The organism is Catenovulum adriaticum (assembly GCF_026725475.1).
Classification (GTDB): Bacteria; Pseudomonadota; Gammaproteobacteria; order Enterobacterales; family Alteromonadaceae; genus Catenovulum; species Catenovulum adriaticum.
On the sequence record NZ_CP109966.1, the window covers coordinates 1 to 57,671 of the forward strand.

35 protein-coding genes and 2 pseudogenes (1 of these 37 running past the window's edge) are annotated in these 57,671 nt (G+C 37.9%); 24 read left to right on the plus strand and 13 right to left on the minus strand.

Annotated elements, in window-relative coordinates:
* Entirely contained in the window at nucleotides 1-1,467 is a 1,467-nt protein-coding gene (locus OLW01_RS14025) for a replication initiation protein (RefSeq protein ID WP_268076566.1), read from the plus strand.
* A 267-nt stretch (nucleotides 1,468-1,734) separates the two neighbouring features.
* Here OLW01_RS14025 and tnpC read toward each other — a convergent pair.
* From tnpC to tnpA, 3 genes and pseudogenes are all read right to left on the minus strand, one after another.
* Nucleotides 1,735-2,806, minus strand: a pseudogene (tnpC, locus tag OLW01_RS14030) (IS66 family transposase); the annotation flags it as partial.
* Nucleotides 2,807-2,833: 27 nt separating this feature from the next.
* A pseudogene (gene tnpB, locus OLW01_RS14035) lies at nucleotides 2,834-3,184 on the minus strand (IS66 family insertion sequence element accessory protein TnpB).
* The gene (gene tnpA, locus OLW01_RS14040) at nucleotides 3,181-3,483 is read right to left on the minus strand and encodes an IS66 family insertion sequence element accessory protein TnpA (protein ID WP_268076567.1); all 303 of its coding nucleotides are present in this window, start codon (nucleotides 3,481-3,483) and stop codon (nucleotides 3,181-3,183) included. Before tnpA ends, tnpB begins: the two are co-directional and overlap by 4 nt.
* Before the next feature lie 620 nt (nucleotides 3,484-4,103).
* Here tnpA and OLW01_RS14045 point away from each other — a divergent pair.
* Nucleotides 4,104-4,823, plus strand: a complete 720-nt coding sequence (locus OLW01_RS14045) for a helix-turn-helix transcriptional regulator (protein WP_268076568.1) — start codon at nucleotides 4,104-4,106, stop codon at nucleotides 4,821-4,823.
* Between the two features lie 80 nt (nucleotides 4,824-4,903).
* Nucleotides 4,904-5,944 carry a hypothetical protein gene (locus tag OLW01_RS14050; protein ID WP_268076569.1) on the plus strand — a complete coding sequence of 347 codons (1,041 nt, stop codon included), beginning with the start codon at nucleotides 4,904-4,906 and terminating at the stop codon, nucleotides 5,942-5,944.
* Between the two features lie 108 nt (nucleotides 5,945-6,052).
* Here the strand turns inward: OLW01_RS14050 and OLW01_RS14055 are convergent, their stop codons facing one another.
* Nucleotides 6,053-7,066 carry a helix-turn-helix domain-containing protein gene (locus tag OLW01_RS14055; protein ID WP_268076570.1) on the minus strand — a complete coding sequence of 338 codons (1,014 nt, stop codon included), beginning with the start codon at nucleotides 7,064-7,066 and terminating at the stop codon, nucleotides 6,053-6,055.
* Complete coding sequence (locus OLW01_RS14060) at nucleotides 7,060-7,953, minus strand: GGDEF domain-containing protein (RefSeq protein WP_268076571.1); 894 nt, start codon at nucleotides 7,951-7,953, stop codon at nucleotides 7,060-7,062. Before OLW01_RS14060 ends, OLW01_RS14055 begins: the two co-directional genes overlap by 7 nt.
* Before the next feature lie 316 nt (nucleotides 7,954-8,269).
* Between OLW01_RS14060 and OLW01_RS14065 the strand changes: the two genes are divergently transcribed.
* From OLW01_RS14065 to OLW01_RS14075, 3 genes are read left to right on the plus strand one after another with little or no spacing between them, the layout of a single operon-like run.
* The gene (locus OLW01_RS14065) at nucleotides 8,270-11,002 is read left to right on the plus strand and encodes a TonB-dependent receptor (protein WP_268076572.1); all 2,733 of its coding nucleotides are present in this window, start codon (nucleotides 8,270-8,272) and stop codon (nucleotides 11,000-11,002) included.
* Complete coding sequence (locus OLW01_RS14070; protein WP_268076573.1) at nucleotides 11,002-11,985, plus strand: purple acid phosphatase family protein; 984 nt, start codon at nucleotides 11,002-11,004, stop codon at nucleotides 11,983-11,985. The genes OLW01_RS14065 and OLW01_RS14070 overlap by 1 nt, the downstream gene beginning before the upstream one ends.
* Nucleotides 11,986-11,990: 5 nt before the next feature.
* Nucleotides 11,991-13,916 (plus strand): phytase, encoded by a 1,926-nt coding sequence (locus OLW01_RS14075; RefSeq protein WP_268076574.1) that lies wholly within the window; start codon nucleotides 11,991-11,993, stop codon nucleotides 13,914-13,916.
* A gap of 184 nt (nucleotides 13,917-14,100) precedes the next feature.
* On the opposite strand, the gene OLW01_RS14080 is transcribed toward OLW01_RS14075, so the two are convergent.
* The 3 genes from OLW01_RS14080 to OLW01_RS14090 all read right to left on the minus strand — a co-directional run bounded on the left by OLW01_RS14080 (nucleotide 14,101) and on the right by OLW01_RS14090 (nucleotide 16,803).
* Nucleotides 14,101-15,030, minus strand: a complete 930-nt coding sequence (locus OLW01_RS14080; RefSeq protein ID WP_268076575.1) for a hypothetical protein — start codon at nucleotides 15,028-15,030, stop codon at nucleotides 14,101-14,103.
* A gap of 661 nt (nucleotides 15,031-15,691) precedes the next feature.
* Entirely contained in the window at nucleotides 15,692-16,243 is a 552-nt protein-coding gene (locus OLW01_RS14085; RefSeq protein WP_268076576.1) for a hypothetical protein, read from the minus strand.
* A gap of 14 nt (nucleotides 16,244-16,257) precedes the next feature.
* Nucleotides 16,258-16,803, minus strand: coding sequence for a hypothetical protein (locus OLW01_RS14090; RefSeq protein ID WP_268076577.1), 546 nt, complete (start codon nucleotides 16,801-16,803; stop codon nucleotides 16,258-16,260).
* A 527-nt stretch (nucleotides 16,804-17,330) separates the two neighbouring features.
* Between OLW01_RS14090 and OLW01_RS14095 the strand changes: the two genes are divergently transcribed.
* From OLW01_RS14095 to OLW01_RS14120, 6 genes are all read left to right on the plus strand, one after another.
* Nucleotides 17,331-18,797 (plus strand): Ca2+-dependent phosphoinositide-specific phospholipase C, encoded by a 1,467-nt coding sequence (locus tag OLW01_RS14095; RefSeq protein ID WP_268076578.1) that lies wholly within the window; start codon nucleotides 17,331-17,333, stop codon nucleotides 18,795-18,797.
* A 196-nt stretch (nucleotides 18,798-18,993) separates the two neighbouring features.
* Entirely contained in the window at nucleotides 18,994-20,355 is a 1,362-nt protein-coding gene (locus OLW01_RS14100; protein ID WP_268076579.1) for an alkaline phosphatase PhoX, read from the plus strand.
* Between the two features lie 480 nt (nucleotides 20,356-20,835).
* Nucleotides 20,836-21,360, plus strand: a complete 525-nt coding sequence (locus OLW01_RS14105) for an RNA polymerase sigma factor (RefSeq protein ID WP_268076580.1) — start codon at nucleotides 20,836-20,838, stop codon at nucleotides 21,358-21,360.
* Nucleotides 21,361-21,405: 45 nt separating this feature from the next.
* Entirely contained in the window at nucleotides 21,406-22,335 is a 930-nt protein-coding gene (locus OLW01_RS14110) for a FecR family protein (protein ID WP_268076581.1), read from the plus strand.
* Nucleotides 22,336-22,487: 152 nt separating this feature from the next.
* The gene (locus OLW01_RS14115) at nucleotides 22,488-25,310 is read left to right on the plus strand and encodes a TonB-dependent receptor (RefSeq protein WP_268076582.1); all 2,823 of its coding nucleotides are present in this window, start codon (nucleotides 22,488-22,490) and stop codon (nucleotides 25,308-25,310) included.
* Between the two features lie 180 nt (nucleotides 25,311-25,490).
* On the plus strand, nucleotides 25,491-28,109 hold the full coding sequence (locus OLW01_RS14120) for a TonB-dependent receptor (RefSeq protein WP_268076583.1): 2,619 nt from the start codon (nucleotides 25,491-25,493) through the stop codon (nucleotides 28,107-28,109).
* 319 nt (nucleotides 28,110-28,428) lie between these two features.
* On the opposite strand, the gene OLW01_RS14125 is transcribed toward OLW01_RS14120, so the two are convergent.
* Both OLW01_RS14125 and OLW01_RS14130 read right to left on the minus strand, forming a co-directional pair.
* Nucleotides 28,429-30,342, minus strand: coding sequence for a sulfatase family protein (locus OLW01_RS14125; RefSeq protein ID WP_268076584.1), 1,914 nt, complete (start codon nucleotides 30,340-30,342; stop codon nucleotides 28,429-28,431).
* 257 nt (nucleotides 30,343-30,599) lie between these two features.
* The gene (locus OLW01_RS14130; RefSeq protein WP_268076585.1) at nucleotides 30,600-32,504 is read right to left on the minus strand and encodes a sulfatase family protein; all 1,905 of its coding nucleotides are present in this window, start codon (nucleotides 32,502-32,504) and stop codon (nucleotides 30,600-30,602) included.
* Nucleotides 32,505-32,961: 457 nt separating this feature from the next.
* Between OLW01_RS14130 and OLW01_RS14135 the strand changes: the two genes are divergently transcribed.
* Together OLW01_RS14135 and rhaM are read left to right on the plus strand one after the other, a co-directional pair.
* A complete protein-coding gene (locus tag OLW01_RS14135) occupies nucleotides 32,962-36,021 on the plus strand; it encodes a TonB-dependent receptor (RefSeq protein ID WP_268076586.1) in 3,060 nt (1,019 codons plus the stop codon).
* Between the two features lie 552 nt (nucleotides 36,022-36,573).
* Nucleotides 36,574-36,888, plus strand: coding sequence for an L-rhamnose mutarotase (rhaM, locus tag OLW01_RS14140; protein WP_268076587.1), 315 nt, complete (start codon nucleotides 36,574-36,576; stop codon nucleotides 36,886-36,888).
* Between the two features lie 105 nt (nucleotides 36,889-36,993).
* Here the strand turns inward: rhaM and OLW01_RS14145 are convergent, their stop codons facing one another.
* Nucleotides 36,994-37,791 (minus strand): DeoR/GlpR family DNA-binding transcription regulator, encoded by a 798-nt coding sequence (locus tag OLW01_RS14145; RefSeq protein WP_268076588.1) that lies wholly within the window; start codon nucleotides 37,789-37,791, stop codon nucleotides 36,994-36,996.
* A gap of 343 nt (nucleotides 37,792-38,134) precedes the next feature.
* Here OLW01_RS14145 and OLW01_RS14150 point away from each other — a divergent pair, with 343 nt between their 5' ends.
* The 3 genes from OLW01_RS14150 to OLW01_RS14160 all read left to right on the plus strand — a co-directional run bounded on the left by OLW01_RS14150 (nucleotide 38,135) and on the right by OLW01_RS14160 (nucleotide 43,569).
* Complete coding sequence (locus tag OLW01_RS14150) at nucleotides 38,135-40,327, plus strand: bifunctional rhamnulose-1-phosphate aldolase/short-chain dehydrogenase (RefSeq protein WP_268076589.1); 2,193 nt, start codon at nucleotides 38,135-38,137, stop codon at nucleotides 40,325-40,327.
* A gap of 58 nt (nucleotides 40,328-40,385) precedes the next feature.
* Entirely contained in the window at nucleotides 40,386-41,678 is a 1,293-nt protein-coding gene (gene rhaI, locus OLW01_RS14155; protein WP_268076590.1) for an L-rhamnose catabolism isomerase, read from the plus strand.
* 178 nt (nucleotides 41,679-41,856) lie between these two features.
* A complete protein-coding gene (locus OLW01_RS14160; protein ID WP_268076591.1) occupies nucleotides 41,857-43,569 on the plus strand; it encodes a purine-cytosine permease family protein in 1,713 nt (570 codons plus the stop codon).
* 82 nt (nucleotides 43,570-43,651) lie between these two features.
* Here the strand turns inward: OLW01_RS14160 and OLW01_RS18490 are convergent, their stop codons facing one another.
* Complete coding sequence (locus tag OLW01_RS18490) at nucleotides 43,652-43,810, minus strand: phage integrase N-terminal SAM-like domain-containing protein (RefSeq protein ID WP_428980201.1); 159 nt, start codon at nucleotides 43,808-43,810, stop codon at nucleotides 43,652-43,654.
* Between the two features lie 376 nt (nucleotides 43,811-44,186).
* Here OLW01_RS18490 and OLW01_RS14165 point away from each other — a divergent pair, with 376 nt between their 5' ends.
* The 3 genes from OLW01_RS14165 to OLW01_RS14175 all read left to right on the plus strand — a co-directional run bounded on the left by OLW01_RS14165 (nucleotide 44,187) and on the right by OLW01_RS14175 (nucleotide 48,017).
* Nucleotides 44,187-44,555, plus strand: coding sequence for a hypothetical protein (locus OLW01_RS14165; protein ID WP_268076592.1), 369 nt, complete (start codon nucleotides 44,187-44,189; stop codon nucleotides 44,553-44,555).
* A 102-nt stretch (nucleotides 44,556-44,657) separates the two neighbouring features.
* On the plus strand, nucleotides 44,658-45,728 hold the full coding sequence (locus OLW01_RS14170) for a hypothetical protein (RefSeq protein ID WP_268076593.1): 1,071 nt from the start codon (nucleotides 44,658-44,660) through the stop codon (nucleotides 45,726-45,728).
* A gap of 819 nt (nucleotides 45,729-46,547) precedes the next feature.
* Nucleotides 46,548-48,017, plus strand: a complete 1,470-nt coding sequence (locus OLW01_RS14175) for a sulfatase-like hydrolase/transferase (RefSeq protein ID WP_268076594.1) — start codon at nucleotides 46,548-46,550, stop codon at nucleotides 48,015-48,017.
* Nucleotides 48,018-48,190: 173 nt separating this feature from the next.
* Here OLW01_RS14175 and OLW01_RS14180 read toward each other — a convergent pair whose 3' ends face one another.
* Nucleotides 48,191-50,740: a glycoside hydrolase family 2 TIM barrel-domain containing protein gene (locus OLW01_RS14180; protein ID WP_268076595.1), complete on the minus strand. Its 2,550-nt coding sequence runs from the start codon at nucleotides 50,738-50,740 to the stop codon at nucleotides 48,191-48,193.
* Nucleotides 50,741-51,326: 586 nt separating this feature from the next.
* On the opposite strand from OLW01_RS14180, the gene OLW01_RS14185 reads away from it, so the two are divergent.
* The 4 genes from OLW01_RS14185 to OLW01_RS14200 all read left to right on the plus strand — a co-directional run.
* Nucleotides 51,327-52,841 carry a sulfatase family protein gene (locus tag OLW01_RS14185; protein ID WP_428980202.1) on the plus strand — a complete coding sequence of 505 codons (1,515 nt, stop codon included), beginning with the start codon at nucleotides 51,327-51,329 and terminating at the stop codon, nucleotides 52,839-52,841.
* 388 nt (nucleotides 52,842-53,229) lie between these two features.
* The gene (locus OLW01_RS14190) at nucleotides 53,230-54,759 is read left to right on the plus strand and encodes a sulfatase family protein (RefSeq protein ID WP_268076597.1); all 1,530 of its coding nucleotides are present in this window, start codon (nucleotides 53,230-53,232) and stop codon (nucleotides 54,757-54,759) included.
* A 270-nt stretch (nucleotides 54,760-55,029) separates the two neighbouring features.
* Nucleotides 55,030-56,673 (plus strand): IS1634 family transposase, encoded by a 1,644-nt coding sequence (locus tag OLW01_RS14195; protein ID WP_268073610.1) that lies wholly within the window; start codon nucleotides 55,030-55,032, stop codon nucleotides 56,671-56,673.
* 31 nt (nucleotides 56,674-56,704) lie between these two features.
* Nucleotides 56,705-57,671, plus strand: the 5' portion of a protein-coding gene (locus OLW01_RS14200; protein WP_268076598.1) for a sulfatase-like hydrolase/transferase. The gene runs 662 nt beyond the window's last position; the window shows 967 of its 1,629 coding nt (coding positions 1-967); its start codon is at nucleotides 56,705-56,707; the stop codon falls past the right edge of the window.

Sequence of the window (57,671 nt, forward strand, 5' to 3'; positions counted from 1 at the left end):
ATGTCCACCAACGAACAGTATCAAAACCAAGAAACGCCTGAAAACATTGTATTAAAAAGTGATCGTGTTGTTTCATTTGCAACGCCAGGTGGCAGTATTACATCATCTTTATATAAATGCATGAATGCAGTTATTCTCGCGTTACAAAATGATGTTAGGCAAAGGTTTGATAGTTTTGATGAGGTGGATGTCGTTTATAACGACCGGGTATACGATATTCAATTGCCAGTGGCCAAATTTATTGAGTATATGGAATGGAAATCTAATAATCATAATGGTGCCAAGAGAGCAATTAATTTACTGAAAGATTTAAGAATTGAATGGGATGTTTTAGAAACACAAGATGGAAATGGTAATAAAATATCAGGCCCTAGCCTAGGTTTTCAAAATTACGTATCTCGTGCTGAAGTTAATGACGGTATATTATCTATTCGATTAGATCCAGATATCCGCCGTACACTATTAAATACCTCGGAAACAACATCACTAGGCGTAGATTTGCGCATAGCTAATGGCGCTTGGTCGGATAAATATACGCCTATTCTATATGAACATTGCTTGTTATTTTTACGAGATGGAAAACGCCAGTTTGAGCTAACTGTACCAATGTTTAGAGAAATCATGAATGTGCCTTATGTTATGGAAGGCGGTGAAAAGGTATGGTCATATCCAGATTTTAAAGATCTAAGAAAATACGTCATTAAAAAAGCGGTCGATAATATTAATAGTTTAGAGTTTTTAGACTTTAAAGTAGAAACGGCGTTTGTTGGTAAACCTGTACGAATGATCGTATTTTTTATTCGGAACAAAATTCCATCTTATGCTGAAACGGCGGAATACAAAGCACTAAAACATGAAACTCTAGTCATGCTTGATGAAAGATGTTTAGAGCAAACAACTCGAGCCTTTTTTAATGGCCTAGAAAAATCAGATCTTTATTTTGATGAAGAAATTACGGTTAAAAATCTTCATTATATCCAATTTAATATCGAACTGTATGATAAATACGCGACGTCAAAGCAAAAACCATTAGATTATTTTAAAACCTGTTTAAAAAATAATTTTGAAGCGTTTGAAAATCATTGGATAAAAATTCAAAATGAAATGAAACAAGTTCAGGCAAAAGAAAGTCAACGCAAGCGTGTGCTGGCAGCCCGACAACGGGAACAATTGGAAAAAGTTGAAGCTGATGCTATTCGCCAGTATAAAAAGGTAGTAGCGGCTCGTTTTCTTGATAGCTTGTCTGAGGCAGACAAAAACGAATTTATGTCTGTTTTTCATGAATATGCAATACGTAAAAATCCAATGATAAAACCGACATCAGCCGGGTACGACGCTTTAATGAGAATATACTTATTTGAAGAGTGTCATCCTGAATTAATTGAAATTAATGAACTTGAGAAGTACATTAATAAAGCTCACGACGAATTTTGGGCTAATATTAAAGACGAACTGCCCACCACCTAGGCTGAAGCAACAATGAAATAAATGACTAAGCTGATGGCTAGTCATTTATTTTTCGTTTAACCTTGAGTGCTATCTAAATCGTGTCAGCATATTATAAGTGCTGGATTTTTTTCAGTTGCATTGCCCGAATTACCTATAGTTATAAATAAGGAGTGTTGAAATTACTTGGAATTTTACGGTTTTTAACTTTTGCTTTGTTATATATGTAACACCATAAAAAAGGCCGATTAATTTTGTTCGCCAACGTAACCGTCGGCTAAACCACACCTAGCTTTTAATATTCCAAGGCATTAAGTCGTCGATGTTGCAATCTGGTTTACAGATTTCAGCCAAGCAGTGATTAACATAATCGTAAGGTGTTAAACCATTGGCTTTCGCTGTTTCAATCATACTGTAGAGGATGGCACTGGCGTCGGCCCCCTTTTTTGTTTGGCTAAACATCCAGTTTTTTCGACCTATCACAAAGGGTTTAATCGCCCGCTCAGCTCGATTATTGTCGATAGATAAGTGGCCGTCATCAATATATCGAATCAATTTATCCCATTGATTTAGGCTGTACCCAATGGCTTTGCCTAATACTGATTTTGGCAAGGTATTCAGCAAAGATTTTTCAAGCCAAGTTTGATATTGTTTAAGTAATGGCATTGATTCTTTTTGTCTGATGGCCTGTTTTTCAGCGGCCGTTTTATCTTTGATTCGGGTCTCAACCCGATACAGCTTTTGAATATGGTTCAGCGCCCAATTCGCTTTACCGGTTTTGCCTTTGGGTTGGGCTTTTTCGGCCTCAACGAATTTACGCCGTACATGTGCCCAACAACCTGCTAACTGGGCTTTGGTTTGTTCATAGCCTTGATAGCCATCGACTTGCAGGCAACCAGTATAGTCTTGTAAGAAGTTAACCGGACAGCTACCTGAGCGGCTGGTTTGATACTCATACAGCACGATGTTTTTAAGCGGGTTATTTTTTAAAGGCGCATCTGTGCCTGTGCAATATAACCACATATAGAATTTTACCTTGTCATCACTGACCACATTCACTGTGGTTTGTTCGCCTCATCCATGGGGCTCATCGCTTCGCGACCAGCTAAAGCTGTCCTAATTCTTTCCAGAAGAATTGGTCATCCGCTTGAATGACCGGTTGTGCCAGTAAGATTTGATGTAGCCAGTCATAAATGGGTTTAAATAAACTGGCACATTTTATTATCCAGTCACTCATGGTTTGCCGGCTGATTTCAATACCATGTTGTTTAAACATCGCCTCTTGCCGGTAAAGTGGCAACGCATATTGATATTTACTGGTGATAATTTGGCTGAGTAAGCTTGGCGTGGCGATGCCTTTTAAAAGCTGATCAGGTATGATCTAACGTTATAAACTCAAGCTTGATAAAGTCAGCGGTTTATGACCGACCATATCAAACCCGTCCAGCAACCAATTGAGTTGTTTCTGTGATAAAACCAGCTGGTTTTCATGCTCAGCCTTGGGCCATTTAAACTTAGCTTTTTCTAATTTTTTCTACCACAAAGCAAAGCCGGTTTTATCCCAATATAATATTTTGAGTTTATCTTTCCCTTTGTTACAAAAGACAAATAAAGCACCAGACATGACATTTAAATTCATCTCAGCGAGGACGATATTAGCAAGGCCATTTATGGATTTTCGAAAATCAACCGCTGGGCGGTGCAGGTAAATCTCACTGGGTTCAACAAACATCTTCATGCAGAGAGTCCTTTAATTAACTGGACTAAATAACCTGGTGATGTTGAGGTTGGCAATTTCAATTTTCCCACCGGTAACATCAGTGAAATCGATTCAGGCTCTGCCATATTCTGATGTGTCATTTGTTCGGCTTGAATCGTCACTTTACTAAAACTAAATTGGGCTGTTAATAGCTTGCGGTATTTATAAAATGTGGAGGTCGCTAAGTTATTTTGCTGGCAAAAATCTTGTATATTTAAGCCAGAGCTCGGTTGTTGGCGAATTAAATCCAGCCATTGTTGCGTTCGATTGATTTGCATGACTCACTCCTGTTATTAAAAAGAAGTGAGCTTAACGAAAATACAATGAATGTTTAGGTGTGCTTTAGCCGACGGTTACCAACTCCAATATAAAAAGACAAACAGCAGCGCAACCACCAAAGCGTTTGTAGATATAGCTTTAAATGCTCAAAAGGATATTGAGTCTAGTATGCTAAGTTGAAAAGACACTGCTTATTAACTGAGTCGCATATTTAAAACTAAATTAGCGTCCAGCCATCCATTATTTGAGCGAACGCTTAATAAATTCAGGAAAATGCGCTTTAAAATGGTGTTTTGTATTACGCATCTTAACGCTTCTGTTACTTAAATTTGTTTTGCGATTTGAGTGTCAGAAATTTTAACACTTCAAGCAAATTACCTGAACACGGCTTACATTTTTATTGCACCATATTAAAATTATTGTGTTTGATTGTGTGCATGTTTTTATACCTAATCAAAAATTAGCGATAAAAGTAGGCATAAAAAGCAGGTTAAAAGATAAAAATCGTACAGGTTTAATTTATTTTACATATTTTGGGTGGGCCAGTAGCTAAATGGAATAATAATTGTATATAAATACTGCAGACAATATCGGACTTTACAGATCCAAACGGATTTTTATGAAAACTGAAAATTATTTTTTAGCTTTAAATCAGGCAAACTCGTTGGATATGAGCTTCAACGTTTTCGCTCAATACGGCCGTTCCATCGGTTTTGAATGCATGGCTTATTCTATGCTGAGTGCTCATAAAACCTCTAAAAGTCCGAGGAATGTTATTTTTTCAAATTTTCCTGATAATTGGTCTAAACGTTATAGTCAGCAAAATTACCTCTATTATGATCCTATTTTCGTTAAAGCGATGTCAACAAATGTCCCATTTTGTTGGCATGAGCTAAAAAATGAAACTTTATCTGATTACCAGCAAAAAATTCTTTCCGAAGCTTTTGAGTTTGGTTTAGTTGATGGGATTGCACTTGGATCTCATTTTTTTAAAGACCAAGTGTGCTGCATATCAGTGGGTACGGATAAACCAACTGAATTTAATAAGTCTCAGCAACTGGCTCAGTTTTTATATTTTAGCGTTTTACTGCACGAGAAAGTCTCCGCTTTTATTGCAACTCAAGTAAATTATCAATTAACGATAAAAGAGCAGGATGTTTTGCTTTGGGCGGTAGAGGGGTTAACCGACAATGAGATTGCAGACAAGTTAATAATTAGTGTTAATACCGTTCGATACCATTGGAAAAATATATTTTCAAAACTAGGTGTTAAAAATAAAGTTCACGCCGTCGCGAAAGCTTTATTAAGTGGTGTGATTCATCCGCAAAAAATAAATTGAATGAACTACCAAAATTGGTAGCTGATATTTGCTTGGTTTTTACGCAATATATTGGCTCATAACAAGCTAAGGAGATGCAAATGAAAACATTACCCCGGTCGTTAAAACGACTAAGTCTAAAAAAAGTAAATTCAATTCTGTTACCTTTAATGTTGTTGTCTGGTTGTGGCGATAGCGATGACTCAAGTGTTAAAAGTGGTGTATTTGTAGATAGTGCAGTTGAGGGCGTCACTTATATTTCAGGGGACCTATCTGGAGTCACAGACAGTGATGGTCGTTTTGAGTACCAGTCAGGCCAAACGGTGACCTTTATGGTGGGTGACATTGTGTTAGGCCAAGCTGTAGGGGATGATTTGATCACGCCTGTCGATTTGGTAGAAGACGCTGAAGATTCAAGTCATACAACCGTTTTGAATATCGCACGTTTTTTACAGACGCTAGATGACGACGGTAACCCAGACAATGGGATTAAAATTTTGCAAATGATCAGTGATGCAGCTCAAAACAAGACTATTGATTTTACTGTTTCAAGCGAAGCATTTGAAGCTAATACCAATGTATTAGAATTAGTCAATGAATTAACTCAATTGACCAATGCGGGACAAAGATCATTAGTTTCACTTGTTGTGGCAAAAGCGCACCTTGAATCTAGTATACAATTTTATTTACAGCAGCTACAAGACGATAAAGGAAACGGCGGTACTGGCAGCAATGGCGATTTTGGCGAAATTAGTTTATCCGGTGATGACACAGACAAAATAGGCAATAAACTAATGGTTGGCAGTGTCTATTTCTTCAGCGAAGGCGAATACGCAGCAGGGCAGCCTGAGTTTGTCATTGCCATGAATGAAGGCGCAACTTTGAATAATAAATTACCTTCAATTAGCGATCCCTCTAACTTTTTTATTTTGAATTTACTTGAGCTAGGCGTGTCGATGAAAGTTGTTAAAAATGGGAATGAATATGGATATGTTTGTAATATGGTCGGCGGGGTTCAGTCTTGTGGAAGCGGGTTTGACTTTGATTCTGCCAACAAACGCATTACCTTTGACAATGTAACTGTAGATGGCGTTGATTCTGGTAATTTACTAACATTAAATGGCTCGATTAAATTGCCTTAATTGAAACTATTTTTAGCTAGTCAGGTGTTTCTTCTTGACGGAAGAAATACTTGATTAAGCTAACTGTATAATTAAATTACGCCTGCTGGCGCTAAGCCGGATAGGTTATTAAGTATATTTAGCTTTAAATTCACTGGGTGTCATGGTAAACCAGCGTTTAAAAGTACGGCGAAAGTTAGCTAAATCAGAAAAACCAGCTAAACCAGCGATATCTTCATTGGTGTAATCCAGTGGCATAGACTGTATTATCTTCATAACTTGTTGTTTATTATATAAATCTTGCAAAGCTAAAAAACGTGTTTTGTGTTGTTTTAATTTTCGTTTAAGCGTGGCCGGGCTCATGTTCAAATGCATGGCGGTTTCTTCTAACGTAATGGCACCGTATCGGCTAAATAATTTTAAAATCAGTTGAATTAACGTTTTGTTATTGGTTTGTTGTTTTAACTGAAACAACGCATATTCTCGTTTTAACGGGCTGTAACCAGATAAAGAACATTTCAACGTAGCGCGTGGAATTTTTATTAAATCAGCGGCTTGCTCAAATTGAATGTTAGATCCTAAATTAACTTCATATTCTTGAATATGTTTTGGCCGAGATTGGCGAAATTGGTATTCAATTTTTACTTTTTCAGCGCAAAGAAATTTTAAACTGCTACTCAAGGCGGTTAAATAGGTTTCAAGTAAATATGAATACTGATGACCACAGCCCATAACATCGTTTAAATAAAGGCTAATATAATCCGTTGAGCGGTGGACTGATACGTCAATAAAAGGATTAAGTCTATCTTGATAACACCATAAAATTCGTAAATAATCTGCAACCGTTCGTGAGTGGTTAAGTGCTTGTGCAAGCGGTGAATTTACATCCGCGAGCAATCTTTGTCCTAATAAAAAACTCGAATCGTATCCAGGTACTAATTGCTGTGCCTTTTCAACCAACTTAAATACTTGTAACGCAGAAAGTTTGACCTCTCCGCTACAAATATCTTCAACAAAAATCCCCGTGCCTTTAATTAATTTTTGTGGATTGACACCACGCATTGCAGCCAAATCAATCAAGCTGGTTGGTAAATAGTGGGCTGGTATAAATTTGTCTTCGGGCAAAGTAAAGTGTGTCAACAAACTTGGTCCATTTCTAATTGCTGATTAGCCAGGCTAATCGCCTGATCAACTTTACAGCCAGTTGGTACTTCTATAATAGATGAAGCAACTTGATGGTAAACGGCTTTACCTGTTTGTAGTGGTTTAAAAGCTAGATGATTCACCGCATTTTTGATTTGTTCAACTAATAAATCGGCTTCGGCTCTGTCAGTATGATGCATCACAATAATGAAACGATCACCGGCATAGCGGCAGGCCAAATCAGCCTGTCTTAGATTCATTACGATTAAATCGGCTATTTCACGTAATAGTCTGTCGCCATCTTGTATCGTATATTGCCTGTTAAATGCGGCAAAATTATTAATGTCCAACATAACCAAAACATAAGGGGTGGCTTGTTGGTTTAATCTTGCTAAATGTGCTCGCATATAATCTGCACTATAAAGCTGAGTGAGATAATCTATTTGGCTATGTTCACGATAAAAAGCTTCTCGGCGACTTAATTGTTTATGCAGCTTAAGTTGTTCTTGATGCCACTGATATAACCCCCAAGTCATTAAAATCATGCCAATAGTCGCTGGCAAAGATTCAATCCAATAAAGCCAGGATTGCTCATTTGGGTAGGTCACAAACTCATCGAGTAAATCCAATAAACCAGAACTAAAAAAACATGATAACCCTAAGGTTAATAAATAAGTTACGCTTCCGGGTGGGCGACTGGCGAGTAGAAAAAATATCCAAACCAATGTCATAACAACAATGCCGCCTTCGCCTAATACATCTAACCAATCTGTCGGTTCAATTGCTTTAAGGCTCGCGTGTGATAGCACTATTGCCAGTAACGTAACAAAGCCTATTAGCAGCAATGTAATTAGCCGTAAATGACGTTTTAATAATAAAAAATCCATTCGCTTTCCAATTCAATATGTAGTTCGCAGGCAAGCTAACCTAAAGTAAAAAAATTTGTAAGGGTCAAATTGGCTCATACAAAAGCTTTGTTGATAAAGATTAACCTAAGCCATATCGGCCTTATACCAAGCCAATACAATTTAACATTTTGATTTTATAGTTTTTTTACAAGAGTCAAAAAAGCTCATAGGCTAATTAATGAGGGCTAAAAGCGGCTGAAAATAGCTATTTTTAGGCATTTGAAATAAAAACTTCACAGAAAAGTTCAAAAGAAACCCTTTTAATACAGCCAACTTTTTAAGGGAGAACACACAAATGAAATCAATAAAACAATTTAAATCAAACCCGGTTGCACTTTGCTGTGCGCTGGCTTTAACTAGCTTAAGTTTTCAATCAATGGCTGGTTCTATCCTAGGTAAAGTGACTGATAACTCGACTAAACGCTTACTGCAGGGTGCAAAAATCTCAATCCCAACTCTAAATGTCTCAACAAGCAGTAATAAATCTGGCGAGTTTAGGTTCGACCAATTACCAGCTGGCGAATATACATTAATCATAGCGTATTTAGGGACAGAAACGACTGAATACCAAGTTCAAGTTAATAAATCGGGTACGCAAAAAGAAGTATTTAAATTGGCGAATCTCAATTCCATGGAAAATGTGATCGCCTATGGTCAAAGAGCAGGTCAAGCTGGCGCGCTCAATACTCAAAAAAATGCCGACAGCATAAAATCAATTGTATCAGCTGACGCCATCGGTCAGTTTCCAGATCAAAATGTTTCAGAGGCACTACAGCGTCTACCTGGTTTGTCAATTGAACGCGATCAGGGTGAGGGGCGTTTTGTTGGCATCCGAGGAATCGATCCTAACTTAAACAGTGTCACTATTAACGGGTTAAATGTGCCAGCCCCTGAATCTGGGGTACGCTCTGTCGCATTAGATGTGATTCCATCGCAATTAATTGGCGGGTTAGAAGTATCAAAAACGGTCACCCCAGATATGGATGCAGATGCTATTGGCGGCTCAATTGAAGTAAAGAGTTTAAGTGGTTTTGATCGAGCAGAGCAAAGTATTTCTGTCACAGGTCAACTATCATTAAACCAATTACGCGACGAATCTAGCCCCAAATTTGAAGCCAGCTACACCGATGTTTTTAACGATAAAATGGCCATAGCGGTGGCGGTTTCACATGCACAAAGAAATTTTGGTTCTGACAATATAGAGTCAAACGCAGATGATGAAGTAGAGCAGCGATTTTACGACATTACCCGTAAACGCACAGGCGCAGCTGTTAATTTAGATTTTCGACCTGATTTTAATAATCAATATTATATTCGCACGCTTTATAGTGAATTTTCTGACGACGAATATCGTTTAAATAACACCTTTGTATTTGACGGTGAAGATTCAGAAGTAGAGCGCGGCACTAAAGACAGAAAAGAAACTCAGCAAATTATTTCAATTACCGCAGGTGCAGAGCATCAAATCGATAGTTGGAAGCTAGAGTATCAATTAGGGTATTCAAAAGCTGAAGAAGATAACCCAAATGCACTGAACTACGCGATCAAATCTTTAGATGAAGAAGACAGAGTTAGCGAATTTAGTTTTAGCAGTGATATGCAAGGGCAAAAACCAGCTATTGAACAATCTACTGGCGTGCAAAACTTAGCCAATTATGAATTGGACGAAATTGAGTTTGCCAGCGAGCGTGCACAAGATACAGAAACCAGTTTGAAATTAGATTTAACCAAATCTTTAACGGTTAATGACACGCCAGTGGAAATTCAATTTGGGGGTAAATATCGTCAACGAGAAAAAAATGCTAATGCAAACATTGTTATTTATGACGACTTTGATGATTTTAGTTTAACCCCCGCAGACTTTGAAACATCGTCACCGGATTGGACTTTAGGCCAATTTGGCCCGGGGCTAAATCGTTCACAATTAAGAACTGAGTTTTTTAATCAGCAAGCTGTATTAGGGAAAGATGATAATACTTCTTTAATGGATTCACTAGAAAGCAGCTACTCAGCCGACGAAGACATATTAGCGATTTATGCATTAACACGTTTTGACATCAACAAGCTTAGAGTGATTGCGGGCTTACGATATGAAAATACCGAGTTTTCAACTCAAGGTACACGGGCTGAATTAATTGAAGATGAGCAAAATGATATTGAGCAGGTAGTCGACACCCCTTGGTATGCTGAAAATGAATATAGCAAAATAATGCCAAGTGTTAATTTACGTTATGAATTTTCAGACCAACTCATTGCACGAGCCGCTTTTACTCAAACGCTTTCACGTCCTCAATTTGAGCATGCTTCAGCTTATCAATTGATTGAAACCGTGACAGAAGAAAATGACGAAGGCGGATTTGATACCGAAAAAGAAGCCTCCATTGTGGGTAACCCAGACCTTAAACCTTATGAATCAGACAACTTTGATTTGTCTTTAGAATATTACCCAGGTCATATTGGCGTATTGTCTGTCGGTTATTTCCATAAAAATATTGATAATTTCATTATTTTAACTGATTTGGCTGGCACGACCGGTAAAGAAGAATTTGACGAATATATGCAATTTGTCAACGGCGAGAGTGCTACATTAAGTGGCTTTGAACTAGCTTGGGTAAAAAGTTTTGATAATGGTTTTTTGCTAGCAACCAATGCAACCTTAACTGACTCTGACGCAACTACTTTTTTAGATGGCAAAAAATTTAAAACCAGTTTGCCAAATCAGTCAGATACAGTTGCTAATGTAACGCTTGGCTATGAGTCAGATCGGATGAGCATTCGCTTAACTAGCGTTTACAAAAGTAATAATTTGGAAGAAATTGACGGTGAGCTTATTCGCTATGAAGACAATCATAACCAATTAGATTTATCGTCTAAATTTTATCTAAATCAACAAACTTACCTCTATTTTAACGCCGTTAATTTAAATGATGAACCAATGTACCACTACTTTGGTAACAAAAATATCAATGCACAGTATGAAACATATGGTCGTACATTTGAGCTAGGTTTTAGTTGGACATCTTTCTAATGTTGAAAAAATTGATATTAATGTTAACGATGCTAACAACACCTTGTGTGTTGTTAGCTGAGGATTTTTCACAATACCGAGACGAACTATGGTATCAGAAAAACGCCATAAGCAATTTAACGGTTGAAGACAATTCGCTTCACTTTTTAGTTGTAGGCGATTGGGGTAGAAACGGACACTTTCAGCAAAAAGCCGTTGCTTCTCAAATGGATAATTTAATGTATTGGTTAGATGCTGAGTTTATTTTATCCACGGGTGATAACTTTTATCCGGATGGAGTGGCGAGTGTTCAAGATCCTTACTTTCAATCATCATTTGAACAGATCTATTCTTATCCGCATTTGTTTGAACCTTGGTATCTGGTATTGGGCAACCACGATTATCGCGGCAATGTGCAGGCTCAAATTGATTACACTCAGACTAGCCGTCGTTGGAATATGCCGGCTCGCTATTACAAAATCGAAAAGCAATTGGAGGATTCAAACGATACTTTACTGCTGGTATTTATTGATACCAGTCCGTTTGAAGCCAAATATCAAACCGAAAGTAAATATATCAATGTGCGCTCTCAGGATGGACAAAAACAACTTGATTGGCTTTCTAATACGTTAGAACAATCAACCGCAAAATGGAAAATTGTGATTGGCCATCACCCTATGTATTCAAGCGGTAAACGCTACGGTAAAACCGGCTCAGTTCGGGCAGCTTTAGAGCCTATATTGGAAAAATATGAGGTAAATGCGTATTTTGCGGGGCATGAACATGATCTGCAGCACAATCAAATTGCAGATAAAAACGTTCATCATTTTATCTCGGGCGCAGGCTCAGCCGTTCGTGATGTTAAGCCAAGATCCTTTACTCAGTTTGCCCGAGCCACAGCCGGAGTGACTTCTGTCTCAATCAACCCAGAATTTATGTTAGTTCAGATGGTGAGCGCACAAGGCGATGTTATTTACCACACCCGAATTAACGCAAGTAGGTAGTTTTAATGAAAAATTGTATTTATTTAATTTGTTTAGTCAGCCTGTTGTTGGGCTGTCAGTCTGCAAAAACCACGGATGTTGAAACACAGCAAGCGAATACCTTGGTAACTCAACCCCTTTTTGATCATGCTCAGTTAAATGGCCAAAAAGTGATTCAGCTCACTCCCACTCACTGGCTTGCTAATAGCGAGAATTTAGGCATATTTGTATTTGATAATAAACAAATCATTGTTAGCCAATACCAAGGCAATTACGAATCTTTAGATATTAGAAAAATAAGTGATAACCAGTGGTTTGTAACCAGTATCGAAAAAGAACAAGGTCAATTAGAAAGCTTTTTATTAAGTTCAAATCAAGGACAGTATGAATTAGCGCGCGTCGCTAAAATACGTTCAGAAAATGCTGCAATGGAAAGTCAGTGCTTATATTACGATCGGGCGAATGGTTTTATCTATAATTTTTCGCTAACTGCGCAGCACCAAGTTGAGCAAAAACTGATCTATCAAGTAAGCTCTCAACAAGCTAAAAATATATCGATCCGACGTTTTTCATCACCTCCAGCTAGTTCAGCCTGTGCTGTGAATGATGTCACTCAAGATTTATTTATTGTCGAAGAAACCATTGGCGTATGGCAGTATCCCGTTGATCCCGAAAAAGATTTATTACGTCAGCCCGTGGCGATGGTCGACCCTTTTGGAAAAATAGCTGGCGAAATAAAAGATATTACACTGCTTTCTGATGGCAGTGTTTTAGTTGCGTTACCCGAGGCGCAACAAATTCACCATTACACGATGCCATTTTCATCAGGCAAGGTTATGCAATATTCACTACCTGAGATTGCCGTTGAAGGCGTGTCTGCTTATTTAACCAATAATGGTTGGCAAGTGAGTTTATACGATGATGAATCGGGAAATTACCTTAGCGCTCCGTTAGATTTAAAGTTAAATACCCATGTGTCAGCACCTGCAAAGATTAAGCATATTCAGCCCAGTATGGAAACTGAACCCGTTGCCCGCTTTGGGGATGCTGCAGACGATCCTGAAATATGGCTGAATGCTCAAAATGCCGAAAATAGCAAAATATTAACGACAGATAAAACATATGGTTTAAATGTATATAATTTAAAGGGTAATTTGACACAAACAATTGCATCAGGTCGAATCAATAATATTGATATTAGCTACGGCGCCCATTGGAAAAATGAAAAATTTGATTTAGCTGCTGCCAGCAATCGAACTCACAATAGTATTAGTTTATATAAAATCAATGCTGAAGGTGAGGTTGTTGAGTTAGCCGATATTCCAACCAATTTATCTGATGTGTATGGATTATGTAGCTATAAATCACCAGCAAGCGGAGATTTTTATGTATTTATCAATGATGAAAATGGGCATTTTCAACAGTATCAAATTCATTTTGAAGCGCAAATTAGCGGGGAGTTAGTACGTGAATTTTCAGTTGACACCCAACCAGAAGGTTGCGCTGTTGATTTAAGCACGCAAACACTTTATCTGGGTGAAGAAGATAAAGGCATTTGGCAAATTTCAGCTGAGCCCATTCAAAGTCAACTTAAGCTTTTTTATGCCATTGATAACCAGGTTTTATTTGACGATGTTGAAGGTTTATCTGTTTATCATTCAGAGACAAAAAATGAAGCTAATTATTTAATTGCGTCAAGTCAGGGTAATGACAGTTACCTAGTGTTTGACTTAAATACAAATAAAGTGGTCACTAACTTTAAAATTGGAGCGGCACCTCTTATTGGGATAGATGGCGCATCAGAAACTGACGGGCTAGCCGTTATATCTGCCCCGCTAGGAGAGCAATATCCAGCAGGCGCTTTGATTGTTCAGGATGGTCGAAACGTGATGCCAGCCCAGCCACAAAACTTTAAACTAGTAGATTGGCGCAATGTGCGAAAGCAATGGTAATAAAGACGGTTATCCGATTATAAAAAATGTCAAAAAGGGTGAAATCATTCATAAGGTTTAATGTTGGTTTAATGGTATGTCTAAAACCAGACACTTTTATTCACTCAGAGATGGGTGAATAAAAGTTCATTATCCTAACGAGTAATTATTAAATGAAACGCTCTCGGCTATCCGATTATCTCGTTTAATCAGGCTGAATACTTGACATAAATGGCAACGTGCCATCAACTTCACCTATATAATCATTGTAATCTATGAATTTATAAAAGAAATCAACGATGTCACTAACAGGCTGATCCCAATTCATTTTAATTCGATTTATAAAAAAGCCGAACTCCTCTTCAAGAGGATCAAAATGTGCTCTTGGTCCATTTTGAAATAAATTTTCCATTGCCCCAAGTACTATATGAAAGTCTCTAACTACATAGTGATCTGCTTCAAATATAATATTTACTTTAGGGGCGCCATTATAATCAAATACATCAATGTAACATTCTTTACTGCTGCCTTTTTCTACACCAATAGCAAAAACACAATAATCAGATTTATTGTTCCAAAATGTATTCGTTGTTAATTTATAACCTTTATTGCCTTCAACTTCGCCGAATATACCCACGTTTACGTTTTCTTTAGTATTTTTCAACACTAAGCATAAATCAGAATTTCGAATAACCGTTTTCATTTCAGGGGGCAACAAGCCAGCTTTTTTGGGGAATATTGAATCAAATCTGCCACTTAAATCGTCACTAAGCTTTGAATCTCCACCTGAAACATAAAACCAGTATTTATCTAGGTCACGGGAGAAATGGGCACCAAATTCATAGCTTAATTTATCTAACAATTCTTCAACAATATAGTTTCCTACTTTCTGATTCAGATAGTTCACCATGAAATACTGAAATCCCCAGTTTCTCACCCAGCGCTTTAAAAAATGAAAAAAGTTGTTTGGTATATGACCGCGATAATCAGACAGAGTCCAATTAGGGTAATTTCTCAGCTTGTTAGGTGATTCTTCTAATGTATGATAGTGAAGGCATTCAAAAAATGAACAAAAATGGGTCGCCCAGTAAGACTTATGCCCTGTTATTATTGAACTATTTAAATATTTTCGCACATTTTCTCTTTTTATTTATTATAAATTTAGGCTAAAAACAGCAGACAAAATAGAGTAAATTACAATGACATTCACTTCTAAAAATACCAAAATTTCGGGCGCTGATTTGGTCTATTTTTAATATTTAGAACTCAACTTCAATGTTTACTAAAAAGCTAACAGCACTTACCATTAACTATAATTGCTCAAATGCCCTCAAGTTTCTCTTTTCATGGGGGGTAATTTAACATTTGGCTTGCAATCACTTGCCACCGCCAATTTTACCACTTCACAGCTATTTTTGGGTTAAGACCAGCTAAATCAATTTAAATGCTAAATATAAACAAACAGCAAGCAAAAAACACGACACAACCAATTTAATTTTAAATTAGATTATCAAGCAACTGGTGATGTCTATATTATGTTGTTTTTATTTATTTTTATAGGTGGCTGTCATTTATAAATCAGTCATTTATAAATTATACGGTTTGCTCGAAGCAGTCGTGGAAGCATCATTTTTTAGAGACACTTCCGAGACTTGTCTCCGTTTCTAGTTCATTCTATGAAAGATAGTTTTTATCGGTCTAGGAGCTTCTCATATGCATGCGTCTGCACTTGAACAGCACTCATTTAACGTGCTCATTTACACCAGCTTTGCTGGTGGACGATAACTATACTTTTATTAGGCATTATTTAGCCGCGCAGAACAGGCTTCATTATTGGCTTTTTGATTAAATTTAGCATCCTGTTTAGACTCTCCTTGCAATACAGTATGCTCATTCTGCGTTATGGTTTCTGCCGTACGGTAGGTTTTTCTATTCAACATTTTAGCAGGTGTTGTGGGTTGGATAAGCGTAATAAAGGCACTTGAAAAAGGGCCACTATTAGCGACATACGGCGCTTTTCCTTCGTTTGACGAATAACCACACCAAACCGTATTTCTAATTTTTTTGATGGTAAAACCAGTTGAGCCGTTTTGCTGCGCTAATTTTGCGCTATGGAATAACAACATACTCTCAGCTCGACTTTTACTACTACCTTTATCAAGTTTTACCGTGATTTTGTAATAATGTTTGGCTTTTACAACTTCTTCTGTAACACCTGTTTTATAAAAGCCTGCCATATAACCGTGTTTATAGGGGAGGGAGTCAACCACTTGATAAGGCGCTGGTGAATAAGCACAGCCAACAATATTAATGGCTATGCAAAGGCAACTTGATTTTAAAAAATTCATGACTGTACAGGCCTTTAATTAATTTTATCACAAGCGTTAAGGTATCGCTCTTCATTTTTAATCATGCTTGCTTCGTCAATCGTAGCTTCTACTCTTGGCTGTGCAATTTTTTTTATATTTTTTGCAATTTGAACTTTTTGTTTGCTAGCGACTTGTTTTTTATCGTGTATTAACAGCACAAAACCAGAATATCGAGGCCCAGCTTCCGATGTTGAACGCTGCTTTGTATAACGGGTTTCTGTGCCATAGCACCATTTGCCGCTTTTTCTTTTTTCAATCACAAACTTTTCAAAGTTATGGCTGAGCGCAAGGTTAGCCGCATGTAAATAAAACATATCTTTAGCACGAACGATACTACTCGTACCTGTTAACTTCACTGTAACGTGATAAATTTGGTCATTTACTTTTTCTTCTGTCACACCTAAATGATAAGAACTAAGGGGTTTTCCTTTTTTGTATGTGAGCGATGAGCTTACTTCGTAAGGGGTTTGGGTGGTTTGACAGCCTGTTAATGTGACTGATGCGAGTAAACAAAACGAGGCTAGCAATTTATGCTTCAATGTATAATTCCTTTTACTTGTAATATTTAAAGATTCTGATTGTAATGAAATTGTTGTGATTGTAAAGGGTTTAATTTGATTGATTTTGGGGTTAATGTTTAATGAAGTTGCTGGGTATTAGGCTGTAAGGTTTGCTGTCTACATTGTGTTTGCACTTAAACACAAAGTCGCTTTGGGCTGTATTCTGTGAATACAGTCGCTAGATTAATTTGCCACTACATATTCACACAGGTGGCTGCTGAGCTGTCAATATGTTCATAAAAATAATTAATTTTAATGACTTAGTTTATTTTAAATTAACGTTGACCACAATTTTTACGATAAAAAGCAAGTTCGCATTAATCCAGAATCAATTGAAAAATATTAATTACCTGTGGTCGGCACCTTAACCGTCACTCTAACGCAACTCTGCAATGTTATATGTCTGATGTACCTAATATTCTGTCACTAAATTGTCATAACAAAATTTGTCTTAATTAGCCGAAATGGTTCGTCTTCTAAGTGACTTTCACAACTAGGACATAAACATGAAAACTTTATTGATGGCAGCTTTGCTGCTTTTACTTAACACAACGGCCCAGGCCAATTTACGCTATAATGAGGTCACGCAAAAATCATCACATAATAGTTACTCACGTGACGAAGGTATTTTGGACCAACTGGTTTTTCATCGTATACGTTCCATTGAGTTTGATCTGTTTCGCGGTAAAATTGGCCGAGCTGGCATTTCAAGAGACTGGTATGTTTATCACACACCCGTGTTTGATACAGGTACAAACTGCGATAAGTTCAGCAACTGTTTACGTGAGTTACAAATTTTTGATCAGCAAATTCCACAACATGAAGTCGTAACCGTTTGGTTTGATATTAAAGATGGTTTTTCTAGCGGTCAAACTGCGCAAGATCTAGATAATCTCATTAAAAGCTACATTAATCCCAACGATATTCTAAAACCAAGTGATTTATACAACGCGTGTCCAAACGCAAATAATTTAAAGCAAGCGGTAACGGGCAGTTGCAATTGGCCAACGTTAAGTAGCCTCAAAGGCAAATGGATGTTTGTAATCACAGACCCCAGTTATGCCGATGGCCGTTCAAATCGCCTTGGCTTTACTTCGGCTAGTGTTGATAGCAATAGTGATGTGGATAGCTCAAGTAAAATATTTTTTAATACCGATAATACTAGCCAATCGTTAGGGCGTCATATTCACATCAACAATTTTGTTAGCCGTCGTTATGTGGTGAACAATTCAAGCGGATTTATCAACGCAAAAAACGCTTGGGTTCATCATATTGCAACAGATAAAGTCAATTATGTACAAGATACTTGGGCTAAAACCCATAATAGTTATGGGTACCCATTCACTTGTATTAATCGAAATTGCAGTTCTAATCAAGAATCCGATTCGATTATTGGCATTAAAGTCAACTCTGAAGACATTTGGGGAAGCCAAGATCATTTTAGTTTTCAGTATCAAAATAAAGGCACGGCTAATGGTCGATGGCAAACCGCCATTAACGTCCCGAGTAGTCATGTTGATAAATTTGCCAAAGGTTGCGTGATGGCGCGGGCAGCATTGTCGGATGATAGTCCATATTTTGCAGTTTGCCGCTTGGCCGATAATAATAAATTGGCAGTGCAGTATCGTGATTATTACGGCAATAATTCAGGTTCGAAAAACGTTACGATTAGCGATGCGTCGGGTATTGCGCAGGAAGATTTAACCTATGTGAAAATGGATGTGTATGACAATGGTCAATGTGTATTAGGGCAGGGCTCGCGCGACGGCATTAGCTGGACAACTATTATGAGTCGTTGTTTTTCATACAGTCTTAAATACCAAGGTTTAGCGGCGAGCTCACACGGCAATAATAAAGTGAAAGTTTTGTTCTCTAACCTACGTTATTGGAACAATACGTTAAGCTCAGGCCAATTTACGCTGGAAAACATTGGCACGGTTCGTTCTGCGTCTGGTTTTCAAGGGAGTTTTTAGGGTTGCAGTAGCCGCTTTCGATAATATTGCGGATTGATTTTGCCCTTGTGCAAGATCCAGCCAAAGCAGGCGATTAATGTTGGGCTGTTATTATATTTTTTTTTATGTCCTATTTTTAAGTTTAAATTCGTTAAATAGACATATTGTTGCTCATTTTAGATGAGTGCTTACTCAGAATGAATTATCGGAAATTTACATGCTTACAAGAAGACAATTTACCGTCAGTATGGGGGCTTTAGCATTTGCGGGTTTAACAGGCTGTAGCCTAGGTCGCAGTAAAAGCAGTATCGTTAATAAAATGAGCAAAGGTTATGGCGCGTTAGTGTCAGACCCTAACGGTTTGCTCGATTTACCAGCTGGTTTTAGCTACAAGGTTATTTCAAAAGAAAACACGCCTATGTCGGATGGTTTGGCTGTACCTGGGCGTGCTGATGGCATGGGATGTTTTGCGTTAGATGAACAGCGTGTGGTGTTAATTCGTAATCATGAGTTACTACCTGAGCATATTGATAAACAGCCAACTTCTATACAGCAGCACCGCTCTTTACAGGCTTACGATACTTTTGCTAATGGTATTGCGCTGCCAGGCGGCACTACATCTATTATTTATAATGTTCAAACGCAAATGGTAGAACAAGAATTTGTTAGTTTGACAGGTACAGTGCGCAATTGTTCTGGCGGTGTTACACCTTGGAATACTTGGTTAACTTGTGAAGAAAGCGTCATTTTACCGGATGGTGATATAAGTAAAGCGCATGGCTATGTATTTGAAGTGCCAGCAACAGCAACTTCTCCAGTGGATGCTAAACCGTTAAAAGCTATGGGGCGTTTTAATCACGAGGCTGCAGTCGTTGATCCTAAAACTGGAATTGTCTATTTAACAGAAGATCGCGACGACAGTTTGTTTTATCGTTTTATACCTAAAACGTTCGGCAAATTAGCGGATGGTGGGCAGTTGCAAGCGTTAGCGATTGTTAATCAATCTAGGTTTGATAGCCGCAACTGGGAGCGTCCAGAACTGGCGTTATTTAATTGGCAGGATGCACATTGGATTAATTTGTCTAACCCCGAAAGCCCAGATGACGATTTACGCAAACAGGGTTACGAAAAAGGCGCAGCCTTATTTGCTCGCGGTGAGGGGATTCACTGGGCTGATAACGAGTTGTACTTTTGTTGCTCAAATGGTGGTGCAAAAAAATTAGGGCAAATTATGCGCTATCAACCATCAGCTTTTGAAGGAACAGCGCAAGAGATAAATCAGCCTGGGCGTATTCAACTCTTTTTAGAAAGTGCTGATAAATCTTTATTTGATTTTGGCGACAATTTAACGGTAACGCCGCAAGGCCATTTATTGGTTTGTGAAGATCAATATACGCTTTTTGTTGATAATCATATTCGTGGTGTCACCCCGCAAGGTGAGCTTTATGCATTTGCACGTTTACGCACACAAACAGAAACAGCCGGCGCTTGTTTTTCTCCTGATGGGCAAACTTTATTTGTTAATATTTATTCGCCCGCAAAAACCTTAGCCATTAAAGGGCCTTGGGATAAGATTTAAAACATGAATGCGAAAAGCTATTTCTGTAATCCGAAAGGCCAGTGATTGAACCTGGTGGTGATATTAAAACCGGGAGCGATAGCCAGCCAATCAAGTTTATAAGATTAACGTTATTTAGGTGGCGTTAATCTTGTCACAGCATAAGTTCAGTCGATGTGCGTTCTTTTTTAAACCAGCGTTATCTTAAATTATTCAAAATAAATTGTCCTAATATCTCTTCACCAATCGTTACCTATATATCTGACTTAAAAAGTGGCGTTTAAATCAAAGTTAGATACACACGCCGTCATCCCATTTGTCACAAGGTTTACGCAAAATTTGAATGTAGTCTAAGGTTTGGATGCATTTTTTAATGGGGTGAAAAGTAAAGCCCGAAAGAGGTTGAGCTAATTCATATTGTTTTAATAAACGGTGGTCATAATGTTTGCAAATTGCTGCACCGTATTGATGGCATAAGCGTTAGCTGCTTCGTAGTTAGGAATGAAGAAAAATGAAGATCAAGTTATGACAACGCATCTTGCCTTTTTTAATGCAAGTGACCTTGGCTGGAGTAAACAGCTTAAAGGTTATATTAGACGCTTTGTGCAGCAAGAATCCGATGTTGATGATATTTACCAGGATACTTGTCTTAAAATGATGGAGCTTAACCAAAAAGATCACATTCATAACTCGCAAAGTTATGCCAAGCGGGTCGCCAAAAATTTGATCATCGATCAAAGTCGCAGCGCTTTTAAGCAACACGAAGCAATGTTAGAAGAGCCAGAATGTAAAAAATCTGATTTAGACACGCTAATAGATTACCAACAGCGTTTGGTTATTTATCAAAAAATTCTAAAAGATACGCCTAGCACTCGACGCGATGTATTTGTTCGTTATCGAATCAAAGGTCAGAGCAAAGAGCAAATTTGCCAAGAAATGGGCTTGTCATTAGAAGCCGTTAATAAACACATTACGCGCATGTTAACACACTTAAAAGCCGCTATCGCGCGTGAGCTAGAAAAATGAAACCGAATTTATACAGTCTAGTCCGTATGGCTTTTAGGAAGATATATGAATAAATCTGACGCAGATAAAAAACAATTTTTACAAAATGAAGAGCGTTTATTAGAGGCTATTTTATTAGATCCAGCTTTGCAAGAAGCGTTGGAAAGTGAATCTATTGTTGATGAAAAAAATAATGTTGTAGCATTAAATGCGTTTACCAGTGAGCAAAAATGCAGGCAAGCGCATGGAGGCAAGTCATCATATTGGCGAACGTTTTCAGTCGCCGCCAGCGTACTGCTTGTAGTGGTATTTGGGCTAACATCTTTTTATAAAACCGATAATCAGCTTATTGTGCAGCAATCGGTTAATCAGCAAGCGTATAGTTCGGGCATTGCGCAAACAAAAACAGTGACTTTAGCCGATGAAAGCGTCGTTACCTTAAATGCAGCAAGCAAAATTAAAGTGCAATACACTGAGCATCAACGCAATGTTACTTTACTTGCCGGTGAAGCTTATTTTAATGTTGCCAAAAACGTTAATAAGCCTTTTAACGTTATTACTGAAAACGGCAAAATTACCGTGTTAGGCACACAGTTTAACGTTGACCAGACCAAAGACAGCGTCGCTGTTAATGTTTATGAAGGCAAGGTTGAGGTTAGAGATATTAATGACATACGCCAACAATTATTAGCAGGCGATAAGGTCGCTTTTACATCGGATGGTAGCGAGGCAAAGAGCCAATTTAATTTTGAAAATGGGGTAGATTGGCAGCAAGGTCAATTGCGTTTTACGAATGTTAAACTCGCACAAGTGATTGAGAAGCTAAACCGTTATGCCGAACACCCCTTGTATCTTGACCCTGTGCTTAACCACAAGTTAGTCACCGCAACCTTTAAGTTAGATGATATGGAAGGAAATATCAGTTTACTACGCGAACTATATCAACTCGATGCCCTGGTAACAGGTAAGTCGCGCTATTTAACACCTAAAATCTAATGTAATAAATGAAAACGAGTGTCGTTTATTGGTTGAGATTTAAACCTTCTTACCAACTCAACAATCACATAAGGCGATTGCATGTGCTGCCTTGTGTGGCTTTAGTTTTAATATTTTTGTTGTTTATAATCATTCTGCCAGTGTTTGCTGAAGTGAATCATCCTGATAAGACTGAGCGCGTTCAAGTAAATTTATCCGCTAATTCAATAGAACGTTCGTTAGAAAAGCTTGCAGAAATCTATAATATCGCCTTTATCGCCGATGCCTCGACGATATCTGGATTACAGCATTCGACCATTCAGGGCCACTTTACGCTTTTGCAATTGCTTAATAAACTATTTGCCGACAATGACGTTAGTGTGCAAATCACCCAGTCAGGTGTAATTTTAAGGCCTATTGTGCAAATTCCACTCGTGGCGAAAAAACAAACTAAACCATCCATCGAAGAAATTATTATTTCCGGTAAAAGGCAATCTAACGCCATTAGCTCATTTGCCAATGCGTCTCACAACAACATGCAAAACGCACTGAACAAGCAACGCGAGTCAATCGCATTTGCTGATGATATTGATTATGCTGGGCTCACGGCCTTGCCGACCAATAATTTGGCTGAATCGTTTCAGTATTTATCAGGTGTGAATATTTGCCGGGATTATGGTGAAGGATTAGCTATTAGTAGCCGAGGATTGGGGCCCGATTATCATGCTACAACGCTAAATGGCCATTTACTTGCGATCAATGAAAACGTTAGAAACAGCGGACAATCAGGACGCGTATTTCGCTTTGATGTACTGTCCGCCGCCAATATTGGTCGCGTTAACATTGCTAAAAATGGGGATGTAACCAATTTGGTCAGTGGGCTTGGAACTGCCATCAATATTCAAACTATTCAGCCGTTGAACTTAGGTAATCGAAAATTAGTGGGTGAAATTGCGTTAGATTACACGCATCGCAGCGCAGGCTATTCACCAAAAATTAATGTGTTATCAAGCTGGGTTAACAAACAAAATAATATGGGTATCGCCCTGTCGGCAGGATTTAATGAGCGAAAAATTCAACAACAAACATTGCAAACTTGGGAGTGGGATACAAATGGTAACAGCTATTGGCTACCCACGTTAGATTCAGACGTACTGTTACCCAGTAACCGCATGGCGATCACGCTAGAATCTGAACAGCGGAGAAATATGAATATTGGCATAGCGGGTCAATGGCAAATATCGCCAAATACTTTGCTTGGCGCTGAGTATTATCAATACCATCTTACTTCCGAATTTAACGAACAGCGGCTGTTAGCGAGGTTAGATTCAGCCGAACAGTTGATAACGTCTTCGGTAAAAAACGATATATTAGTGGCGGCTGAGTTTAGTAATATTGAGGGAAAAAGCGCGCTAGAAACCTCAACTCGACAGCATATCAACGCCATTAGCATATTAAATTTAGACACTCGCCTTGATCAATGGCGATTACAAAGTTCAATTGCATTTACTCGTGCAACCAGTATTACTGACAGTCCTATACGCCGAACTCGTTTGCTAAGTAACAGTCGTTCTTTTTCATACGATATGGGCAATCATAAGCGCGCTAAAACTCATATTTATTTTGAGGATTTTCCGCGATTGCAAACAGATTTTAGTGCGCTAGAACATGTGAGTGCGCGAATGATAGACGTGTTAGACAAAGGAAACGCATGGCGATTGAATATTGCTCGTCAATATCCATCACAATTTATTAGTGCCAGTCGCTTTGGTTTTAACTGGCGTAAACAACACCGTGGTTATCAACGGCAAGATTTAAAGGTAAATAAAAGCCGACTTACGCAGTATTCTACGCAATATAACTGGGTTGATGAATTTGCAGGAAATGATTTTTTGACGGATTATTTACAGCAGCCGCCTAGCGCGGGTTGGGCGGTTCCCAGCTCTGACATACAAAGCTATTATAGCGATGATCTTATATTTGGAGAGTTGACAGACAAAGACAAGCGCAACAGCTATCGCATTGTAGATGAGGTTTCGACCTTGTTTAGCCAAATTGATTTTTCAGCAAAGAAAATAGCCAATATAGAAGGACAATTAGGTGCGCGCTGGTACCATTGGAATAATCAAATTGAAAGCATATTTCAGTGGTCGCCTCAAGGAAACTTCACAGAGGCTCGCAGCAAACATTATGCGTATTTGTTACCCGATTTTAAACTCAAACTGAGCTTGAGTCAGGCAATTCAACTAAAATTTTCGGCGGCTAAAAGCTTATCATTGCCCAGTTATACAGATTTAAATCCTCGGCTAACGGTTAACTCAACCGATGGGGTATTGTTAGCCAGTGCTGGCAATCCCGATTTGCAACCTATTGAAGGGTATCAATGGGATTTAGGTAGCTATTGGTATTATGCAGATAACGCTAATGTGTATGCGGAATATTTTAAAAAACGTCTATATGGCATTATTAGCTTAGAGTCTTTTGAACAGGAAATTGATGGTGTCGTTTATCATTTAAGTCAACCAATAAATGGCGCTGACACATGGGTGACGGGTTGGGAATTTGGGGCGAATAGCAGCTTTATGAATGGCTTTGGTTATCAAGCCACATTGACACTCGCGCACTCTAAAACCCGTTCAACCTCGCAAGTTCAGGCTAAGCAATATAATTTAGAAGGGGTGTCACCTCTGGGGATAAACCTACACGTTTTTTACGAGGCTGAGCCTTGGTTTATGCGTCTGGGTTATAGTTACCGTGAGCACTACTTGGAAGCATTATCAACAACTGATGCGCCTGATACTTGGGTTGATGATACTCACGCGTTGCAATTATTGTTGGGTTATCAAATTAACGAACACTGCAATATATCCTTACATGGCAATAACCTATTAGCTCGACCGCTGCGCCGTTATTTAAACGCCAATGAACAAGACTCGCTAAGCAGCATCCACCATATTGATCGTAGCTGGTCGATGAGTGTTAAATTTGATTGGTAATTTTTTACTCCCCACGTAAACCTAATCTAAAAGTTACGCCTAACCTAAAAAATATGAGATAGGCGTTTTCTAACTTGCCACAAAACTGTCATTATTTATTTTGTCCTTTTTTAAGTTGCTAGTCGTCTTTGATAACGGAATCACAAAAAATTAAACGTATTCAATTTAAGGAACACTACCGTGATAAACAAGAAAGACGCAGCTAAAAAACCACAATCGCCGATTAACACATCGCTAAAGCCTATCTGTTTAGCGATGGTGACCGTTTTGTCATTTTCGGCCACCGCACAGGCAGATGAAGAAAAAATCATTGAAGAAGTGGTTAGCTATGGCACTTATTCAGGCAGCTTGGCGCGGGCGATGGATATTAAACAAGGCTCAGATAACGTGGTTGATGCAATTTCAGCAGAAGACATTGGTAAGTTCCCATCATCAAATGTTGCTGAAGCTTTGCAATTAGTTCCTGGTGTGCAAATTGCCCGTGACCGAGGTGAAGGTTTAGGGGTTAGCGTACGAGGTTTAGGGCCCAATTTTCAAACAACACAGTTAAATGGCCGAAATATCGCGATTAACGAAAATGTTGAAAATAGCGGTCAAAACGGCCGTCAGTTCCGGTATGACGTATTACCATCAGATCTAATTGCAGGCCTAGAAGTGGTTAAATCACCATCGGCTAGTATGGAAGAGGGTGCAATTGGTGGTCAGGTTAATATTAAAACCTTTAAACCACTCGACCTTGGTAATTCTGCTTCTGCCACGGCACAAGTAAGTCATTCAGATTTATCTGATAGTATGGATCCTCGCTTATCGGGTATATATAGCTGGGTAAACGAAAATGAAGATTTTGGTTTACTCGTATCGGCTGCGTATTCTGATCGCGAAATTCGTCAAGACCGTGTTTTTACCTTTAATTGGATTCAAGGCGCATTAAATGCGGCAACAGGTGAAACCGCTGATTTAAACCAAGCGTTTGCACCGCAGCGTAATCGTCCAACGCTTGAACGCCAAGACAGAAATCGTCAATCATTAGCTGCCGCTTTGCAATGGCAAAGCAGTGACAATCACGAAATGAACATTGATTTACTTTGGTCACAATTCAATGTTGCGTTTGATGAAATTGGTATCGACATTGAGTTAGGCGGTGAAGTACAAAACCCAGTGGTGGTGGGTGATTCTTTATTAGCGGGTAAAGCCCTTGGAACCAACTTACAGCTATCACGCGAAAGCTCAGAATCTGAACATGCTAACTTAACTTTAGCCATGAATAACACTTGGACATGGGACGATTGGCGTGTATCAACGGATATTAGTTTATCAAACGCCGACAGTGAAACGGTTGCCCCTATTCGTCGAACCCGCATTCGGTTAACAGACCAAGCAGTTGATTTTGATTACAGCGCTGGATTTGAACAAGCACCAAGCTTTAGTTTTCCGGTCGATATTAGCGATTCTAGCAATTTCCCGGGCCGTCGTATTGAGTACCGAACCATAGACGTATCCGATTCTGACAATGCACTTAAATTAGATATTGAACATACCCTAAGTGGGGTTATTTCTAGCGTAGAATTTGGGGTAAATATTCGCCAGCGTGAGCGTGAATATAATCGCCGAGATATTCGTGTATCTGACGGTATTGATGGGGTGTTTTTCTCTGATGATTATTTTGAAAACTTCCCAGTCAGCGATTTTGCAAGTAACGTCAGCGGTAATTATCCAAGTGAGTGGGCGGTACCAAAAGAATCAGCCTACTTCTCAGATTTTTTTGCCAGTTCATTACTTGAACAACCATTAACCGCAGGCGATAAGCGCAACTCCTATGTTGTAGAAGAGAATGTATACGCAGGTTACGTACAATCGAATATCGAATCAACAGCAGGTTTACCTGTATTTGGTAACATTGGTTTACGTATGGTTCGTACGGAGCAAAACCCATCGGGCACCAGTGTGATTGACGATAGTCCTCAAGCGGTTGCTTTTGAAAATGCTTACAACGAATTACTACCAAGCGCTAATATTAACTTTGAACTTAGCGACGAGGTTATTTTACGGACTGCATTTGCTAAAGTTATGACGCGTCCATCATTACCTGATTTACGTCCAGGCTTAACTTTCAGCACAGATGCGCCAACCGCTAGCGGTGGTAACCCTCTACTTAATCCCTATCAAGCTTTGCAGTATGATTTATCACTAGAGTGGTACTTTGATCAAGACGCATACGTATCAGCGGGTTTATTCTACAAAGACATCACAACATTTATTTCTAAGCAAGCACAAATGCTAGATGTTAACGGCACCGACGTTATTTTAAGCGCGCCGTTTAACACAGGTAAAGGCGATATAACAGGGCTAGAAATAGCTTACCAACAAGTATTTTCGTCACTCCCAGCACCATTTAACGGCTTAGGGGTGCAAGCGAATTACACTTATGTTGATAGCCAAGTCGAAGTGACCCAAGATGATGTTTTAGTGGCACAACCGATTGCTGGCCTATCAGAAAACAGCAGCAATTTTGTCGTGTTTTATGAATATGAAGACTTTGGGGCCCGTATTGGTTATAACTGGCGCGATGCATTTTTAGTAAGTAATGGCGTAGGTACCGTTGCAGATCAGTATCAAGATGCTTTTGGTACGCTAGACATGAACGTAACTTATACATTGTCTAATAGCATTAGTTTGTCGGTTGAAGCCGTTAACTTAACTGACGAGAGCATTAAAACCTATTTTGACGACAAACAACGCGGGGGTCGTATCGATCACTACGGCAAGCGTGTTGCCCTCGGGGTTAATGTTAAGTTTTAATATTAACAACTGAATAGAACTCACAAAAAAGGCGCTGAGAAGCGCCTTTTTACAAATTGTTTTTAGCTAAAAAATGTCGGTTAAACACAAATCAGCTTACGTTAAAGCAGTTGTGCTTCAATTGTTTGAGCTACTTGTAATCCTAAGTATTTGTATCCATCTTTAGTAAAATGAACATCATCGGCTTATCTTTAGGGTGAGACTTTATTTATGTTTTAGGCGAGCGTGATAAAATCTAACACAATTTGAGCTCAGTTCAAATTAAGCATACAGCCAAGTCTAAACAAAAATAACCTTGGCTGTGAGTTACAGCTTATTTTTACAAGCTTTGATTTAAATATTGGATACGATTTGAAGTCCAATAATGTGTCACCCCTTGCAGGTGTTGATTTTTATCAGCTTTAGTGGCTTGGTGCCACTCGGGTTTTGCTTTAATATCAAAGGTATAACCCTCTAGGTCATGCAATACGGTCGCAATATTCATAATTTCAAGCGCAGATAATGTATCTGTTGTACGCTCAATTAACTGAGGTATCAGAGTAGTTGGATTGTAATCGGTTGCTAATGTTAAAAATTCTACTGCGCGGGCTGCGATCACTGGATTTGGATGAGCGAGCAAATTATTAATTTGATCAACTTGATCACTCGCTTGTTCTGCAAAGTGGGTAAAACCTATTAGTGCCCAATATTGTCGCCACTGCATATTTGAGTTCAGCGCTTTCATTAACTGAGGTTTTGCTTGTTGCCAATTTAATAGTTGTAGGTTGGCTATGTCTATCAATTGAGTGATTTCTGAGCGATTTTTATCACCAAACTTGCGAGGGCTGTTGAATGCATATTCAGCTAAGTAAGATTCAGGGTAAAATGCTAAATCAGGCATAGACTTTAGTTTGTTGTTGAGGTTTTCTCTAAGTTTAACTAATTGAGTTTGATAATTTGGTTGATTTGCTAAGTTATTTGTTTCAAATGGATCGACCGAAATATCGTACAAAGCTTCTGCTGGCTTTGCTTTAAAAAAAGCAGCTTGTACAGGGTTTAATTTTTGCTGCTGGTATAGGTTTTTCCATTCTTGATAAGCAGCCTGAAGGTAACGATATTGGTTAAACAATGAGTTTGGAATGTACGGCATATAGTTTCTGACATACTTTAAATTACCTTTTCGCAAGGTACGAACCATATCTAGTTTTTCATCAAATCGATCTGCGTAGGCGAAGCTTGAATCCCGTTGGTTTAGTTTTTTTAAGGTTACATCAGGCCCTAAAAAAGCCTTACCATCATGATACGGATTGGCTTCAGCGCCCGCTAATTTGAGTAAAGTTGGTGCGAAATCGACAAAATTGACAAAACCGTTAACGCGGGCGTTTTCTAATGTTCCTATACTAGGGTGCAGTAACTCTCGGTAATTTTCGGGGATGCGCACGACTAGCGGGATATGTAAACCAAGGTCATTAACATAACCTTTTGTGCCAGGGAGCACGCCGCCATGATCGCCAAAGTAAAAAATAAAGGTGTTTTCCAACTCGCCATCTGCTTTTAATTGCTTAATTAATTGGCCAATTTGTTTGTCTAAAATTTGATGTTGGTCTAAATATCGAGCAAAGGTGTATCTAAATAGTTTTGTGTCAGGGTAAATAGCTGGCAATTTAACTGAATCTGGTTGGTGTTTTGTCGGCTTATTATTGACATCAGTTGCAGGAAAATGCAGGTTATACTCATGTGTGGTTGTGAAGGTTTGCATATGAAAAAACGGCTGCTTGGGAGCTCGATCTTTCCAACTGGCTTTATTTGATGAGCTATCCCACACTGGATCATGTTTGTATTCAATAAAGTTAAAGTCATTTTTAGCATTATTGCTCGTGAAATAACCTTCGCGTTTTAATAGCTGAGCTATTGGTTGCACACCCTCTGGTAATTCGCTCTCGGTATAACGCCTGTGATAATTTAAAGCAATTTTTGAAGCATAAACACCGGTAGCCAAGGTTGAACGGGCAGTTGAGCAGACGGGCGCGTTGGAAAAAGCATTATTAAAAACAAGTCCATCTTTAGCCAAAGCTTCAATGTTTGGCATTTTTGCACCCTGTTTATTGTATAGACGTGAAAAAAAATATGAATTGTCTTCTGAAACTAGCCATAGAAAATTAGGTTTCTGTTTTGCAACCTCAGCCGCGTATACTTGGCTTTTAAATAGATCACTCAATAAAAAAACAAACAAAAAAATAGCAGCTAAACGCATTAAAGATATAACCTATATTTATTTAAAATTAATATTTTGTATGTAAATTATTGTCAGGTTTTTAATCTCCTGTCAATTGTAAGTTGTATATTGTTTTATTAACTAAATTTTAAAGCTGAAGTTTAAATCGTTTTAGAACAGTAAACATATTATTGCTGCTGTTTTTAAGCTCGCAACTCGTTGCTTCTAGTTGGCTTGTCATGGCTATTGCAAAAATTATGGTAACGGTTTTATGGGCCTGCGCTCAGTATTTACTTTTAATCCCTTTTTGTATTTTTGTATTTTTGTGTTGCGACTTGCGTTGGAGGGATTAGTTTTAAATTAGCTAATATACTGCGAATCTTTTCGTTGTTAATTTGCTGCATTAATTCATCAATACGACTATCGAATACATCTGGCTTGATATAAGCAAGGGTTTCAAGTGCTGATATCGCGTGATCATTATTTAAATTAGCCAATAAATTTGTTAGATATTCGGTTTGATCTAGATAAACCAAAGCCTCATAAACTGTCATTTTTACGGCTGAATTTTGATCTTGTGTTGCGGCAAGCAAAAATGTTGGTATTTGCTTTAATTCGTTTTTAGCGGCAAGTTCAGCTATCGCGTTCGCAGCCCAAAAACGAGCGACAGGGCTAGTTGATTGTAAATACTGTTCAAAATAAGCTAAATCTTTTAGTGTTGCGCGACTTACCTTATTGATTAATTTTATGTAATCAGGGTAGCTAAAATCAGGATTAAACCAATTTCCGTACATTTGGTTATTTTTCATGGCGACGGGAATAAATCCTAAATCATTTGAAGATGCTATATGGTCATCAACCAAAGCTCGCATTTTGTTTAATTGCTGTTGGTAATTTGGATTATTTGCCAAGTTATTGGTTTCATCGGGATCATTTTTCAAGTCAAATAAATATTCAGTTTGCTTAATTTGATAATAGGTTTGTGTATATTGTGAGTTTGGATTTTTGGTGGCAAATTCATCGAGCGCCATATTGGATGGCATACCCCATTGAAAGGCGTTTCTTAAACTGATGGGTTTGCGTTGTAAATAAGTTTTGAAATAGTTAAATCGGCCATCGGTAACACCACGCCACGGATCAAAATGAGTTTCTTGGTTGGTTCTAAAAGTATAAGCATATTGCTGCGGGGCTTGTGCATACTCCCCTAGAAACGCTTTTCCTTGCATTTGTGCAGGTGGTTTGATTCCGGCTAAGCTTAAAACACTAGGTGCAAAATCGACAAACTCAACCACTTCAGAAATCAGTTGGCTAGGTGTTTTTTGGATTAAATGTTGATATTTTTCAGGGACTCGTACAATCAACGGCACGTGAGTGCCTGAATTATAAATAAAGCCTTTGCCCCGTGGCGAGCTGCCGCCATGATCTGAATAAACAAATATAATGGTATCTTCGTACAAACCTTGCTGCTTTAAATCATCAATAAAAAACTTAAGCCAGCGGTCAACATCAAACACACCTTCTAAATGAAATTGATAATCAGATTTTACCGCTTCTAAATTGGGAAGGTATTGCCCTGGATGCGCTTGGCTTGGTATTCCATTCAGGGTGAAATCTCGTCGTTGCTCTAAATGAAACGAGGTCAACCGGCTCATGTGTGTCATGCCTGCGTTATAAACTGAGAAAAACGGTTGGTTAGGCTTTCGTTGTAAGCTGTTGTAGCTTGCATTTTTGTCAAACTCTGTCCAAATTTGTTTAAGTTCATGGTTGTTAAGCGGTGTATTATAGTCTCGTTTAGTATTATTACTGGTGAAATAGCCCGCCTTTTGTAAAAGGGCTGGAAAAAATATTCGTTCAGTTGGCGATTGTATTTTTGCTCTGTGATGATCGGTTCCAAAGGTTGTTGCATAACTCCCTGAAATTAGGCTTGAACGAGCAGGTGAGCAATAAGGTGCGTTTGAATAAGCATATTTAAAAACAAGTGAATCTTGAGCTAATGTTTCAAGATTAGGGTTTTTCACATCGGTATTACCATAAATACTCAACTCATTAGCTGATGTATCTTCAAAGGTTAACCACAATATATTTGGACGTGTTTCGATTTGTTTTTTAGTTAGTTTTTGTTGTTGCGAACAGCCAGTATTGGCTAGATTTAAGATGATAATAAAAAACAATGTATTTTTTTGAAAAAAGCCCGTGCCCATTTTAGATCCTCAGTGATTTGTTCCATTTAAAATAAAACAAGCCAATAGCTTAAAACCGTAAAACGAGTCATATTTTTATTTTAAGTTACAAAGAATAGTACTAAAACAAAACGTGCCAATTTACAGCTAATTTTTAAAATTTATTGATTTAACGTGCGAAAAATCTAAATTTAATTTGCGTTTTTATCATTATTATCAGCAGTTTGTGGTTTAGTCTGAACGATTGATAATTATTTTATATATTTAACTTCCTCTAACATACTAATTTATATCTTTTAAAAACATATATTTAAAATTTTAGTTATAAAAAAGTAAATTAATTTTATTTAAATTGATTGATTGTGACTATATAAGGTCTATAATGATTAATGTTATAAATATGTTTCTTATGTTAATTGGTGTTGATTAAGAAATGTGTGCTAAAAATAGACAATAATCCAAATAAAGGATATTCAGTATGGCAAAGTCAACTACTCGCACCCCTTATAGGTTAAATCAGCTTGTGATCGCACTAAGCACGGCCGGTTTACTGTGTTCCATGAATCAAGCGGTTGCCGCTGAAGATGAAACTGAAACGATTGAAGTGACTGGTGTTCGAAGCTCGTTAGAGCACGCTTTAAATACTAAACGTGAAGCGCCGTCAATTGTTGATGCAATTTCAGCCGCTGATATAGGCAGTTTACCTGCACTAGATTTAGGTGAAGCGTTACAAGCTATTCCTGGTGTGCAGGTAAATAGGGAAGGTGAACGACGTTCATCTGATATTAATCTGCGTGGGCTTCCAGGTAGCTTTGTAAAAACAACGGCAAATGGCCAATCTTTTGCAACCCCGAGTCGAAGCGCTTCTCCGGTGGGTAGTCCTAACCCTTTTGGTTCATTTGATGCTAGCGTATTTGATGGGGTAACTGTGATTAAGTCGCCCACGGCGGCACATCAAGAAGGTGGAGTTGCTGGGATTGTTGATAAACAGCTGCAAAGAGCACTTGCCAAGCCAGATGGTCGTTACGCGGTTAGTCTTGGTACCCGTTACGAAGAATCAAATGATAGCTTTGATACCGAAGTTCGCTTGCAAGCCTCAAAGCATCTAATTAAAGATAAATTAGCTGTGTCATTCAAATTAGGCTATTCAGATCAGCATTTTCGTCGAGATTCAGTGCTATTTGCTCGCAAAGAAATTTTTGACGAAATTGTTTACCCAGGTTATGAAGATTGGTTTGCAGATCAAGTGGCAGCAGGCAATTTGCCAGAAAACGCGGTTGTTAAGGCCTCATCAACGGTGCAGCAATTAGCAGAAGTCAGCAGAGGCGACAAGCTTTCATTTGCTGGTAACCTTGAATGGAAAGCGACTGATAAATTAAAGTTAGGTGTAGATTTACTCTATACGCAGCGTGATTTAAAAGATGGTAACTTTGAACAAATTAGCTCAGAGGTTAGAAATCGCGGCCAGTCAAATCCCGCAAGTCACTGGGATGAACATTATATTATACCGGTGGGCGACGAAGTCCCGTTTTTAACCGGTTATAGTACCAACGGTGACGGCGAACAAGTTCCAAATTATGCGATTTCAAATGTGAAACTTGAAAACGCAACTTATGTACCAGCAAATCGAATTTTTGGTTTTTTTGAAAAAGCTCAGGGTGTATTTTTCAATCTTGATTATCAAAGCGACGACTGGGTTATCGATGCGATTGTTTCGCATTCTGAATCTGAAAATATTTTTAATCAAACAGGCTTTGATTTTCGGTTACAAGGTAGTGCTAATGATTCAGTGGAACCAACAGGGATTACCACGCTTATTAACACTGGCCGTGGTGACCTGGACAAAATGGATATTTCATATGATGGTTGGCAAGATATCGACTATAACCAAGCGTTTAAAGCCGGCAATCCGCTCAATTTAAATGTGGGTGATGTGAACGACCCTAAAAATTTATCGTTTTACATTTTAGGTCGTTATGACAACCCGAAACGTGAAATGAGCGCGATTGATTTAAATTTTAAGCGTTACGTTGATTTTGAAATATTAGGTGAAGGACTAAAAGTAAACACCATACATTTTGGTGGTCGTCACTCATCGGAAACCCTAGAAAATAAAGATTTTACCCCTTCGTCTGGTTTTATTGATCATACAGCGATTAGTGATGAATTTATTTCTGATGAAATTTTAGCTGAAACTGTGAATCCTTGGTTTAATGGTGATATTCCAAATAGCGCAGGTTCAGACGGCGGATGGTTAAGCTTGAATATGCCTCATATTGTTGATGTTTTGCAAAATGGCATGGATGAGCGCATTGCTGCAAGTGATAACCCAGATGAGTTTATTAGATTACCTAATGGTTTTGTCGCGCGAACAGAACGAAATACAAATAACGTTGAAGACCGTTGGGAAACACAATTCACTGCAGATCAAGATATTACCGCTGCTTATTTCATGGCTGACTTTGAGGGTGAATTAGGCGATATTTTGTATACCGGTAACTTAGGCGCGCGCTATGTATCAACTGAAAATACAGTAGATGGATTTGATCAGAGCTTTATCGATGGGACCACTCAATGGGAAGCTGTACCTACTAGTTTTTCAAAAGACTACAGCCATGTTTTACCATCGGTTAATGTCAGTTTTGAATTAACTGACGATATTATCTTACGTATGGCCAGTAGCAAAGGGATAGTACGACCCAATTTAAGAGCGCAAACGCCTGTTTTATCTGTGAGCGAAAGTGAAAGTCGCATTACAATAGATACCCCTAAAGCAGATGTTGACCCTTATGAGTCAAACAACTATGACCTTTCACTTGAATGGTATAACCGAGAAGGTAGTGCAATTTCGTTAGGTGTGTTTAAAAAAGATATTTCAGGTATTTTTTCAACTAATAAAATTTGTCCGCAACCAGGTGAAGAGTTTGCTGATGCTGTTGCCAGCTATACAGGTGAATTAAAAAGAACAGATTTAGCTGATGGCACCTTTACGTGTGAGCAAGTAGAAGAATATACCCAAGAAGATGGCGATATTGTTAACCGAACCGTTGATTTTGATTATACTTTCAATGGTTCATCGAAAATTGAAGTGACTGGTTACGAGGTTGCGATTCAACAAAAATTAGACTTTTTACCATACCCGTGGAACGGTATTGGTGGGGTACTTAACTATTCTTACGTTGAGAACGAAACTGATGGTGAAGAAGGCTTAGTTGGCATTTCACCAAATTCTTATAATGCGATTGCTTATTATGAGAATGATGGGCTTAGTGTTCGCTTGGCTTATAACTATCGCGATGAATATTTATTGAGTGGCGGTCAATCTTTTGGTGGTCCAGACCAGAAAAGTGTTAAGGCTCGTGGTCAGTTAGATATGTCGGCATCTTATAAAATTAATAGTTTTACGAAAATTAGCGTACGGGGTTATAACTTAACTAACGAAAATCGATATGAATATGTCGGTCAAAATGAAGCTAACGTAAGCCGAATTAATTATGATGGTCGAACTTATACAGCGGATATTCAATTTACTTTTTAATTGTAATTAATATCATTAAAAACGCTTACAATTTGTTTGTAGGCGTTTTTTTATTCAGTTTTATGTAGGTGGCTGAATGTGTAAACTCTTCTAGCTCATCATTTTCCAACTTCATGCTCATCGTTGACACCTCCAAAATAATATTAAAGTAATTTTAGCTACTTGCTCAATGAGCGTTCGCCTATTACTACCAACTTTAATCGATGCTTTGGGGCAAATAACCCGAATATTCGTATTACATTGATGAAAATATTTGATGGTAAATGCTAATATTTTTTTCATTGTTATCGTTTCTTGATTTTAAATTATGTAAAGGAAAAATAACGGATGGATTAAATTGTCATTTTAAATCAATTTAATTTAAAATTAGTCTGTTGAATATAACTTAAGTTTAAATACGAATCGCCATAACGCATGGTCGATTAAATGAGATTGTTTTTATTTTATAAAAATGTCACTGCAAAAATAAAGGCTGCCTTATTAAGTTTAACTGTTATTAGCTGAGTGAGTTCAGAATAACAGTATCAGTGAACAACAGAAGAGGAATTAAAAATGGAAAAAATTGCGTTAGTCATGACACTGCTGCCGGGCTACGAAGCTGAATATAAAAAGCGTCATGATGAAATATGGCCAGAATTAGTAACTTGCTTAAAATCGGCTGGAGTGTCTGATTATTCAATCTTTTTTGAAAAAGAGTCTAACAAGTTGTTCGCTGTATTAAAGCGTACCTCTGATCATAAAATGGATCAACTACCGTTAGAACCTATTGTGAAAAAATGGTGGGCTTTTATGGCTGATATTATGGAAACGAATGAAGATAATTCACCTAAAACAAATTCATTAGATAGGGTGTTTCATCTTGAATAAATAATTTAATCAGTGGTAAGTTAAATAACTAGGCCTTTAAATTTTTAGAGTAAAGTGTTCAAATTTTTATTTAGAACACTTTACTCTTGAGCTTTTTATTTTTGACTATTGCTGTACTTCTGGTTGCGGCGCTTCAACCATAATCACTTCAATCCCGTTTTGTTTAAATTGCTCAACTAATTTAGGATCCGCGTTAGAATCTGTAATAAGTATATCAACGTCAGATAAAGGGCAGAAAATAAAGTTACTTCTTTGACCTAATTTTGAACTATCAGCTAATACCACCAGTTTCTCTGTTTGTTTTCTGAGTTTTTGTTCTGAGCGTATTAACAATGGATCGGATTCCATAACGCCAAATTCACCAATACCTGGTGTACCCATAAACATCATTTTGCTGTGATAATATTCAATTGTATCTTTATCGTATGAGCTTAAGATGATACCTTGCTCACGATAAATCTCACCGCCAGGTACAGATACTTGGCTGTCGCCGTTTTCAACAATATTTTGTGCCAGCACAAATGAATTAGTTAAGATATTGAGGCGTCGGCCAGGTAAAAACTCACCCATCATATAAGTAGAAGAACCACCGTTTATAATAATTGGATCGTCGTCTGCACAAAGCTCAACTGCTTTTTTAGCAATTAACTTTTTAACGTCTGTATGTTTTTGCTGATTAACTAGAAAAGCCGAACTTGAAATGTGTTTTTTTCTTGGTTCGCTGCTAACTGACTCTGCGCCACCTCTAATTTTTATCAGCTGTTCCTTTTTCGCCATTTTTACGATATCACGTCGTATTGTGGCCTCAGATGAATTCAAACGGTCGGTTAAATCACGAACACTTGCAAATCTTTGTTCATCTAAAATGTCTAATATTAATTGTTGTCTATGTTTTTCTAACATTAATGAATTTCCTTTTTAGAGCAAGGCGTGAGTGCTCAATTTTCAGCGTAAAATTAATAATTTAATCAATTATAGCATTTACGACTTAGGGAGACAATTTATGATTGTTTTAATCTGGAGATATGCATTGTTTTCTTAACAATGGCGACAAATTTATTCAAATTTACCTTATGCTAGTCTATTGTAACCAACTATCTTAGAGAAATAATTATATTAAATTAAAATTTAATATAATGTGATTGAAATTGAGTGGTTGTGCTTGACTGTGTTCATTTTGAGTGTATTATTAAATATATATATTGAAAACGTTACTTAATTGCTTACATTTGGAGCTCGTCTGTATATGCAAGACTCAAAAATAAAATTTAAACATGTTAATTACCTATGGGAAGATTCTGTAGCGGATAAGCTTGATCCAATTGGAAGTTTAGTTTATCGCTCAAACATTTTAGGTGCCGATCAACGCATTACTAACACAGGTGGTGGTAATACTTCAGCTAAGTTAATGGAAACTGACCCATTAACAGGGGAAGAAGTTGAAGTATTATGGGTTAAAGGTTCTGGTGGTGATTTAAGAACGTCAAAAAAAGAAAACTTTTCTTCATTATATCAAGATAAGTTAACTGCTTTAGACGACAAATACCAAACTTTACCTGAAAAAGGCTATAAGTCAGCAGGTGAAGATGCGATGGTTGGTATGTTTAAACATTGTAATTTTTGTTTAAACCCAAGAGCATCATCTATTGATACACCATTGCATTCAATGATTGATGAAAAGCATGTCGATCATTTACACCCTAATTCAGTTATCGCGATTGCATCTTGTAAAGATCAAAAAGAATTAACTGAAACTATTTGGGGCGGTAAGTTAGCTTATGTACCTTGGATGCGCCCAGGTTGGGAAGCAGCTAAAGTATGCGAAAAAGCATATGAAGATAACCCTGATATTGTGGGTATTTTATTAGGTCAGCATGGTCATACTAACTGGAGCTCAGAAAGCAAAAGTTGTTATGAAACCTCTTTATGGGTAATAGAAACCGCTGCTCGTTATATTGAAGAACACGATAAAGGCGAGATGACATTTGGTGGTGCTAAAGTAGAAAGTTTACCTGAAGAAGCTCGTACTGAATTATTAGCTAAATTCTTGCCTGTTGCTCGTGGTGTTTTATCAAATAAAGTTAAATTTATTGGTACGGTACAATCTGACGAAAATGCACTCCGTTTTGTAAATAGTGTAGATGCGCCTCGTTTAGCTAAATTAGGTACGTCTTGTCCGGATCATTTCCTACGTACAAAAATCCAGCCTTTATACATAGATTTCAACCCGCAACAGGATAGCTTCGAAACCCTAGTTGAAAAACTAAAAGCAGGTATTGAGCAATATCGTTTAGATTATATTGAGTATTACAATAACTGTAAACGCGATGACTCACCAGCGATGAGAGATCCTAGCCCTACCGTTATTTTAATTCCAGGTGTTGGTATTATCGGTTGGGGTAAAAATAAATCTGAATCACGCGTAACAACTGAATTTTATAACTGTGCTATTGAAGTTATGCGCGGCGCTGAAGCAATTAGTGAATACACAGCATTACCACAGCAAGAAGCATTTGATATTGAATACTGGGCATTAGAAGAAGCTAAGCTTCAGCGTATGCCTAAAGAAGCGCCTTTAGCTCGTGATGTCGTAGTGGTAATTGGTGCGGGTGATGGTATTGGTAAAGAAACAGCGTTCCGTGTTGCAAAAGAAGGCGCGCATGTTGTTTGTGCTGATTTACGTGTTGAAGCCGCGCAAAAAACGGCTGACGAATTAACTGCCATTTATGGGCAAGGTATCGGGGTTGCTGGTACAGGTATCTCTGGTTGTGGCGCCGCGATTGCTGCACAAGTCAATATTACCGAGCGCGAAAGTGTTCAAAAAATGTTTGAGCAAGTTATTTTAGCTTATGGCGGTATTGATAAAGTGATTGTCACTGCTGGGGTTTTCTTAGCGCCAGGTCAAGCCGGCATGAGCAACGATCAACAATTTGATGTTAGCTTTGCTGTTAATGTTAAAGGCGGTTACATTGTTGGTACAGAAGCCAACGAAATTTGGAAAGCGCAAGGCCTTAAAGGGGCAATGGTATTAACTACCAGTGTTAATGCAGCAGTATCTAAAAAAGGTTCTTTAGCGTACGACACATCAAAAGCAGCGGCTAACCACTTAGTTCGTGAATTAGCGGTTGAGTTGTCACCATTAGTGAATGTGAATGGCTTAGCGCCTGCAACGGTAGTTAAAGGTAGCACTATGTTCCCTCGTGACCGAGTGATTGCTTCTTTAACTAAATATAATGTGGAATTCACAGAAGCTGATTCTGATGACGACTTGCGTGATAAATTAGCCAACTTCTACGCGCAGCGTACGTTAACTAAATCACCAATCACGCCAGAAGATCAAGCAGAAGCTGCTTATTTAATGGTTTCGGGTCAGTTAAGTAAAACAACCGGCCAAATCATTAGTGTAGATGGTGGTTTGCACGAAGCATTCTTACGATAAACTAAATTAACTTTTTTAGAGCTCTTATTAAGAGCTCCTTTTTAGAAGAGTAGAAAATATGACAAAACGTATAGATAAAGGCCTAATTGCAGAAGAAAATGCAAAACTAGAAGGTTTTTTAAAACAAGATTACGAAGCATTAGGTGCTAAATTAGCTCGTGAGAACATTAACATTGATGAGATCACAGCTAAAGCTGAAGAATTTCAAATTGCTGTTCCATCATGGGGTACAGGTACCGGTGGTACACGTTTTGCTCGTTTCCCAGGTATTGGCGAGCCACGTAACATTTGGGAAAAATTAGAAGATAGCGCAGTTATCAACGATTTATCTCAGTGTACTGAGCGTGTTTCTCCGCATTTCCCTTGGGATAAAGTTGATGACTTTAAAGAATTAAAGCAAACGTCTGATGCGTTAGACCTTAAATGGGATTCAATTAACTCAAACACTTTCCAAGATCAAGCTGGCCAAGAGCATAGCTTTAAATACGGAAGTTTGAGCAATACAAGCGCTGAATCTCGTGATTTAGCCATTCAACACAACTTAGATTGTATTGAATATGGTAAAGCTTTAGATTCAAAAACCTTAACAGTTTGGGTTGGTGATGGTTCTAATCATCCGGGTCAACAGCACTTTCAAGGTGCTTTTGAGCGTTATTTAGAAAGCATGAAGAAAATTTATGCCGGTCTTCCATCTGATTGGGAATTACACATCGAGCATAAAATGTTTGAGCCTGCGTTTTACTCAACCATCATTCAAGATTGGGGCAGCAACATTTTAGCGGCGATGGAATTAGGTCCACAAGCTAAGTCATTAGTTGATTTAGGCCACCATGCGCCAAATGTAAACATCGAAATGATTGTTTCTCGCTTAATCCAATTTAAAAAGTTAGGTGGTTTCCACTTTAACGATTCTAAATATGGTGATGACGATTTAGATAGCGGTAGTTTACATCCGTATCAACAGTTCTTAATTTTTAATGAATTAGTAGATGCTGAGTACCGTAAGCAAGAAGGGTTTGGTCCTAACTACATGCTTGACCAATCACACAATGTAACTGACCCAATTGAAAGTTTAGTTAACTCGGCCGCTAGTGTGCAGCGTTCATATGTATCTGCATTGATTGTTGATCGTGAAAAATTAACTGAATATCAAAATGCTAACGATGCACTTATGTGTAGCAATACATTGAAAAAAGCGTTTACTACTGACGTATCGCCAATTTTAGAAATGGCACGTTTGCGTAAAGGCGGGGCAATCGACCCAATCGCTGTGTATCGTAAATCAGGTTACCGCGCACAAGCGGGTGTTGAACGTCCAAATAGCGGCGGCAATGGCTCTGGTATTGTATAAATTTAATACATATTAGTCTTTTTAAGAGGTGAAGGTATAGTGTTATATCTTCACCTTTTTAGCATAAACAACCAAAATATAAAAAAGACAAAATTAAAAATTACAACAACAAAAAAAGTGATTAAACCGTGAGCAAAAGCACTAATAGGTTTAAAAACTCACGATTTTGGAGGCTTAAATGTCATCAGTAGAAGAATTTGAAAATCAACCGGTTGCACCCAAAAATCTACAAGGTGCAAAAACATTTGCCGCAAGCTATTCAGGTGAGCATGTCGCGGGGACCGAGTTTGTTATAGGCGCTTTATTTGTTTCATGGGGCGTGGGCGCTGCAGATATATTAATAGGTTTATTAATTGGTAACTTATTAGCTGTATTAACTTGGGGTTTAATTACAGCACCGATTGCCACGGATACTCGCTTAACGTTATATGCGTATTTAGAAAAAATTGCAGGCCCGGGTACCATTAAATTATACAGTGTGATTAATGGCATACTCTTTTGTGTACTTGCTGGGGCAATGATTACCGTTTCTGCTTCTGCTGTTCGGATATTATTTGGCATTCCTGATCAGGTTGGGTATTTTCCAACCGACTTACGCTTTGTACTAGTTGTATTAGGGGTAGGGGCAGTAGTTGTTTACATGGCCGTTAAAGGTTTTGAAAAACTTGCCGCCTTTGCCGAAATATGCGCCCCTTGGATGATTTTAATGTTCTTGGTAGGTGCACTTGTGATGTTACCGACAACGGTTGCTGCTACGGCAGGGGTTGATAGCATTAATAGCTTTAATGACTTTTTAACCGTTGCAAGTGAATCTATTTGGAAAGATACCGAAGGGGATATTGGTATTTGGCATGTTATCGCTTTTGCTTGGGTTGCTAACCTAGCAATGCACGGCAGCCTAGGCGATATGACGCTACTACGTTTTGCCAAAAAAGCAAAATATGGTTATTTTTCAGCTTTAGGTATGTTTATTGGTCACTATATGGCTTGGATTTGTGCGGGTATTATGGGCGCAGGCGCAGCTATTTTACTTAACACCAGCATTACCGCAATCGACCCAGGTTCAGTTGCTTATACCGCATTAGGTGCATCGGGTATTTTAGCGGTTATTATTGCTGGTTGGACTACCTCTAACCCAACAATCTATCGTGCCGGTTTAGCTTTTAGTTCGTTAAACCATGCTTGGGGCCGTACCCGTGTGACTATAGTCGTCGGCGTTATTACCACCATTATTGCTTGCTCTCCGTTTGTATTTTCTGGTTTATTGGGTTTTGTTGGCTATATGGGTTTATTGCTTGCACCCGTTGGCGCTATTATTGTAATCGAGCACTGGTTATTCCCTAAGCTGGGCTTAACGCGGTACTGGTCTAAGTATAAAGGCAACACCACTAACTGGGCTGCATTTATTACCTGGATTGTATCTATGGTGGGCGGTATTGCTGTTGAACAAGCTGGATTATTACATTTATTCTTTATGCTCATTCCAATTTGGATTTTTGCAACCTTGCTTTATATCGGTTTAGCGGTATTAATGGGAGCAAAAGCGACATACCCAGCAGCAGCTCAAGCTGAACAAACTGAACTTGAACGTAAACAAGTTGAGCAAAGCTATTTAAGAGATGAGTCAATTAAACAACAATCAAGCACAGAAAAACAGCGTTTACCTATGCTGGTTAATTTTGCGATTATCACAGCTTACGTTTCTTTAGCGGCTTGTCTTGCTATTGGTATTGCGGCTTGCATCGAACAAGAGGTTGAACTTGCTAGTAACGTGCTGATTTTCCCAACCTTAATTTATTTTGTGAGTGCAACTTATGCTTACCTTGCAAAAAGTAAATTTGAAAAAACATCTTCTAATGTGTCTACAGGCCCTAGCACTGTAAACCCATAAATATGTTTTTTTAATATCAGTCCCTGTGTGTCGGCTTTTTAAAGGACTAAAAAGTCGATTTTTCTTACCTGTTACAGCCCACCTAAAGCCCTTTTAAAAGTCGCTCAATTTTTGAATTACCCATATCCTTTGGGGGGACATAATTGTTAAATCGAATAAAGATACCAACCCAATGCAAATAAGATTTTTCGGTTGTGTAACGATAGTGTTTAGTTATGAGTTCCGTTTTAATCGACTCGATAAATTTAGATTTAGCATCAACAACTCCTTAAACTCAAGTTATTGCTTACTTATACAGTTATAAATGGTGATCTACCAAAAACTCAGATTATTTCTCGCTTTGTTTTTAATAAGGTATTGGTTTCTTGGAGATGGTAGTTATTTAACAATATGATTTTATTTATGTTTTTTAATAATGAATTTACATAACGACCCTTTACGTGGCTCGCTTTGACGATAGGCTTGCTTTCTATCTGAAAATTCTTGTTGCTTTTTAAAGAGTTAATGCTTAAGTTTATGAAATTATTAATTTAAAGCTTATTGGAATGGCGTTGTTAAACTCAATGTTAAAAAGTTCTATACGCTCTTCTAATGAGTAAGCTGTTAGGTTTTTATCGGTGAAAATTGGCAACATTATTCTCATTGGATTTGTTACTGCTGTTTCAGCTTTAATAGCTGCCAAATATATTTCTAATTCCACTGAGCCTGTTAAATTAGTTGAAAAGTCATTTTATTGTTCTGGTAACTCTTGTGAATATATCTTTGAATTAGAAAACACTTCAAATGATCAGCATTCAGGAATAGTTCACATCCACTTTAGAGATAACTTGGGAATTGGTAGTTACAAATCGACGGCATCCATGCTTGGTACTGTGGAGAAATCATTTATGCTGAAACCAAATGAATCTGTAGTTATTTCTGATATTTACAAAACAGATAGGCAAAATATTAATGTTTATTATGCAGTTTCAACAAACAAAACCTAACAAAAACGTCATGGTGGGAATTTTACTCGCTGAAAAAGCGCTCCTAAAATCCCCATATGTTAAGCGTTATATGCCTCTAGCAATGGACAGCATAGGAAATAAATGAAAATACTAATTAATACCAATCAAAGCAAAACCGTTTTGGCACGATTTAGAGCGAAGGTTGACGGTTTGGTGCCTGGAACCGACTTTGAAAAGCAAAGGAATAGCCTAATACGACTTGTAGTTAATTCTATGGAGAACAGTCCTGAGCAATGGGATGAAATGTGTCAAATCAATATCGAATGGATTGGAGATAGCTTTATAAGTCGACTTTCTGATGAAGAGCAAGAATTGTCAAAAGAAAGACTAGATGATATTTGCTCTATGTGCTTTAGGTTTCTGTTTGAGCTATACCTCTCGATGAAAAATGATCTGTCAATGGAGTTTGAGGCTGCACGACGTTTCGTATTCAACAACGTTGATTCTTTTGAAGCTAGCGCTAGAGAGCAAATTGAATATGCTATTCGTGAAATGCCAATTTCTATATTCAAGGTCATTTCCAATAGTGAAGCTATTACAAGCATCAAGGACTTTAACTCAGTTTCTTCTAAGGCAGAGCAACTAAAGGCTGATTGGGAATCGGAGATATCAGAAAAGGAAGGTAGGGCTAATACACTTAAAAAATCATTAGAAAAATATGAGAACGGCTTTAACTTCGTAGGCTTGTATCAGGGTTTTGATGATTTATCTAAAGAGAAGGTTAAAGAAAAAGACAACCTCCTTTTCTGGTTAAGAATTTTATCTGTGATGATAGTTCTACCAATCCTAGCTGAGTTGGTTTTCGTTTACTGGAATATTAAAGATATAGCTGCAGTTAAAGAGGGCATAATTGTTTCAATATTTCCAACTATCTCATTGGTAGCTATATCTATATATTATTTTAGAGTTTTGCTATTCAACTTCAAGTCGGTTAAGTCGCAGCTTCTCCAGATAGATCTTCGTAAAACACTTTGTAGATTTATTCAAAACTATTCTGATTACTCTTCTGAAATAAAAAAACAAGATGCGGATTCACTATCTAAGTTTGAAAACATAATCTTTTCAGGAATAGTTGCAGATGACGGTAAGCTGCCATCTACTTATGATGGAGTCGAACAGCTAGGCAAGCTAATAAAATCAGCTAAATCATGAATTCGCATATAATATATAAGGATATGTTGCGAAAAATTTGAATTTTTTCATTATGAAAATACCTTTTACTCAAGTGTTTGCACTGCCAATGTTAAGTGTATCTTGATACAAGAAAAGCAAATGTATTAAATACGGATTGATTATTTACTCGATACTTAACAACTAAATTACAGGGAAAGCGCTATACCTTCAATAATGTTTACATAAATTTACACATTTAAAATGTATTATTTTAATAATAAAAGCCAAGGCAAACCAATGAGTACATTAAGCTGGCTCAACAAAGGAGGGAGGAAGTTAATAACTTTAATGGTTGGGATTTATTTCGCTCTTACCTGCTTGCGTGGGCTTAAACGCAGTGAGTTTTTTATGGCAAGATAAACGAACCACCAGAAATTTAATTTAAATTATCATATTACAAAAAAATATGGACCGATCATTATTTGCTGAGTCATCTAGCGCTAAAAATATTGTGAACCAAACTGGACGTCTCTAATACTGGCCAATTTGAATCTAATAACCCCTTGTTGACTGCTAAAGTCATCGGAAAAGCCTGTTTTTCATGTCGGTGTAGATATATGACGAGATTATGTGTAAATGGTTAAATTAGGTCAATATAAGTCAATTAGATGTATTTTATGTAACCTTAAACAGCGTTTTAATTGATTTAATGTATGTTTAATGCTATTAATCTGTGGTTTATTTTTTAATCTGATTATTTTAAGTCATATTTATTCATTTGTATGTGTAGCTAATAAAAATTAATTAGTAGATAAACTTTAAAATATTTGGATTTTTGTATTACGGGGTGAAGCATTAATGATAAATAGAAGAAATTTTTTGCTGGGCAGTGCAGGTGTGGCAACAGCTGCAGCTTTGTATAACTCGGATTGGCTAACGGAGTTAAAAAAAGAATACCCAAATGTTTTAATGTTAATAGTGGATGATTTAAACGATTGGGTTGGGCCTATGCAAGGGCATCCAAATGCGAAAACACCAAATATTGATAAGTTGGCCGGCAACGCCACTACATTTACCAATGCCCATGCTTCGGCGCCACTTTGTGGGCCTTCCAGAGCCAGTATTATGACGGGCTTAGCACCATCAACTACAGGCATTTATGGGCACATAAACGATAATGACATTCGTGCCGCGAGTGATAAAACCGCACATTCAATCTTTTTAAGTGAATATTTTAAAGATCATGGATATTACACAGCGGCCGTAGGAAAGGTATTTCATCAACGAGTAGCTGATGGCAGTTTTGATGATTATGGCGGCCGTGTTAAAGGGTTTGGCCCGTATAGAGATGAAAAATTTGTGTGGAATGACCCCAGAACCAATACGGATTGGGGCGCGTTTCCAGAAAAAGATGAGCAAATGCCAGATTATGATTCAGCTCATTGGATAGCTGATAAATTAGCAACTGATCATGATAAGCCGTTTTTTATGGCCTGTGGTTTTTTACGTCCTCATGCGCCTTGGTATGTGCCACAAAAATGGTTTGATATGCATCCTATTGAACAGGTTCAATTACCACCTTATATTCCAAAAGATTTAGCCGATGTGCCTGAGATAGCAAAAAAAGTCACTGATCATCCCATGATGCCAACCACTGAGTGGGCGCTTGAAAATGGTCATTACCGAGATATAGTTCAAGCTTATTTGGCGAGTGTTTCTTTTGTTGATTCCTGTGTAGGTATTGTATTAGATGCCTTAGAAAAAAGTGCATATGCGGACAATACCGCAGTAGTGCTTTGGGGCGATCATGGTTATCACATAGGTGAAAAAGACAAATTTGCTAAAATGACCCTCTGGGAAAGAGCCACCCGAACCCCATTGATTATTAAGCCACCTAAATCACAAGGCAAGCAAGTGAGTAATAAGCCGGTTAGCTTGTTAGATTTATATCCTACTTTGGTTAAAATGTGTGGTTTACCTGAAAACCCAACTAATGAAGGGCGTGACTTAACCCCGTTATTGAACGATCCTAATGCCAAGTGGCAGCACGCTGCAGTGACTACATATGGTGAAAAAAATCATGCTATTAAAACTGAAAAATACCGTTATATTCGATACGAAGATGGTAGTGAAGAATTATATGATCATACTTTAGATCGTAACGAGTGGCGTAATTTAGCGACCGATCCTCAATACGCTGAAGTTAAACGTGAACTGGCAAAACATTTACCAGCTATAGATGCGCCTTGGTCTGAAAAAACCTATTACGACGGCAATGATTATTTTTTACAAAAAACGGTAGAAGCAGGCGCTAAAGGTCGAATGTAAGGTGTAAAGTGCTTAATAAATCGTTAAAAAAATATTTAAGGTAGGAGAAAACTTAAAGGTATGTCGAAGATGGCGCCGCGATATTTGAGTTAATCGCGGCGTTTATGCTTAAATCATTTTCTCCTGAACGCTCTTTATTAGCTAACCATTAAAGGTTCAGGAAAAAATTGAGTTTAGTTTGCATTAATAATTACAGTCTGGGTTTTAAAGCCTTTGGCTTTTGCCGTGACTTTGATAAGACCAGCTTCACGTGTTGATTGAATTATCGCAAGCGCACGCCCTTGGCTTGTTTTTAAACTATTGGATTGAAAATCCTGAATATTATCAGGTGCGCCATTATCAACCCCTAACAGTTTTGCCGGACCGTCAATTTCAAACTCTACCTTAAAGTCTTTAAAGGTAATGTCTCGCCCTTGAGCATCTTGAAGTTGAACAACTAAGTGTGCAACATCATAACCATCTGCCTTAAGCTTAGCTGTATCAGTTTGCAATTTAAAACCAGCTGGTTTGGTTGTGGTTGCGAGTATCACTTCTTGTTCTTGTCCGTTAAAACCCGCTTTGGCAGTCAATGTGCCAGCTTCGAACGGGACAACCCAACGCATAATCCGGTTACCGCTTTCAGACATACTACGAAAACCCAATGAACGGCCATTTAATAATAACTCGACGGTTGCATGGTTTGATGCAACTTCTACCAAAACATTTTCGCCTTTTTCATAGTTCCAATGTCTATTTGAATCACGCCATTTAAAGCTGCCACCCCAACCGTTGCTGTCTTTTGTTAGTGGAACGGCTAAACCTGAAAGTTCGTCAACGCTAAAGCCAGAATCGTCTAGTGGTAAAGTACCTAAAGATAAGTGAGGCTCATTAACCCAAATGCTTTTGAAGTAGTTCCAGCCTTGGCGTTTAAACCCAGCCAAATCCAAAATATCGCCCCAACCACTTTTCTCAGGCCATTTATTGTGGCGTTCACCCATATAATCTATGCCTGTCCACATGAAAATACTAAATACACCTGGCTGTTGCATAACTTGCAGCCAGTCACCCCATAAGCCCGGGTTTTCATTAATAGTAATGAGTTTGTCAGGGAAATGGGTTTGAGCCCAAGGAATGGTTATATTGCGATAACTAAAGCCAGCAATATCAACGGTATCAGCATAACCGGTCACCATGCTTACTTGTGGAATAATCATATTGGTTGTAATAGGACGGCTAGAATCAAGATTACGTGTCCATTTCGCTAATTTTTCAGCGGTTTCGTGTAACTTATATTCGCCTTTTTCTGATTCGTCGTAACGCTTTTTAAGTTCTTGTGGGGTAAATTTAGGTAGACCACCCCAAAAGTTGTTATTGTCTAGTTCAGGTTTACTTGGATCCCAATAACCAGTCACGTAGCGATAGTTTAGGTAAGTCCACTCAATTTCGTTACCTATGCTCCATTGCATCACACTTGGGTGGTTTCTGTCACGCAACATAGTGCGCTCTAAATCACTTTTTGCCCATTTTTGAAAGTGCATGTCATAGCCACGCGAGATGTAATCATCATGTCTGTCGTTTTTATTGAGACGTTTATCTTTAGCGTAATCAAATTCGTCAAAAAATTCGTTTTGAACCATAATACCTAATTCATCACATAGATCTAAAAACTCTTGTGAAAACGGATTATGAGCTGTTCTTATTGCGTTTACGCCCGCTGCTTTTAATGTTTGTAAGCGACGTTTCCAAACACCTTTTGGCACAGCTGCACCCACTAAACCACCATCGTGATGAAGACTAACACCCTTCATAAAGGTGGGTTTACCGTTTAAGAAAAAGCCTTTTTTGGCTTCAAATTTAATACTGCGAATACCAAAAGGGGTAATATATTCATCCACTACTTCACCATTTTTAGCAAGTGTTGTGACGGCGTTATACATATTAGGGGTTTGTATATCCCATAATTTTGGGTTGCTCACCGATAATTTTTGTTCAAACTCTTTTGATGATTCAGAACTAAGTGATAAATTTTTGCTGCTTTGCGCAACGCTATTACCTTGGGCATCAACTACATTTGTCGTTAAGGTAAATTTGGCTCGGGTATTATTGGTATTGTTGACCGTTACCTGAATATTCACGTCGGCTTTATCATTTGTGATATTGGGAGTGGTTACAAATGTGCCCCAAACCGGGATATGCAATTTATCAACTGTCACCAAGGTGACGTTTCTATATATGCCACTGCCTGTATACCAACGGCTATCTACATAACGAGAATGATCTACGTGTACGGTTAGCACATTATCGCTACCATCTGTTTTTAGTTTATCGGTTAAATCCCAATAAACAGGCGAGTAACCATAAGGGTTTTCCCCAAGTTGCTTGCCGTTTAACCAAAATGTTGCGTTGTTATAAACCCCATCGAATAAAACATAAATATTTTTGTTTGTTGGGTTAGCTGGTGTTTTAAAATGCTTTTGATAAATGCCGATACCACCAGGAAGGTAGCCCGTTGCGCCTTCCCACTTTTTGTCAAATGAAGCTTCAACACTCCAGTCGTGTGGTAATCTAACATCGCGCCAGTCTGCATCGTTCAGTGGTAGATTGGTTGGTTTTTCCTGACTATTTACCAAAGTAAACTTCCAGTCAAAGTTAAAGTCGGTTTCTCTATTTATTTGAGCAGCATAGCTGTGACTGACTAGAGTGAACATCAGTAAAAACACATTAATAATATTTTTTATTTTCATATCATCGCCCGAGTTAATTAATAATTACTTTAATATTGTTTTGATTATTATAAAATGTTAACAATATATTGGGTGTATTGTATATGAAAGTTGTTACTTAGATAGTATTAGTTGTGAGATTTTTATTTTTTTGAAAGCGACTTAGTATTTATAATTAATCTTAAGTAATTGTTTTAAAATGTTTAATTAATTGAACAAGCTGGTTTTTATTTTATAATTGTCAATTATTTACAACAAATTTTCATGGATTTACCTATGTTTTTATTTGAAAGTGTTAATTTGTATATGGAATTGGGTTAATATAACGGTCAATAGCTATGACTTTGTTAAGGCCAAATTAATACCCCAAAATAAATAAAAAAGAATAGTTTACTGTTTTAAAGTATTTACTAAGCAATGGTAATTTATTGATATTTGGATTTTATAAGTTAATTGGTTTATCCCTAAATCGGCTAACTTTACGGCGAAGTTTTAACAAGGTTTGGAAATATTTATTTAAAAAACTCTATCTACTGACATTAAAGGATAAAAAGTGAAAATATTAACCTTAAGCAAGATAGCAAAGTTATCTGTTGTAGCGCTTGCGATTAATTTAACGGCCTGCAGTGAAAAACCCGCGGAGCAAACCAGCATAAAAACATCTAACGAGAATAAACCTAATGTGGTTATTTTTTATGTGGATGATTTAGGTTACGGTGATGTTGGCGTTTATGGTGCAAAGGGCGTAGAAACGCCTAACATAGATAAATTGGCTAAAAACGGAATTCAGTTTACAGATGCGCATAGTAGTGCTGCTACCTGCACACCATCGCGTTATTCATTGTTAACGGGTGAGCATGCGTTTAGAAAAAATGCGAGCGTGCTTAAAGGTGATGCGGCCATGATTATTTCAACTGAGCAACCGACTTTACCTAAAATGTTAGCAAAAGTTGGGTATGAAACCGCCGTTGTGGGTAAATGGCATTTAGGCTTGGGAGATGGCTCAAAACCGATTGATTGGAACGATGCGATTAAACCTGGCCCATTAGAAATTGGCTTTGATTACAGTTTTTTATTGCCAGCAACGGGTGACAGAGTACCTACTGTTTATTTAGAAAATCATCATGTTTTAAATTTAGACAGTAATGATCCGCTTAGCGTTGATTACACTCAAAAAATTGGCAATCGTCCAACGGGTTATGAAAACCCTGAACTAGAGCGTCAAAGTGCTGATCACCAACATAATAAAACCTTAATCAACGGCATTGGTCGCATTGGTTGGATGGCTGGTGGCAAAAGCGCTGAATGGGTAGACGAAGATTTTTATCAAGTATTTACTAATAAAGCTAACGACTTTATTAAGCAAAATAAAGATAACCCATTTTTCCTATTTTTCTCATTCCATGACATTCATGTGCCTAGATTACCCAATGAAAAATTCCAAGGAAAAAGCAGCATGGGCGTTCGTGGTGATGCCATTGTGCAAATGGATTGGATAACAGGCCAGGTGGTTGATGAATTAGAAAAACAAGGTGTATTAGACAATACGTTAATTATATTTACCAGTGACAATGGCCCTGTCTTAAATGATGGTTACGACGATCAAGCGATTGAATTATTAGGCGATCATAAACCTGGAGGAATTTACAGAGGCGGAAAATATAGTGCCTATGAGGCGGGTACACGAGTTCCCACTATTATGCATTACCCCGCTAAAGTTAAACCCGGCGTTAGTGATGCGCTCATGAGCCAAATAGATGTATATGCTTCGGTTGCGAGTATGCTAAATATTGAATTATCAAATGATGAAGCCATTGATAGTGAAAATCAGGCAGATGCTTGGTTGAACGCTGATGCTAAAGGGCGCGAAGAATTAATTGAAGAAGCTTATACACTATCGCTACGCCAAGGCGACTGGAAATATATTGCGCCTAGTCAAAATGCCAATGAATGGGTAACAAATTTAAAGGGGATAGAGCCGGGTACACAGCCACAACCTCAGCTTTATAACCTTAAACTGGATCCCACGGAAAGTAATAATGTTGCGGAACAAAACCCAGAGATTGTAAACGCCCTTAAACAACGTTTAAACGAGTTGAAAAATAAATCAAGTCGAACCTAAAACAGTGTATTTTTATTGTTTTTAAATATAAATAACTGTACAAACCAGTAAGTTATAAACCAGTGCCACTGGCACTGGTTTATAACTATTCGTTGTATTTGTTCCCTTTCCCTACATCATTCAATTACCCTTGTTGAGTTTTTATCCTTTCAATAAAGTTATTTATTCTTCATCAATGCTTATTCGGTTATTAAATTTGATTTTTATATAAATTTTAATATTCGCATGTAAATTTACATTGAAGATGTGAAAACGTATAGTTAAGTAAATTTAACGCTAATTATATTTACAAAAAAATTACACTCGTGTTTAGTTTTTTAACTTTCTTTGAAATTCTAAACGCTCTATATTGTAAACAATAAATTGTAGTTTAATCTAAAGGCTGTTTATGAAAACAATAATAAAACCTGTTTTAATCTCTTTACTGGCAAGCTTTGTCGTGGCACCCAATTTGGCAAATGCCAAAGCACAAGCCGACCTACCTAATGTGGTTGTGATTTTAGCGGATGACTTAGGTTTAGGTGACGTGAGTAAATTTCATAAACAGTATTCGGATAAACCCGTTGTTGCACCAACACCAAATATTGACCAGCTAGCTCAAGCAGGTATGTCATTTATGGACGCACATTCGCCTACCGCATTGTGCGCACCAAGTCGCTATTCTGTGATGTCGGGTAATTCTACTTATCGAGGTTATGCGCCTTGGGGTGTATGGAGTAGTTTTGCACCAAGCTCAATCACTAATGACGATGCGACGATTGGGCGTGTTGCCAAACAAGCCGGCTATACAACGGGGTTTGTGGGTAAATGGCACTTAGGCGGCACATTTAATCTAAAAAGCGAAGATAAAGCATATCGTGGCCCAAAAACGGGTAAAGAAACTTTAAAAGTGGATATGCGTAAGTGGATTGACGACAACCCAAGCTCAATGGGATTTGATTATGACTTCACTACGCCAACCGGTGTTCAGGGACCACTTTATTTTTTGTATGAAAATAATGACTGGTATCCATTTTCGAAAAATTCAGAAATTGTATTCTTAGATGAAAATAATGCCATTGATCCCAAGTTTGTATCAGATAAAGGCCCAGGCATGGGTGATTCACACTGGAACGCTCGTGAATTAAATATGATGTTAGCCAATAAAGCGGCTGATTTTATTAAACGCAGCGCTGGCGATAAGCCGTTTTTGCTTAATTACTGGAGCCCAGCGGTTCATATTCCGCATACGCCACCTCAGCAAATTAATGGAAATAAAATTGCAGGGCAAACGCCAACTAATCATTTAGATATGAACTTGGTGCTGGATTTAGAAGTTAAAAAAATAGTTCAAGCTTTGAAAGACGCAGGTGAATATGACAATACATTGATTATTTTTACTTCTGACAATGGGGGACTCATTGATTTTAAAGCACAAAAACAGGGGCATAACTCTGCTGCTCAATATCGTGGCTATAAAAACCAACCTTACGAAGGCGGACATAGAGTGCCTTTTATTACAGTGTGGCCAGGTAAGATTAAAGCTAATACCCAAAGTGATAGCTTAGTAAACGGAACAGACATTGTTGCTACTTTGGCTAACATTATGGATGTGAAATTAAACGCTCATCAAGCAAAAGATTCGTGGAATTTATTACCTTTATTAGAAGGTAAACCTTACCAAGAAAGACCTTTGTTAATGGCCCAATCAGGCTCAGAAAATGAGTTAATGCTGCGTCAAGGCGATTGGAAAATTATCATAAAAACGAATTATAAATTAACCAAAAGAAAATTAATGAGTTTATATAATTTAGCAGATGACCCACAAGAAAAAAATAATTTGGTGAATGATTCTAAATACAAAGATAAAGCAAAAATGATGTACGAGTTATATTGGAAAATTCGAGAATCAGGTGAGCGTACTGCACCGGTAATGTAATTTTAATAATGCTGCTGAAAATGTCAGCAGAGATAAAATTGATTTTGTATATAAATAATATGTTTTAAATAATTCAACCTCAATTCGGCTTAAGGTGTATTTTAACGAGTTGAGGTTAATCTGTATCATCCGGATTATTTTAGGAATAATAATGAAGTTCAGTACAGTAAAACCGATATTGATCAGACGATCATTCAATAATTTTATTTTTAGGGATCGTCAGATCCTCTTAAAAAACATAAAATAGCACTTCAATTTATTGAGGTGAATATGAAATTAAAAATCAAACGGTTAGATCATCATGGAATTGTAGCAGGCGTAATTGACGACTTGAAACTAGTTGAATTAATAGACCAATATTTACCTCAAGATGAAAAGCAAGAGATAACACCAGGTGAAGCGGTTAAAGGCATGATTATGAACGGGTTGGGCTTTTCTAACCGACCTTTGAGCCTCACACCACAATTTTTTGAAAATTTGCCAATGGAGCATCTTTTTAGACAAGGAGTCGAGGCAAGTCACTTTAACCGTCACAAATTAGGACGCACACTCGACCAATGCAGCGACTTTGGTTGTGACAATCTTTTTGCTCGTATTGCCTATCAAGCTTGCCAAATAGAGCAAGTCGACACCCAATTTCAATCTTTAGATACAACAAGTTATTCACTTACAGGCCAATACAATATAGATGATGAACAAGAAGATGAAATTCCAATTCAAATCAAACATGGATACAGCAAAGACCATAGACCTGATTTAAAACAAATCGTGCAAGAGATGATTGTTACGCAAGACGGCGGCGTCCCTATGCTCAGTAAAAATTGGGATGGCAATGCATCTGACAGCACTATATTTAGAGAGCGTGCCAGCGCATTGGTAGATACATTCAAAGCAAGCGATGCCCCCAAATTTTGTATAGCAGACAGCAAATTTTACCACAAAGAAAATGCCGAATTTCTCCAACAAATTCGATTTATCACTCTCATTCCATCCACGATAAAATTAGAAAATCAGTCCATTTCAGAAGCGTTAACGGCCAATGATTGGACACGTATCAACGACAACTATCAATACAGACCGCTTAGAGTTGAGCATATGGATATTGAGCAGCGTTGGCTGGTTGTTTACTCTAACGCAGCAAAAGCACGTGCACAGAAAAGCATCGAAGGTTTAGTGGCTAAAGAGCGCAAAGCATTGGATAAAGCCCTATTTCATTTGCAAGCGCAAAGATTTGCTTGTGAAACGGATGCACAAAGCGCCTTAGCAGTATTAGATAAAAAGCAAAAATACCATAGTTTAAGCATTGCTGAGTGCAACGCACATAATCAATATGAAGGAAAAGGCCGACCCAAAAAAGATGCGGTGGTTCAATCAGTGCAATGGCAACTTATCGGCCAAGTGACCGAAGATAAAGCCGCGCAACAGAATTACGTCGAACAAAAATCTTGTTTTGTATTGGCAACAAATGCCTGTGAAACTGAGTTAAGCGATGAATGCGTTTTTGAGCGCTACAAAGCGCAATCTCATGTTGAGCGAGGGTTTAGATTTTTAAAAGACCCACTATTTTTTGTCTCGTCACTTTTTATAAAAAAGCCAAGCAGAATCGATGCCTTGTTGATGATTATGACGCTGTCGTTATTGGTTTATAGCATAGGTCAAAGACGGTTACGTGCGAATATGGCTAAAGCGCAAATAACCATTCCAAATCAGATAAATAAACCAATTAGCAATCCAACTTTACGTTGGGTATTCCAGTGTTTTGAAGGTGTAAACCTAGTGCAGCTTGATACCCACTATGACTATGAGTTGGTGCATGTGGATGGGATAAATGACGTGAGGAATAGTGTAATCCAGCAGCTCGCAGGATGTGCTGAACGCTACTATAAAATTAATAATTTTGAGCTTGGGGTCTGATCAATGTCGGGTAAAACTTAATCGCACCCTTGTGTTAGTTTCTGCCGCATTGTTTGGATTAAACGCCTGCTCTAACGCCAACAACTCAACCGATTTAACGCCAGCTCAAACCCCAGCAGTTTCAGAAAATCAAACTAAGCCTAATGTAATTTTGATTTACGCAGATGATATTAGTGCACGAGAGTTCTCAATTTATCAATCCAAAAAATGGTCAGGTTTTCGTGGGAAAACGGTGTCAGATCCAGAAAAATTAGCCGAAATACCTGTTATAAGTGAAATTGCGAACCAAGGTATGTTTGTTGAAAATGCATGGGCTGCAACGGTTTGCTCACCGAGTCGTGCAATGTTAATGACTGGCAGATATGCCAATTTACATAAATGGTGGCACAACAAAGATTATGGTTTGGTTACTGACGAAAAAACAGGTCAAAAAAGACCAGTTCGTTTATACGAAACTTCACCATTTCAAATTGGTCAGTTAGCTAATACCTCAGGTTATCAATCTATTTGGGTTGGGAAAACGCAAATGGGGCATACGGATGGCTTTGAAAACTATGGATTTGATGAAGGCGTTTTTACACCCGGTTTAAAATACCCTGACTTAAGCCCTTATACGACATTTGGCGTTCAGGCTAAAAAAGTGGATGGTGTAAGGGTGTTATATAATGTTGATTCAGGTAAATCAATTGAAGGTTTTAGCTATGTGCAACAAGGTTGGTATTGGAAACCAAATGTTGAGCTGTTTAACCATCCTAGTGCAAAATCAGAGTTAGAATATTGGCCAAATACATCTGAATCTAAAGAAAAATTTGGCGTTAATACGTTTGGTCCAGATGTCGAATTAGACTTTATTTTTGATTTTATCGATCGTCAGCATAGTCAAAATAAGCCATTTTTTGTCTATCACACGACGCACTTAGGCCATGATGCTTTTGATTTTTTACAACCAGAGTCAAAAGACAAATGGCCTGGTACGCCAATTGTTAATTGGGATGGCG

What these genes read in the sequence shown, in the direction of transcription:
- OLW01_RS14105 (WP_268076580.1), top strand. Translation starts at nt 20,836, where the DNA reads ATGAAGAAAAATGAAGATCAAGTTATGACAACGCATCTTGCCTTTTTT.
- OLW01_RS14170 (WP_268076593.1), top strand. Translation starts at nt 44,658, where the DNA reads ATGAAAATACTAATTAATACCAATCAAAGCAAAACCGTTTTGGCACGA.
- OLW01_RS14085 (WP_268076576.1), bottom strand. Translation starts at nt 16,243, where the DNA reads ATGAATTTTTTAAAATCAAGTTGCCTTTGCATAGCCATTAATATTGTT.
- OLW01_RS14190 (WP_268076597.1), top strand. Translation starts at nt 53,230, where the DNA reads ATGAAAACAATAATAAAACCTGTTTTAATCTCTTTACTGGCAAGCTTT.
- OLW01_RS14145 (WP_268076588.1), bottom strand. Translation starts at nt 37,791, where the DNA reads ATGTTAGAAAAACATAGACAACAATTAATATTAGACATTTTAGATGAA.
- OLW01_RS14160 (WP_268076591.1), top strand. Translation starts at nt 41,857, where the DNA reads ATGTCATCAGTAGAAGAATTTGAAAATCAACCGGTTGCACCCAAAAAT.
- rhaM (WP_268076587.1), top strand. Translation starts at nt 36,574, where the DNA reads ATGGAAAAAATTGCGTTAGTCATGACACTGCTGCCGGGCTACGAAGCT.
- OLW01_RS14075 (WP_268076574.1), top strand. Translation starts at nt 11,991, where the DNA reads ATGAAAAATTGTATTTATTTAATTTGTTTAGTCAGCCTGTTGTTGGGC.
- OLW01_RS14195 (WP_268073610.1), top strand. Translation starts at nt 55,030, where the DNA reads ATGAAATTAAAAATCAAACGGTTAGATCATCATGGAATTGTAGCAGGC.
- OLW01_RS14180 (WP_268076595.1), bottom strand. Translation starts at nt 50,740, where the DNA reads ATGAAAATAAAAAATATTATTAATGTGTTTTTACTGATGTTCACTCTA.
- OLW01_RS14125 (WP_268076584.1), bottom strand. Translation starts at nt 30,342, where the DNA reads ATGCGTTTAGCTGCTATTTTTTTGTTTGTTTTTTTATTGAGTGATCTA.
- OLW01_RS14070 (WP_268076573.1), top strand. Translation starts at nt 11,002, where the DNA reads ATGTTGAAAAAATTGATATTAATGTTAACGATGCTAACAACACCTTGT.
- OLW01_RS14175 (WP_268076594.1), top strand. Translation starts at nt 46,548, where the DNA reads ATGATAAATAGAAGAAATTTTTTGCTGGGCAGTGCAGGTGTGGCAACA.
- OLW01_RS14065 (WP_268076572.1), top strand. Translation starts at nt 8,270, where the DNA reads ATGAAATCAATAAAACAATTTAAATCAAACCCGGTTGCACTTTGCTGT.
- tnpA (WP_268076567.1), bottom strand. Translation starts at nt 3,483, where the DNA reads ATGCAAATCAATCGAACGCAACAATGGCTGGATTTAATTCGCCAACAA.
- OLW01_RS14025 (WP_268076566.1), top strand. Translation starts at nt 1, where the DNA reads ATGTCCACCAACGAACAGTATCAAAACCAAGAAACGCCTGAAAACATT.
- OLW01_RS14060 (WP_268076571.1), bottom strand. Translation starts at nt 7,953, where the DNA reads ATGGATTTTTTATTATTAAAACGTCATTTACGGCTAATTACATTGCTG.
- OLW01_RS14135 (WP_268076586.1), top strand. Translation starts at nt 32,962, where the DNA reads ATGGCAAAGTCAACTACTCGCACCCCTTATAGGTTAAATCAGCTTGTG.
- OLW01_RS14130 (WP_268076585.1), bottom strand. Translation starts at nt 32,504, where the DNA reads ATGGGCACGGGCTTTTTTCAAAAAAATACATTGTTTTTTATTATCATC.
- OLW01_RS14150 (WP_268076589.1), top strand. Translation starts at nt 38,135, where the DNA reads ATGCAAGACTCAAAAATAAAATTTAAACATGTTAATTACCTATGGGAA.
- rhaI (WP_268076590.1), top strand. Translation starts at nt 40,386, where the DNA reads ATGACAAAACGTATAGATAAAGGCCTAATTGCAGAAGAAAATGCAAAA.
- OLW01_RS14100 (WP_268076579.1), top strand. Translation starts at nt 18,994, where the DNA reads ATGCTTACAAGAAGACAATTTACCGTCAGTATGGGGGCTTTAGCATTT.
- OLW01_RS14045 (WP_268076568.1), top strand. Translation starts at nt 4,104, where the DNA reads ATGAAAACTGAAAATTATTTTTTAGCTTTAAATCAGGCAAACTCGTTG.
- OLW01_RS14095 (WP_268076578.1), top strand. Translation starts at nt 17,331, where the DNA reads ATGAAAACTTTATTGATGGCAGCTTTGCTGCTTTTACTTAACACAACG.
- OLW01_RS14110 (WP_268076581.1), top strand. Translation starts at nt 21,406, where the DNA reads ATGAATAAATCTGACGCAGATAAAAAACAATTTTTACAAAATGAAGAG.
- OLW01_RS14050 (WP_268076569.1), top strand. Translation starts at nt 4,904, where the DNA reads ATGAAAACATTACCCCGGTCGTTAAAACGACTAAGTCTAAAAAAAGTA.